Origin of the sequence: Streptomyces aidingensis (assembly GCF_900112355.1) — a bacterium.
GTDB classification, from domain to species: domain Bacteria; phylum Actinomycetota; class Actinomycetes; order Streptomycetales; family Streptomycetaceae; genus Streptomyces; species Streptomyces aidingensis.
Genome location: NZ_FOLM01000014.1, coordinates 32,552 through 89,423 on the forward strand (window position 1 = coordinate 32,552; position 56,872 = coordinate 89,423).

The 56,872-nt window shown below is 74.6% G+C and carries 50 protein-coding genes, 1 tRNA gene and 1 pseudogene (1 of these 52 only partly in view); 18 read left to right on the plus strand and 34 right to left on the minus strand.

Annotated elements, in window-relative coordinates:
• Nucleotides 1-69 (plus strand) — tRNA-Val (locus BM242_RS22180).
• Between the two features lie 266 nt (nt 70-335).
• On the opposite strand, the gene BM242_RS29610 is transcribed toward BM242_RS22180, so the two are convergent.
• Nucleotides 336-506, minus strand: coding sequence for a hypothetical protein (locus tag BM242_RS29610; RefSeq protein WP_175541526.1), 171 nt, complete (start codon nt 504-506; stop codon nt 336-338).
• A 395-nt stretch (nt 507-901) separates the two neighbouring features.
• On the opposite strand from BM242_RS29610, the gene BM242_RS22185 reads away from it, so the two are divergent.
• A complete protein-coding gene (locus BM242_RS22185; RefSeq protein ID WP_093840666.1) occupies nt 902-2,038 on the plus strand; it encodes a serine/threonine-protein kinase in 1,137 nt (378 codons plus the stop codon).
• Between the two features lie 30 nt (nt 2,039-2,068).
• On the opposite strand, the gene BM242_RS22190 is transcribed toward BM242_RS22185, so the two are convergent.
• The 5 genes from BM242_RS22190 to BM242_RS22210 all read right to left on the minus strand — a co-directional run bounded on the left by BM242_RS22190 (nt 2,069) and on the right by BM242_RS22210 (nt 9,666).
• Entirely contained in the window at nt 2,069-2,908 is an 840-nt protein-coding gene (locus BM242_RS22190; protein ID WP_245834396.1) for a TrmH family RNA methyltransferase, read from the minus strand.
• Nucleotides 2,905-4,152, minus strand: coding sequence for a uroporphyrinogen-III C-methyltransferase (gene cobA / locus BM242_RS22195; RefSeq protein ID WP_093840667.1), 1,248 nt, complete (start codon nt 4,150-4,152; stop codon nt 2,905-2,907). Before cobA ends, BM242_RS22190 begins: the two co-directional genes overlap by 4 nt.
• Before the next feature lie 468 nt (nt 4,153-4,620).
• Entirely contained in the window at nt 4,621-7,377 is a 2,757-nt protein-coding gene (gene cobT, locus BM242_RS22200; protein WP_093840789.1) for a nicotinate-nucleotide--dimethylbenzimidazole phosphoribosyltransferase, read from the minus strand.
• Nucleotides 7,378-7,708: 331 nt separating this feature from the next.
• Nucleotides 7,709-9,007: a precorrin-6y C5,15-methyltransferase (decarboxylating) subunit CbiE gene (gene cbiE / locus BM242_RS22205; RefSeq protein WP_093840668.1), complete on the minus strand. Its 1,299-nt coding sequence runs from the start codon at nt 9,005-9,007 to the stop codon at nt 7,709-7,711.
• 59 nt (nt 9,008-9,066) lie between these two features.
• Nucleotides 9,067-9,666: a GNAT family N-acetyltransferase gene (locus BM242_RS22210; RefSeq protein ID WP_093840669.1), complete on the minus strand. Its 600-nt coding sequence runs from the start codon at nt 9,664-9,666 to the stop codon at nt 9,067-9,069.
• Between the two features lie 207 nt (nt 9,667-9,873).
• On the opposite strand from BM242_RS22210, the gene BM242_RS22215 reads away from it, so the two are divergent.
• Nucleotides 9,874-10,245 (plus strand): hypothetical protein, encoded by a 372-nt coding sequence (locus BM242_RS22215; protein WP_093840670.1) that lies wholly within the window; start codon nt 9,874-9,876, stop codon nt 10,243-10,245.
• A complete protein-coding gene (locus tag BM242_RS22220) occupies nt 10,238-10,678 on the plus strand; it encodes a hypothetical protein (RefSeq protein ID WP_093840671.1) in 441 nt (146 codons plus the stop codon). The genes BM242_RS22215 and BM242_RS22220 overlap by 8 nt, the downstream gene beginning before the upstream one ends.
• A gap of 31 nt (nt 10,679-10,709) precedes the next feature.
• Here the strand turns inward: BM242_RS22220 and BM242_RS22225 are convergent, their stop codons facing one another.
• Nucleotides 10,710-11,240 carry a GNAT family N-acetyltransferase gene (locus tag BM242_RS22225; RefSeq protein WP_093840672.1) on the minus strand — a complete coding sequence of 177 codons (531 nt, stop codon included), beginning with the start codon at nt 11,238-11,240 and terminating at the stop codon, nt 10,710-10,712.
• 272 nt (nt 11,241-11,512) lie between these two features.
• On the minus strand, nt 11,513-12,700 hold the full coding sequence (locus BM242_RS22230; RefSeq protein WP_245834412.1) for a glycerophosphodiester phosphodiesterase: 1,188 nt from the start codon (nt 12,698-12,700) through the stop codon (nt 11,513-11,515).
• A gap of 317 nt (nt 12,701-13,017) precedes the next feature.
• Here BM242_RS22230 and BM242_RS22235 point away from each other — a divergent pair, with 317 nt between their 5' ends.
• Together BM242_RS22235 and BM242_RS22245 are read left to right on the plus strand one after the other, a co-directional pair.
• Nucleotides 13,018-13,707 carry a lysophospholipid acyltransferase family protein gene (locus tag BM242_RS22235; RefSeq protein ID WP_093840674.1) on the plus strand — a complete coding sequence of 230 codons (690 nt, stop codon included), beginning with the start codon at nt 13,018-13,020 and terminating at the stop codon, nt 13,705-13,707.
• Nucleotides 13,708-14,000: 293 nt separating this feature from the next.
• Nucleotides 14,001-15,014, plus strand: a complete 1,014-nt coding sequence (locus tag BM242_RS22245) for a Gfo/Idh/MocA family protein (RefSeq protein ID WP_093840676.1) — start codon at nt 14,001-14,003, stop codon at nt 15,012-15,014.
• A 128-nt stretch (nt 15,015-15,142) separates the two neighbouring features.
• Here the strand turns inward: BM242_RS22245 and argH are convergent, their stop codons facing one another.
• Both argH and BM242_RS22255 read right to left on the minus strand, forming a co-directional pair.
• Nucleotides 15,143-16,624, minus strand: coding sequence for an argininosuccinate lyase (gene argH / locus BM242_RS22250; protein ID WP_093840677.1), 1,482 nt, complete (start codon nt 16,622-16,624; stop codon nt 15,143-15,145).
• Nucleotides 16,621-17,838: an argininosuccinate synthase gene (locus BM242_RS22255; protein ID WP_093840678.1), complete on the minus strand. Its 1,218-nt coding sequence runs from the start codon at nt 17,836-17,838 to the stop codon at nt 16,621-16,623. Before BM242_RS22255 ends, argH begins: the two co-directional genes overlap by 4 nt.
• A gap of 493 nt (nt 17,839-18,331) precedes the next feature.
• Between BM242_RS22255 and BM242_RS22260 the strand changes: the two are divergent.
• Both BM242_RS22260 and BM242_RS22265 read left to right on the plus strand, forming a co-directional pair.
• Nucleotides 18,332-18,988 (plus strand): annotated as a pseudogene (locus tag BM242_RS22260) (flavodoxin-dependent (E)-4-hydroxy-3-methylbut-2-enyl-diphosphate synthase); the annotation flags it as partial.
• Between the two features lie 167 nt (nt 18,989-19,155).
• Complete coding sequence (locus BM242_RS22265; RefSeq protein ID WP_093840679.1) at nt 19,156-20,202, plus strand: polyprenyl synthetase family protein; 1,047 nt, start codon at nt 19,156-19,158, stop codon at nt 20,200-20,202.
• Nucleotides 20,203-20,283: 81 nt separating this feature from the next.
• Here BM242_RS22265 and BM242_RS22270 read toward each other — a convergent pair whose 3' ends face one another.
• From BM242_RS22270 to BM242_RS22295, 6 genes are all read right to left on the minus strand, one after another.
• Nucleotides 20,284-20,811, minus strand: coding sequence for an arginine repressor (locus BM242_RS22270; protein WP_093840680.1), 528 nt, complete (start codon nt 20,809-20,811; stop codon nt 20,284-20,286).
• Complete coding sequence (locus tag BM242_RS22275; RefSeq protein WP_093840681.1) at nt 20,808-22,091, minus strand: acetylornithine transaminase; 1,284 nt, start codon at nt 22,089-22,091, stop codon at nt 20,808-20,810. Before BM242_RS22275 ends, BM242_RS22270 begins: the two co-directional genes overlap by 4 nt.
• A gap of 15 nt (nt 22,092-22,106) precedes the next feature.
• Nucleotides 22,107-23,090: an acetylglutamate kinase gene (gene argB / locus BM242_RS22280; protein WP_093840682.1), complete on the minus strand. Its 984-nt coding sequence runs from the start codon at nt 23,088-23,090 to the stop codon at nt 22,107-22,109.
• Nucleotides 23,087-24,238 carry a bifunctional glutamate N-acetyltransferase/amino-acid acetyltransferase ArgJ gene (gene argJ / locus BM242_RS22285; protein WP_093840683.1) on the minus strand — a complete coding sequence of 384 codons (1,152 nt, stop codon included), beginning with the start codon at nt 24,236-24,238 and terminating at the stop codon, nt 23,087-23,089. The genes argB and argJ overlap by 4 nt, the downstream gene beginning before the upstream one ends.
• A gap of 67 nt (nt 24,239-24,305) precedes the next feature.
• Complete coding sequence (gene argC / locus BM242_RS22290) at nt 24,306-25,334, minus strand: N-acetyl-gamma-glutamyl-phosphate reductase (protein ID WP_093840684.1); 1,029 nt, start codon at nt 25,332-25,334, stop codon at nt 24,306-24,308.
• Nucleotides 25,335-25,431: 97 nt separating this feature from the next.
• Nucleotides 25,432-25,992, minus strand: a complete 561-nt coding sequence (locus BM242_RS22295; RefSeq protein ID WP_425443914.1) for a histidine phosphatase family protein — start codon at nt 25,990-25,992, stop codon at nt 25,432-25,434.
• A 208-nt stretch (nt 25,993-26,200) separates the two neighbouring features.
• Between BM242_RS22295 and BM242_RS22300 the strand changes: the two genes are divergently transcribed.
• A complete protein-coding gene (locus BM242_RS22300; RefSeq protein ID WP_093840685.1) occupies nt 26,201-26,389 on the plus strand; it encodes a DUF1918 domain-containing protein in 189 nt (62 codons plus the stop codon).
• Nucleotides 26,390-26,482: 93 nt separating this feature from the next.
• On the opposite strand, the gene BM242_RS22305 is transcribed toward BM242_RS22300, so the two are convergent.
• Nucleotides 26,483-27,751 carry a glycoside hydrolase family 10-like protein gene (locus BM242_RS22305; protein WP_093840686.1) on the minus strand — a complete coding sequence of 423 codons (1,269 nt, stop codon included), beginning with the start codon at nt 27,749-27,751 and terminating at the stop codon, nt 26,483-26,485.
• 259 nt (nt 27,752-28,010) lie between these two features.
• On the opposite strand from BM242_RS22305, the gene BM242_RS22310 reads away from it, so the two are divergent.
• The gene (locus tag BM242_RS22310; protein ID WP_245834398.1) at nt 28,011-30,833 is read left to right on the plus strand and encodes a cellulose binding domain-containing protein; all 2,823 of its coding nucleotides are present in this window, start codon (nt 28,011-28,013) and stop codon (nt 30,831-30,833) included.
• 129 nt (nt 30,834-30,962) lie between these two features.
• The gene (locus BM242_RS22315) at nt 30,963-31,823 is read left to right on the plus strand and encodes a 3-hydroxybutyryl-CoA dehydrogenase (protein WP_093840687.1); all 861 of its coding nucleotides are present in this window, start codon (nt 30,963-30,965) and stop codon (nt 31,821-31,823) included.
• A 27-nt stretch (nt 31,824-31,850) separates the two neighbouring features.
• Here BM242_RS22315 and ku read toward each other — a convergent pair whose 3' ends face one another.
• Nucleotides 31,851-32,912, minus strand: coding sequence for a non-homologous end joining protein Ku (ku, locus tag BM242_RS22320; RefSeq protein WP_093840688.1), 1,062 nt, complete (start codon nt 32,910-32,912; stop codon nt 31,851-31,853).
• A 31-nt stretch (nt 32,913-32,943) separates the two neighbouring features.
• On the opposite strand from ku, the gene ligD reads away from it, so the two are divergent.
• Together ligD and BM242_RS22330 are read left to right on the plus strand one after the other, a co-directional pair.
• Entirely contained in the window at nt 32,944-33,834 is an 891-nt protein-coding gene (ligD, locus tag BM242_RS22325; RefSeq protein ID WP_245834400.1) for a non-homologous end-joining DNA ligase, read from the plus strand.
• A gap of 49 nt (nt 33,835-33,883) precedes the next feature.
• Entirely contained in the window at nt 33,884-34,708 is an 825-nt protein-coding gene (locus BM242_RS22330; RefSeq protein ID WP_093840793.1) for an SAM-dependent methyltransferase, read from the plus strand.
• 122 nt (nt 34,709-34,830) lie between these two features.
• Here the strand turns inward: BM242_RS22330 and pheT are convergent, their stop codons facing one another.
• From pheT to BM242_RS22375, 9 genes are all read right to left on the minus strand, one after another.
• Nucleotides 34,831-37,356 carry a phenylalanine--tRNA ligase subunit beta gene (pheT, locus tag BM242_RS22335; RefSeq protein WP_093840689.1) on the minus strand — a complete coding sequence of 842 codons (2,526 nt, stop codon included), beginning with the start codon at nt 37,354-37,356 and terminating at the stop codon, nt 34,831-34,833.
• Complete coding sequence (pheS, locus tag BM242_RS22340; RefSeq protein ID WP_093840690.1) at nt 37,356-38,498, minus strand: phenylalanine--tRNA ligase subunit alpha; 1,143 nt, start codon at nt 38,496-38,498, stop codon at nt 37,356-37,358. Before pheS ends, pheT begins: the two co-directional genes overlap by 1 nt.
• A gap of 225 nt (nt 38,499-38,723) precedes the next feature.
• Entirely contained in the window at nt 38,724-39,803 is a 1,080-nt protein-coding gene (locus BM242_RS22345) for a sensor histidine kinase (protein ID WP_093840691.1), read from the minus strand.
• Between the two features lie 59 nt (nt 39,804-39,862).
• Nucleotides 39,863-40,732, minus strand: coding sequence for a TrmH family RNA methyltransferase (locus tag BM242_RS22350; RefSeq protein ID WP_093840692.1), 870 nt, complete (start codon nt 40,730-40,732; stop codon nt 39,863-39,865).
• 141 nt (nt 40,733-40,873) lie between these two features.
• The gene (gene rplT, locus BM242_RS22355; RefSeq protein ID WP_093840693.1) at nt 40,874-41,260 is read right to left on the minus strand and encodes a 50S ribosomal protein L20; all 387 of its coding nucleotides are present in this window, start codon (nt 41,258-41,260) and stop codon (nt 40,874-40,876) included.
• Between the two features lie 123 nt (nt 41,261-41,383).
• Nucleotides 41,384-41,578: a 50S ribosomal protein L35 gene (rpmI, locus tag BM242_RS22360; RefSeq protein WP_093840694.1), complete on the minus strand. Its 195-nt coding sequence runs from the start codon at nt 41,576-41,578 to the stop codon at nt 41,384-41,386.
• Nucleotides 41,579-41,686: 108 nt separating this feature from the next.
• Complete coding sequence (gene infC / locus BM242_RS22365; protein WP_093840695.1) at nt 41,687-42,322, minus strand: translation initiation factor IF-3; 636 nt, start codon at nt 42,320-42,322, stop codon at nt 41,687-41,689.
• Between the two features lie 290 nt (nt 42,323-42,612).
• On the minus strand, nt 42,613-42,975 hold the full coding sequence (locus BM242_RS22370) for a DUF1844 domain-containing protein (RefSeq protein WP_093840794.1): 363 nt from the start codon (nt 42,973-42,975) through the stop codon (nt 42,613-42,615).
• Between the two features lie 10 nt (nt 42,976-42,985).
• Nucleotides 42,986-43,738 carry an SseB family protein gene (locus BM242_RS22375; protein ID WP_175541528.1) on the minus strand — a complete coding sequence of 251 codons (753 nt, stop codon included), beginning with the start codon at nt 43,736-43,738 and terminating at the stop codon, nt 42,986-42,988.
• Nucleotides 43,739-43,954: 216 nt separating this feature from the next.
• Between BM242_RS22375 and BM242_RS22380 the strand changes: the two genes are divergently transcribed.
• Nucleotides 43,955-44,950 carry a serine hydrolase gene (locus BM242_RS22380; protein WP_093840697.1) on the plus strand — a complete coding sequence of 332 codons (996 nt, stop codon included), beginning with the start codon at nt 43,955-43,957 and terminating at the stop codon, nt 44,948-44,950.
• A gap of 24 nt (nt 44,951-44,974) precedes the next feature.
• On the opposite strand, the gene mycP is transcribed toward BM242_RS22380, so the two are convergent.
• From mycP to BM242_RS22405, 5 genes are all read right to left on the minus strand, one after another.
• Nucleotides 44,975-46,168, minus strand: coding sequence for a type VII secretion-associated serine protease mycosin (gene mycP, locus BM242_RS22385; protein WP_093840698.1), 1,194 nt, complete (start codon nt 46,166-46,168; stop codon nt 44,975-44,977).
• Complete coding sequence (locus BM242_RS22390) at nt 46,165-47,571, minus strand: hypothetical protein (RefSeq protein WP_175541529.1); 1,407 nt, start codon at nt 47,569-47,571, stop codon at nt 46,165-46,167. The genes mycP and BM242_RS22390 overlap by 4 nt, the downstream gene beginning before the upstream one ends.
• Nucleotides 47,572-47,737: 166 nt before the next feature.
• Complete coding sequence (locus BM242_RS22395; RefSeq protein ID WP_093840699.1) at nt 47,738-48,535, minus strand: 3-oxoacyl-ACP reductase; 798 nt, start codon at nt 48,533-48,535, stop codon at nt 47,738-47,740.
• Nucleotides 48,536-49,948, minus strand: coding sequence for an aldehyde dehydrogenase family protein (locus BM242_RS22400; RefSeq protein WP_093840700.1), 1,413 nt, complete (start codon nt 49,946-49,948; stop codon nt 48,536-48,538).
• A gap of 53 nt (nt 49,949-50,001) precedes the next feature.
• Complete coding sequence (locus BM242_RS22405; RefSeq protein WP_093840701.1) at nt 50,002-51,369, minus strand: glutamine synthetase family protein; 1,368 nt, start codon at nt 51,367-51,369, stop codon at nt 50,002-50,004.
• A 140-nt stretch (nt 51,370-51,509) separates the two neighbouring features.
• Here BM242_RS22405 and BM242_RS22410 point away from each other — a divergent pair, with 140 nt between their 5' ends.
• Complete coding sequence (locus BM242_RS22410; protein WP_093840702.1) at nt 51,510-52,238, plus strand: gamma-glutamyl-gamma-aminobutyrate hydrolase family protein; 729 nt, start codon at nt 51,510-51,512, stop codon at nt 52,236-52,238.
• Here BM242_RS22410 and BM242_RS22415 read toward each other — a convergent pair.
• Nucleotides 52,215-52,841, minus strand: a complete 627-nt coding sequence (locus BM242_RS22415) for a hypothetical protein (RefSeq protein WP_093840703.1) — start codon at nt 52,839-52,841, stop codon at nt 52,215-52,217. The two genes, BM242_RS22410 and BM242_RS22415, sit on opposite strands and share 24 nt — an antisense overlap.
• A 289-nt stretch (nt 52,842-53,130) precedes the next feature.
• Here BM242_RS22415 and BM242_RS22420 point away from each other — a divergent pair, with 289 nt between their 5' ends.
• From BM242_RS22420 to BM242_RS22430, 3 genes are all read left to right on the plus strand, one after another.
• Entirely contained in the window at nt 53,131-54,327 is a 1,197-nt protein-coding gene (locus BM242_RS22420) for a sensor histidine kinase (RefSeq protein ID WP_093840704.1), read from the plus strand.
• Entirely contained in the window at nt 54,324-54,980 is a 657-nt protein-coding gene (locus BM242_RS22425; RefSeq protein WP_093840705.1) for a response regulator transcription factor, read from the plus strand. The genes BM242_RS22420 and BM242_RS22425 overlap by 4 nt, the downstream gene beginning before the upstream one ends.
• A 192-nt stretch (nt 54,981-55,172) precedes the next feature.
• Complete coding sequence (locus BM242_RS22430) at nt 55,173-56,078, plus strand: 5'-3' exonuclease (RefSeq protein WP_175541538.1); 906 nt, start codon at nt 55,173-55,175, stop codon at nt 56,076-56,078.
• 68 nt (nt 56,079-56,146) lie between these two features.
• On the opposite strand, the gene BM242_RS22435 is transcribed toward BM242_RS22430, so the two are convergent.
• Nucleotides 56,147-56,872, minus strand: the 3' portion of a protein-coding gene (locus BM242_RS22435; RefSeq protein WP_093840707.1) for a DEAD/DEAH box helicase. The gene runs 2,097 nt beyond the window's last position; only the last 726 of its 2,823 coding nucleotides appear in the window; its start codon lies off the right edge, out of view; the stop codon is at nt 56,147-56,149.

Genomic DNA, 56,872 nt, shown 5'->3' on the forward strand with positions numbered 1-56,872 from the left:
CGATTAGCTCAGCGGGAGAGCGCTTCCCTGACACGGAAGAGGTCACTGGTTCAATCCCAGTATCGTCCACTCCTGCACACCGACCGCACATCAATGGTCTTCCGCACTGCGCGCCCGCTGTCGCGGGCGCGTTTCTGCGTTCCCCCGCTGCTTCGCCCGGCCCTCGCTCTGCCGGCTTTCTCCTGCGCCGCGGCGCCGCGGAGACGGAAAAGAGGCGGCGGGGCACCTCCCCAGGTGCCCCGCCGCAGGCCGTCCGCCACGCCCCCGTCCCCACGGGGCTCATGTCCCGGATTTGTCCCCGGCCCGGACCGCTCTTCCGGGCCTGTCGGAGCGCCTCAGCGCCCCAGCACTCCGGCTACGGACGACGTCTGTGCAACCACGGCTTCCACCCCGCCGAACATCAGGGCCAGGACGAACGCACACGGCAGGACCATCGCCAGGGCCACCAGCGGGTGGCGCCGTCCGGAACCGCGCGCCCGGGTCCCGGGCAGCAGCGCCTGTGCCATCGTCCTTCCCCTCCTCGCGATGCCGGTCACGGCGGGTCCGGCCGCGGCCGGTCCCGATGAGAGGCGGCGGGCGGGTGACCTCGGGGGACGAGTGCTTCGCCCGCCGCCTGGAGAAAACATTAGGTCCCCGGGGCGACGCCCGCGTCAGCCCGGCGTACGGCATGCGGGGCCTCCCGGAGGATGACCCCGCACGCTTTGTCTACTCCCCAGGGTGGAGGCCGCACCCCGGGATACCCCGATACCGGCCGGGGGTTGGCCCGGCCGGGGGCCGCGGGCGGGCCCGCCGCGGGGCCGTGCGGCGCGGACGGACCGCGGTGTGCGCGGCCTGTCCGCGCTCCGGCAGCACAGTCCGTAAGCTGTGCAGCGACAGCGAACCCGGGCGGCGAGGTAGGGACATGGCGATGATGCGGCTCCGGCGCGAGGACCCGCGAGTCGTCGGAACGTTCAGGCTGCACCGCCGGCTGGGGGCCGGCGGGATGGGCGTGGTCTACCTCGGTTCCGACCGGCGCGGGCAGCGGGTGGCGCTGAAGGTGATCCGCCCGGATCTCGCCGAGGACGAGGAGTTCCGTTCGCGTTTCGCCCGGGAGGTGTCGGCGGCGCGGCGCATCCAGGGCGGCTGCACGGCACGGGTGGTGGCCGCCGATCTGGAAGCGGCCCGGCCGTGGTTCGCGACCCAGTATGTGCCGGGCCCCTCACTGCACGACCGGGTGGCCGACGGCGGCCCGCTGCCCGCGGCCGAGACCGGGGCCATCGGGGCGGCGCTGGCCGAAGGGCTGGTGGCGGTGCACGAGGCGGGCGTGGTGCACCGGGATCTCAAGCCGTCGAACATCCTGCTGTCGCCCAAGGGGCCGCGGATCATCGACTTCGGCATCGCCTGGGCGCGGGGGGCCTCCACCCTGACGCATGTCGGCACGGCGGTCGGGTCGCCCGGCTTTCTGGCTCCGGAGCAGGTGCGGGGCGCGGCGGTGACCCCGGCCACCGACGTGTTCTCGCTGGGCGCCACGCTGGCCTACGCGGCCACCGGGGAGACACCGTTCGGTCAGGGCAGTTCCGAGGTGATGCTCTACCGGGTGGTGCACGAGGAGCCGGATCTGCGGGCGGTGCCGGTGGCGCTGGAGCCGCTGCTGCGGGCCTGTCTGGCCAAGTCGCCGCAGGACCGGCCGACCACCGTGCAGCTCTCGGTGCGGCTCAAGGAGATCGCCTCCCGGGAGGCCCGGGGGGCCGGGCTGGCCGCGCAGCGATCCTCGTCCCCGGGTGCGCAGCGGCCCGCGGTGCGGCGCCCCCGGCCGCCGGGCCGGCTGCCGGGGACCCGGCGGGTGACGCCGCCCGCCGCGCGGCCGGTGCCGGCCGGACCGGCGGCGGGTACCGGCCGGCCGGGGCCGGGGGCCGGGGCGGCCCGGGTGCGTCCCCGGCCGCCGCGGCGCGGGGTGGACCGGCGGCTGCTGCGCCAGCGGCTGGTGGTCTTCGTGACCGTGACGCTGCTGGTGATCCTCGGCCTGACCGCCGTCCAGGGCTGCCAGGGCGCGCTCTGAGCGGCCGGCCGCCGGCCGGCCGGCCCGGGGTCAGCGGCGGCGGCCGGGGGCCAGGGTGTAGAAGGCCACGGCGGAGGCGGCGGCGACATTCAGGGAGTCGACGCCCGCGGCCATCGGAATCCGTACCGTGACATCGGCGCCGGCCAGGGTGGCGGGCCCGAGTCCGGCGCCCTCGGTGCCCAGGATCAGGGCGATCCGGGGATGGTGCCGGGCCGCGAACTCGTCCAGGGTGACGGCGTCCGGAGCGAGGGCGAGCGCGGCGGTGAGATAGCCGGCCTCGCGCAGCAGCGACAGACCGCCGGCGGGCCAGGGGCCGGTCCGGGTCCAGGGAATCCGGAGGACGGCGCCCATCGACACCTTGACCGAACGGCGGTAGAGCGGATCGGCGCACCCCGGGGTCACCAGCACGGCGTCCATCCCCAGCGCGGCGGCGCTGCGGAAGGCGGCCCCGACATTGGCGTGGTCGACGATATCCTCCAGCACCGCGATCCGGCTCACCGACCCGGCCCGGGCGAGCCCGGAGAGCAGGGCGGCGGGGCCGGGCAGCGGCTTGCGGGCCATGGCGGCCAGCGCCCCGCGGTGCACATGAAAGCCCGTCACCCGCTCGGCCAGCTCCGGGGAGACCAGATAGACCGGGGCCTGCCCGGCGTCGGTGAGATCCCGCATGGCATCGGCCCACCTGGGGGTGAGCAGCATGGAGCGCATCCGGTAACCCGCCTCCAGGGCCCGGCGGATGACCTTCTCGCCCTCGGCCATGAACAGGCCCTCGGCCGGCTCGCGCACCCGGCGCAGGGCCACATCGGTGAGCGAGGTGTAGTCGGACAGCCGGGGGTCGGCGGGATCGGTGATCTCGGCCGGCCGGACGGTCACCGCTCCCCCGCCCCGTCTTCCCCGCCCCCGGCGACGGCGACGACCTCGCCGACGACGATGACGGCCGGCGGCCGGATCTCCTCCTCGGCGACCCGGTCCGCGACGGTGGCCAGGGTGGCGTCCACCCGGCGCTGGGCGGCCATGGTGCCCTCCTGCACCACCGCGACCGGGGTGCCGGCCGGGCGGCCGTGCCGGATCAGGGTGTCCGCGATGGCACCGATGCGTTCCACGGCCATCAGCAGCACCAGGGTGCCGCGCAGCCCGGCCAGCGCGGCCCAGTCCACCAGCGATCCGGGGTTGTCGGGCGCCATATGGCCGCTGACCACGGTGAACTCATGGGCGACACCGCGGTGGGTGACCGGGATGCCGGCCGCCGCGGGCACGCTGATCGCGCTGGAGATGCCGGGCACCACGGTGACCGGGATGCCCGCCTCGGCCAGCGCCTGGACCTCCTCCATGCCCCGGCCGAAGACATAGGGGTCGCCGCCCTTGAGCCGGACCACGGACCTGCCGGCCTTGGCGTGCTCGATCAGGGCGCGGTTGATGGCCTCCTGCGCCATGGCCCGGCCGTAGGGGATCTTGGCCGCGTCGATGATCTCGACATGCGGGGGGAGTTCGTCGAGCAGGTCGCGGGGGCCGAGGCGGTCGGCGATGACCACATCGGCCTCGGCGAGCAGCCGCCGGCCGCGCACCGTGATCAGATCGGGGTCGCCCGGACCGCCGCCGACCAGGGCGACCCCGGCGGTCCGGCCGCGGTGCCGGGGGGCGGTCAGGGTGCCGTCCCGCAGGCCCTCCACCACGGCGTCGCGGACCGCGGCAGAGCGGCGCGGGTCGCGGCCGGTGAGCACGGCCACCGTGACGCCCTCGCTGCGGCCGGTGGCCGGGGTCCAGGCGGTGGCCGCCTCGGCGTCGTCGCTGCGCACGCACCACACCCGGGCGGATTCGGCCTCGGCGGAGGCGGCTGCGTTGACCGCGGGGTCGTCGGTGGCGATCAGCGCGTACCAGGCGTCGGCCAGGTCGCCCGCTCGGTATCCGCGTGGCTCCCAGCGCAGTTCGCCCGCCTCGGCCATGGCCTGGACGGAGGGGGTGACCTCGGGGGCGATCAGCCGGACATCGGCACCGGCGGCGAGCAGCGCGGGCAGCCGCCGCTGGGCGACGGTGCCGCCGCCGAGGACGAGGACGCGGCGCCCGGCGAGGCGGAGTCCGACGGGATACGCGGGGTGATCGGGAACAGACACGGGCATGGGTGGTACGGGCTCCTCGCGGCTGAAGGGGATCGCTGCCGCTGCTGCACCGGAGCGGCTGCTGGGGGGACGGCCTCGGATCACCTTACGACGCGGCGCCCGCCGCCGGGCCGGAGCGAGGGCCCATCGGAACCACACCGTGTGCTACCTCACCTGCGGCGGGGCCGCGCCGGGAGGCGGGCGCGCGGTGCGGCGGCCCGCGCCGCCCGGTGGCCGCGGAACCACCGGCCGCGGCGACGGCACCCGCACCGGCCCGGCCCCCGGCCCGACGACGCCGCTCGGCGCGGCACCGCGTTGCCGAACTGCCGGGACCGGTCCCCGGCCGGCACGCGGACCGCGCCCGCTGCGCCGGGGCACCGGGCCCGTGCAGGGCCGCATGCCGCCGGGTGGCCGGAGGCCGGTGCGGTCCTGGCGCTCCGGGCGGGCGATGGGGCACGGGCCCCGCCCGCGCCGGGCCGGCGGGGCGGCTCAGTTCTTGTCGGTGATGCCGGCCGCGTCGAAGGTGGCCACCTCCGCCATGGCGCGGGCCGCCGACTGGACCAGCGGGAGGGCCAGCAGGGCGCCGGTGCCCTCGCCGAGCCGCAGATCCAGATCGACCAGCGGGCGCAGGCCCAGGGTGTTGAGGGCCGCGGCATGGCCGGGCTCGGCGCTGCGGTGGCCGGCCACGCAGGCGGAGACCGCCTCGGGCGCGATGGTGCGGGCCACCAGGGCCGCGGCGCCCGCGCTCACCCCGTCCAGGATCACCGGCACCCGGAGCGAGGCGCCGCCCAGGATGAAGCCGGTGAGCGCGGCGTGTTCCAGGCCGCCGATGGCGGCCAGCAGGCCGAGCGGATCGGCCGCCGGGTCCGGCTTGTGCAGCTCCAGGGCGCGACGCACCACCTCGATCTTGAGGGCGTGGGTCTCGTCGTTGATGCCGGTGCCGCGGCCGGTGACCTCGGCCGGGTCGGCGCCGGTGCAGGCGGCGATCAGCGCGGCCGAAACGGTGGTGTTGGCAATGCCCATCTCGCCCGTGAGCAGCGCCCGGTTGCCCGCGGCCACCAGGTCGCGGGCGGTCTCGATGCCGATCTCGACGGCGCGCTGCGCCTCTTCCGGGGTCATGGCCGGGCCGGCGGTGAAGTCCGCCGTGCCCGGGCGCACCTTGCGCGGCAGCAGGCCGGGGGTGGCGGGCAGTCCGCCCGCCACGCCGACGTCGATCACGCACACCTCGGCCCCGACCTGGTTGGCGAAGGCGTTGCACACCGCCCCGCCGCCCAGGAAGTTGGCCACCATCTGGGCGGTGACCTCCTGCGGCCAGGGGGTGACGCCCTGGGCGTGCACCCCGTGGTCCCCGGCGAACACGGCCACCGCGGCGGGCTCCGGGACGGGCGGCGGGCAGAGCCGGGACAGGCCGCACAGCTGGGCGCCGATGATCTCCAGTGCGCCCAGCGAACCGGCCGGCTTGGTCATCCGCTTCTGGCGCTCCCATGCCTCGCCGAGCGCCTGGGCGTCCAGCGGGCGGATCTGCTCCAGGGTCTCGGCGAGCAGGTCGTGCGGGTCCGCGCCGGGCAGTGCGCGGCGTCCGTAGGACTCCTCGTGCACCACCCAGGACAGCGGGCGGCGGCGGGACCAGCCGGTCTGCACCAGCTCCGGCTCGCCGGGGAATTCGTCGACATAGCCGATGCAGAGATACGCCACGATCTCCAGATGCCCGGGGAGTTCGAGGGAGCGGACCAGTTCGCGCTCGTCGAAGAAGCTGACCCAGCCGACGCCCAGGCCCTCGGCGCGTGCGGCCAGCCAGAGGTTCTCCACCGCGAGGGCGGCGGAGTACGGGGCCATCTGCGGCTGGGAGTGACGGCCCAGGGTGTGCCGGCCGCCCCGGGTCGGGTCGGCGGTGACCACGATGTTGACCGGGGTGTCGAGGATGGCCTCGACCTTCAGCTCCTTGAACTGCTTGGCGCGGGCCCGGGGCAGCGACTCGGCGTAGGCCGCGCGCTGCCGCATGGCCAGCTCGTGAACCTTCTGGCGGGTCTCCTCGGAGCGGATGATGACGAAGTCCCAGGGCTGGGAATGGCCCACGCTGGGCGCGGTGTGCGCGGCCTCCAGGACCCGGAGCAGCACCTCGTGCGGGATCGGGTCGGGGCGGAAGCCGTTGCGGACGTCGCGCCGCTCGCGCATCAGCCGGTGCACGGCCTCCCGCTCGGCCTCGGCATAGCCGGGGGCGGCCTCCTCGGCCGGGGGCGCCGTGGCGTCCGGGTCCGGGGGGCCGGCGGGGACGGGCTCGGCGGGCCGGGCGGCCTGGGCCGCGGGGCCGGCGCTCTCCGGTACGGCGTCGGGCGCGGCCTCGGTACGGGGCGCCGGCACCCCGGCCGGGGCGTCGGGTCCGGCCTCGGCGCCGGCTGCCGGTGCCTCGGGGACGGGCTCGGCGGCGGCCGGCGCGGGCGCGGGTTCCCCGGCGGGCGGGACCGCTTCGGCGGGCAGCGGCGGCCCGGGCTCCCCGGCCTCCGCCGGGGGCACCGCGGCCGGCACCGGTTCCGGGCCCTGCGGCCCGGGGGCCGGCCCGGCGGTCTGCCAGGCGCCGGGCTGGGCGGGCAGCACCCCGGCCGGCGGGATCGCGTGCTGCCCGGCGGGCATGGGGTGGGCCGGGGCGGCCGGCGCCGGATGCGCGTGCCGGCCGGCGGGCTGGGACGCAGCGTGGGCGGCGTTGGGGTGGGCGGCGGGCCGGGGCTGGACGGCCGGTTCCTGCGACCGGCTCCCCGCCTGGCCCTGCATGGGGTTGTGGGCCTGGTCGTGGGGCTGACTGTGAGGCTGGCTGTGGGACTGGCCGTGAAGCCCGGGGTGCGTCTGGGTCCCGGCCACGGCCTCGGGGCCGAGGGCTTCCGGCCCGGGGGCGGGGCCGGGAACCGGGGAACCCTGCGGCGGGGTGTGGGGAGCGGCGGCTGCGTGCTGCGGCACGCCCTGGGCCGCCGGGGCGGCGGCCCCCACCGGCGGCACCGGCTGCGGCGGCTGGGCCTGCCCGGCGTGCGGCGCCGCGGCGCCCGGCACACCGGGGTGCCCGGCCGCGGGGTCCGGGGAGCCGTCCGGCGGGGCGGCGAAGACCGGCCGGGGTGTGCCCGAGGCGGGGGTGCCGTAGGACGTCACGGCCTCCCCCCAGGCTCCGGCGGGGCCCGGCATCAGCAGATCCTCGTCCTCGTGCTCGTCGGCGCCGTCGGCCGCGGCGGGGAACGGGAAGGCGCCCGGAACCGGCATGACCCCCGGGTCAAGCGGTCCCGCCTGCGCACCTGCCTGCCCCGACTGTCCCCGCTCCGCGTTGTGGCCGGTGTCCGTCATGCGTACCTCTCGCGCATCGGTCTTGCTCCTTCAGCCCCGGCGAGTGCCGCGCCACCGGGCCGGCGAGCGGCAGTCGTGCGGCACGCAAGACCCCGCTCCCCACCATCCGGACATGCGGGGAGGAATCCCGCGCACGGGCGGCGGCACAACGATCCATCACCCTACCCGCCACGACCGACAGTCCCGGCGGCCGGTGTCCGGGACCGGCATGAATGGCCCTGATTTGTCACCGATGTTGTCGTTGCGCGATTCACATCCGGCTGCCGACGAGCAGAAACGCCACAGTGCGCCCGCTCTCCGACCAGTTGTCCGTATTCAGCTCCATCAACTGGACAAGTGCACACTCGGCCCGGTAGCCGCCGGCGGCCAGGGCCCGGCCGGCCGCCTCCGCCTCGTCGCGGGTCATGGCGTGGGTGACGATCCGCTGCGGGCGGCGGTCCACGCAGGCGGTCAGGGCGCGCAGCCCGCCGCCGCCGATCCGGATCACATCCGGCTCGGGCAGCGACCGCAGCACCTGCGGGGCGGCGCCGTGCACGACCTGGAGCTGGACGCCGAGGCGGGACGCCGCCGCCTGCACCCGGGTGCAGGCGGCGGCGTCCCGGTCGACGGCGATGACCGCGGCGCCCAGCCTGGCCGCCTCGGCGGCGGTCAGTCCGTCGTCGCAGCCGACGTCCCAGAGCAGATCGCCGGTGCGCGGGCCCAGCGCGGCGAGTTGCAGGGCGCGCAGCCTGCTGTCCGGGTCCGGGGCTCCGGCGGCCGGGGCCGTGCCCGGGCCGTCCGCGCGGCTGCCCGGGCGACCGTCGGGACGGCTGTCGGGGCGGCTGTCGGGACGGAGGTCCAGGCGGAGGTCCGCGTGGACGGCGGCGGGCAGGCCCCAGCCGCGCGGGCGGTGGTCCTCGGCCGGGTCCAGGCCGGCCAGCCAGTGCTCACCGTCCGGGGCGGCGGCCGGGGCGCCGATCACCAGGATGAGGTTCGGGTCCCGCCAGCGGTGCTCGGCGACCCGGTCCGAGGTGAGCACCGTGACCCGTTCCTCGTCGGTGCCCAGCGACTCGCAGATCACAAAGGTGCGCGGCACCGGGCCCAGCAGCAGGGCGATCTCCGCCGGACCGGCCCCGGGCGCGGTGAGCACCGCCACCTTGGTGTGCGCCCGGCAGACATTGACCGCGCGGCGCAGGGTGCGGCGATGGGCGACGACCACCCGGGCGTCGTCCCAGGGCATGCCGGCCCGGGCGAAGGCCTCGGCGACCGCGGAGACGGCCGGGATGACCTCGACCTCCAGCCCGTGCCGCGGGTCGCGCAGCGCGCGCACCACGCCGAAGAAGCCCGGGTCGCCGTCGGTCAGCACCACCGCGGTGCCGCGGTGGGCGGCGATCCGTCCGGCCGCGACCGTCACACTGCCCAGCCGGACCGTTTCGACGGCGGCCGGGACCTCGGGCAGCGCCAGATGGCGGGGAGCGCCCGCCACCAGGGTGGCGGCGGCCAGTGCGGCACGTGCCGCGGGGGTGAGCGGCGAGCCGTCCCACCCGATCACGGTGACGCGGTCGGCCATGGTCAGCGCGCTCCCACAGTTGTGTCGCCGTCAGGGCTGGCAGCCTATCGCGCCGCAGGTCAGTGGCCCCGGGGGGACTCCTCCAGATCCTCCGGCAGAAGGCTCCAGACGATGAGATCGCCACGGATCTCGGTCCATCCGCCGCCCGCGGTCCGGCTGCGCACGATGGAGGCGTTGCGCAGCACGCCCTCGCTGACGCAGCCCAGCTTGAGCACCACCTGCTGGGCGGCGGTGTTGGCGGCGGCGGTGCGCAGTTCCAGCCGCTCGAACTTCTGGTCGCGGAACAGCCAGTCGGCGGCGGCCAGCACCGACTCGGCCGCGTAGCCCTCGCCCCGTGCCCAGGGGGCGACCACATAGCCGGCCTCGGCGGAGCGGATGCGCCAGTCGGTGCGCCGCAGATGGACGGTGCCGACCAGGCGCTGGGTGAGGTGTTCGGTCACCGCGAACACGATGCCCCGGCCCTCGGTGCGCTCCGCGGGGGCGAGCAGGCTCACCCACTGGCGCGCGTCGCGCAGGGTGTAGGGGGTGGGGGCGGATGTCCAGGCGGCGGTGAGCTCGTCGTTCATCATGTCGATGAGCTCCGGGACATGCACTTCCTCGAACGGGCCCAGCACCAGTCTCTCGGTGGTGATGGTGACGTCGGGGAAGGTGGGTGTCATTGCGCCGCTCCATGCGTGGGGTCCGGGGGACAGCATGCAGCATGTGCGCCCGGATGTGCAGCGCCGGGGTCCCTGCCGCGTCTCCTCGCCCGCTCACGGTACCCCCGGGACGCTGCCCCGGACCTGCCCCCGGTCCGGCCACCGCGGCGGGGCGGGGCGGCACGGGCGGTTCCGGACGGTCCGCCGCCGCCCAGTAGAGTCGGCCGCATGCTCACCCCTCTGACCGTCGCGCTGGCCGTGACGGCCCTGCTGCTGGCGGCCTGGTGCGGCCTGGCCGCCCTGCGCGGCCAGCCGACCAAGGACTGGCACTTCGGCGGCATGGCGGTGGTGTCGCTGCTGGCGGTCGGGCAGCTCGTGATCGGCGTGGTGCTGCTGGCGCGCGGCGAACGGCCGGCCGGGGACACCACGGCGGTGCTGGTCTCCTACCTGCTGACGGTGGCGTTGTGCGTGCCGGTGACGGGTCTGGTCTCGCTGGGCGAGCGGACCCGGTGGGGCTCGGCGACGGTGGCGGTGGGCGCGCTGACGGTGCCCGCGCTCCAGCTGCGGCTGCACGACATCTGGGGAGGCGGTCTTGGCTGACGCGCCCACTGCGGAGGAGCACCGCGGCACCGGACGGCGGCGGCTGGCGTCCGGCCCCGGGCTGCTGCTGGTCACCGTCTACGCCATCATCACCGTCGGGGCGTTGTCGCGGTCGCTCTACCAGCTCACCACGCGCCTGGACCAGGCCCCGCTGGCCTACTCGCTCTCGGCGGTGGCCGCGGTGGTGTACGTGCTGATCACGGCGGCGCTGGTACGGGGCGGCGAGAACGCCCGCCGGCTGGCCCTCGGCGCCTGCGTGGCGGAGCTGGCGGGCGTTCTCACCGTCGGCACCTGGACGGTGCTCGACCCCTCGGCCTTCCCCGACACCACGGTGTGGTCGGGCTACGGCATGGGTTATCTGTTCATTCCGGTAGTCCTGCCGGTGACCGGGCTGTTGTGGCTCCGCGGTTCCCGGCAGGGCCGCCGGCCCTGACTGGCGGGGCGGGGACGCCGGCCGGGCGGCCTCAGGCGCTGGCGGCCAGCTCCCCGGCGGCGACATTGCCCCCGGTGGTCCCGGCGCCGGACTGCTTCTCCAGGGTGACCAGACTGAGGGCCGCGGAGACCTGCTCGGTGGCGACGGGCACATAGCCCATCTTGCGGTAGAGACGGAGATTGCCCTCGCTGCGGTGCCCGGTGAACAGGCGGTAGCGGCTGGCGGCCCGTTCGCCGGCCAGCAGCTCCTCCAGCGCGGCCAGCAGCCGGCTGCCCAGCCCGTGGCGCTGCATGCGGGGGTGGACGATCAGCTTGGAGATGGCGGCGGTGCCATGCTCGTCGACGCGGCCCCGTACGGACCCCACGACCTCGTCCCCGAGGCGTGCCACCAGCACACAGCCGTCGGAGAGTTCGGCGCGGAGTTCGTCCAGGCTCTGGGTGAGCGGTTCGAGGCGGTAGTTGTTGTAGAGCTCGGCCTCCGACTGGTAGCAGAGGTACTGCAGCTTCAGGATGTGCTCGGCGTCCTGTTCGGTGGCCGGTCCGATCGTGACGCTCATGCCCATGGCGCACGCCTCCTCACGGGGATGGGGCCGGGCGCGCCATGCTGAGGGTGGTGCGCGTCCGGCCGTCTGGTGCCCTGCCGGCACAGGCGTGGGTCGGCCCGTGCCAGATGCATTCTGTCCGGACGTTCCACGCCGCGGAACTCACAAACGCGAAGTCGCCTGTGAGATTTCCGACTCCGCAGCGTGCGCGGCCGCCCCCGGAGGGCAGCTTCCGGGGGCGGCGGCAGGAGGCGGCGGGGCCGCAGCGGCCCGCGCCGGAGGTGAGCGGCGGATCAGGACCCGGTGGCCGCCCGGAAGTCGGCGGCGGCCAGCAGCGCGGTGTCCGGGTTGTCGGTGAAGATCCCGTCGATTCCCTGGTCGAACCAGGTCCGCAGGGCACCGAAGACGTCTCCGTAGCCGTCCGGGTCGGTGCCGCGGCGGTACTCGGCGGGCAGGAAGCGGTTCTCGTTGCGGGCCGTGTAGGGGTGCAGGAGCAGGCCCGCGGCATGCGCGTCGGCGACCAGGGTGGTGGGCGCGCCCAGGGTGCCGTCCTGGTTGCGGGGGATGATCAGGTCCAGCAGCGGCCCGATGCCCTGGGCGTAACCGGCGATCTCGGCCAGGCCCGCGGGGGTGACCAGATCGGCCACGGTGCGCGGGTCGCCGGTGGTCTGGAAGTCGAAGGGCCGGTCGTCCGGGGTCCAGAGCAGCACCACGCGCGCGGTGTCCACCAGGCGGGACATCCGCTCCATGCTGGTGGGCTCGAACGACTGGAGGAAGACCGGGGAGTGCCTGCGGTGCAGACCGTACTTGCGGAGCAGGCGGGCCAGTTCCTCCTCCAGCGGCACGCCGGCGGAGCGGAAGTAGGTCGGGTGCTTGGTCTCCGCGTGCAGCCAGACCGGGCGGCCCCGGCGGCGGCCCTGCTCACGGGCCCAGACCAGCACCTCCTCGAAGGAGGGCACGGTCCAGCGGCCGTTGTAGAGGGTGTTGTGCGGGCGGATGTCCGGGATGCGCTCGACGGCGCGCAGCGTCTTCAGCTCGGCCAGCGTGAAGTCCTCGGTGAACCAGCCGGTGATCTCGGTGCCGTCCACGGTCTTGGTGGTGCGGCGGGACGCGAACTCCGGGTGGTCGGCGACATCGGTGGTGCCGCCGATCTCGTTCTCGTGGCGGCAGACCAGCTTGCCGTCCTTGGTGGGGACCAGGTCCTGTTCGATGACGTCCGCGCCCATGTCCAGGGCGAGCTGGTAGGAGCCCAGGGTGTGCTCCGGACGGTAGCCGGAGGCGCCGCGGTGGGCGATCACCGCGGGCACGGGCAGTGCGCCGCGGCCGCGGCCCCGGCCCCCGTGTCCGGAGCCGCCGCGGCGGCCGGTGGCGTGGGCCGGGCCGGCCGAGGCGGCCAGTACGGCCGCCGCTCCGGCGCCGGCCGCGGCTGCCGCGCCGAGCACCGCGCGGCGGCCCGGCGAGCCGGTTCCCGGCTCCGTCACCGCCCCGGTGTTCCGCTCCGTCTCCCCTGCCCCGGATGCTGCCCGCTGCTTCGCTGCCATGCGTGCTCCTGAGATGGTGGCTCCGTTCTGGGTGCGGACCGATGCTAGGAGCAGGCGATGATCCGGCCGGGGTCCTGCGGGCGAACAGTGGCCGAAGAGGGCACGACGCGCGTCCGGCCGCCCGGGGCGGCGGCTGCGGCACGGGCCGGACGTACGCCTGTCCGGCGCGGTACACCGGCTGTGCGGCCCACCGGAGTGCGCGATAGTGTCCTGAGCTGCGCGATGAGTGCGCGGCTTGTCTCGACCGGAGGGGTCCGTTGTCCTTTCAGCTTCTGAAGCTCATTCTCGGACCGCTGCTGAGGCTGCTGTTCCGGCCCCGGGTGGAGGGCGCGGGCAACATTCCCGGCACGGGGCCGGTGATCCTGGCGGGCAACCATCTGACCTTCATCGACTCGATGATCCTGCCGCTGGTGTCCGGGCGGCGGGTGTTCTTCATCGGCAAGGACGAATATGTGCGCGGCCGGGGCCCGAAGGGCCGGCTGATGGCCTGGTTCTTCACCGCGGTCGGCATGATCCCGGTGGACCGGGACGGCGGGCACGGCGGGGTGGCCGCGCTGCTGACCGGACGCCGGGTGCTGGAGGAGGGCAGGGTCTTCGGGATCTACCCCGAGGGCACCCGCTCCCCGGACGGGCGGCTGTACCGGGGCCGGACCGGTATCGCCCGGCTGACGCTGATGACCGGGGCGCCGGTGGTGCCGTTCGCCATGATCGGCACCGACCGGGTGCAGCCGGGCGGGGCCGGGCTGCCGCGGCTCGGGCGCGGGCGGCGCATCCGGGTGCGGTTCGGCCGGCCGCTGGACTTCTCGCGCTACGACGGCATGGACCGGGACCGCTATGTGCTGCGGGCGATCACCGATGAGGTGATGACCGAGGTGATGCGGCTCTCCGGCCAGGAGTACGTGGACATGTACGCCACCAAGGCGAAGACGGTCCGCACCGCGGCGTGATCCCGCGGAGCCCCGCGGGCCGGGGGCGGGGTCAGTCCCCGCCCCGGGGCCCGGGCCGGACGGCGGCGCGGGGCGCGGCGGCGGCCGTCCCGGTCTGGTGGGCGGCGGCGCGGCCGGGCCGCCGGGGCGCCGTGGTGGTGCGGAGGCTCCGGGGCCGGGCACCGGCCAGGTGATCGGGAAGCCGGGCGGCCGGGGGCCGTCCCGACCCGGCTCCGCCCCGCCGGCCTGCGGTGTTTACGATGAGCGGGACCGTCCGGCGGTGCCGCCGGTCGCAGCCCCGAGCGAGGAGTCCCATGCCGGCCACCGAGTCCGAGACCGCGCCCGCCCCGATCCGCTGGGGCATCCTGTCCACCGGAGGGATCGCCGAGAAGTTCACCCAGGATCTCGCCACCATGCCCGATGCCGAGGTGGTGGCCGTCGGCTCCCGCACCCTGGAGTCCGCCACCGCCTTCGCCGAGCGGCACGCCGTCCCCCGGGCCTACGGAAGCTGGCCGGAGCTGGCCGCCGACCGGGAGCTGGACGTGGTCTATGTGGCCACCCCGCAGACCGGCCATGCCGCCGCCACCCGGCTGTTCCTCCAGGCGGGCGTGCCGGTGCTGTGCGAGAAGCCGTTCACCCTCTCCGAGGCCGAGGCCCGGCCGCTGGTGGAACTGGCCCGGGAACGCAAGGTCTTCCTGATGGAGGCCATGTGGACCTACTGCAATCCGGTGATCCGCACCATGACGGAGCTGATCGCGGACGGCGCCATCGGCGAGGTGCGAGCGGTGCACGCCGACTTCGGTCTGCCCGGCCCGTTCCCGCCCGGCCACCGGCTGCTGGATCCGGCGCGCGGCGGCGGCGCCCTGCTGGACCTGGGCGTCTACCCGGTGTCCCTGGCCCATCTGGTGCTGGGTGAGCCCGAGTCGGTGAGCGCCCACGGCCGTCTGGAGGGCGGTGTGGATGTCAACACCGGGATGCTGCTGGGCTACGGCTCCGGTGCGGTGGCCGCGCTGACGTGTTCCCTCTACGCCGACACCCCGCTGCGTGCGGCGGTGACCGGAACGGCCGGGCGGATCGAGTTCCCGCGCGGCTTCTTCTTCCCCGAGGAGTTCGTGCTGCACCGGCCGGACCGCGAGCCGGAGGAGTTCAGCGGCTACCGTCCGGGCCGCACCTTTGTGCACCAGGCGGCCGAGGTGATGCGGGCGCTGCGGGCCGGGGAGAAGGAGTCGCCGCTGGTGCCGCTGGAGGGCAGCCTGGCCGTGATGCGCACCCTGGACCGGGTGCGGGACGCCATCGGCCTGCGCTTCCCGGGCGAGGACGCCCGGTAGGCATCTCACGTCCCGTTCCGTCGGCGGCCGGGAACGGCCCGGCGGGAAGACCGGCCGGAAGGGGGCGGTGGGCGGGGATTCCCCGCCCACCGCCCCCTTCCGGGTGTCCCGCGCCTCCGCCCGGCGGGTCAGCCGCGGGCGGCGGGGCCGCCGGCCTCGGCCCACTCCCGCTGCACCGCCAGCCCGGCCTTGACCTCGGCAAGCTGTACGGCCACCGCGGACGGCGCGGTCCCGCCGCGCCCGGAGCGCGCGGCCAGCGCGCCCGGCACACTCAGCACCTCCCGCACATCCGGCGTCAGCCGCGGCGAGATCTTGGCGAACCGCTCGTCCGTCAGCTCGTCCAGTTCGATGCCCTCGGCCTCGCAGACCTTGACACACTCCCCCGCGATCTCGTGTGCCTCCCGGAACGGCACTCCCCGCTTGACCAGCCATTCGGCGATGTCGGTGGCCAGCGAGAAGCCCGCCGGGGCGAGTTCCGCCATCCGCTCCCGGTGCACGGTCAGGGTGGCCATCATCCCGGTGAAGGCGGGCAGCAGCACCTCGAGCTGGTCGCAGGAGTCGAAGACCGGCTCCTTGTCCTCCTGCAAGTCCCGGTTGTAGGCGAGCGGCAGGGCCTTGAGGGTGGCGAGCAGCCCGGCCAGATTGCCGATCAGCCGGCCCGACTTGCCGCGCGCCAGCTCGGCGATGTCCGGGTTCTTCTTCTGCGGCATGATCGAGGAGCCGGTGGAGAAGGCGTCATGCAGGGTCACGAAGGAGAATTCCTTGGTGTTCCAGATGATCACCTCCTCGGCGATCCGGGAGAGGTCCACGCCGATCATCGCGGTGATGAAGGCGAACTCGGCGACGAAGTCCCGGGCCGCGGTGCCGTCGATGGAGTTGCCCGCAGAGCCGTGCTCGAAGCCGAGTTCCCGGGCGACCGCCTCCGGGTCCAGCCCGAGCGAGGAGCCGGCCAGCGCGCCCGAGCCGTAGGGCGAGACGGCGGTGCGCGAGTCCCACTGCCGCAGCCGCTCGCCGTTCCTGGCCAGCGCCTGCACATGGGCCAGCACATGGTGGGCGAAGAGCACCGGCTGGGCGTGCTGCAGATGGGTGCGGCCGGGCATGGCCACGTCCGGGTGCGCCTCGGCCAGGCCGATCAGCGCCTCCTGCAGATCGGCGATCAGTCCGCCGATGATCCGCGCGTGGTCCCGCAGATACATCCGGAACAGGGTGGCCACCTGGTCGTTGCGGGAGCGGCCGGCGCGCAGCTTGCCGCCCAGCTCCGGGCCGAGCCGCTCCAGCAGTCCGCGCTCCAGCGCGGTGTGCACGTCCTCGTCGGCGAGGGTGCCGGTGAAGGAGCCGTCCGCGACATCGGCGGCCAGCCGGTCCAGCCCGGCCAGCATCCGCTCCAGTTCCTCCGCGGTGAGCAGCCCGGCGGAGTGCAGTACCCGGGCGTGGGCCCGGGAGCCGGCGATGTCGTAGGGGGCCAGCCGCCAGTCGAAGTGGACGGAGGCGGAGAGCCTGGCCAGGGCCTCGGAGGGCCCGTCGGCGAACCGGCCGCCCCAGAGCCGCAGGTCCGGTGCGCCGCCGGGCGCGCTGTCGGGTGAGCTGTCGGGTGAAGTGGCGTCCGTCACTGGGCCGCTGCCCCGTCCTGGGCCCGCAGGGAGCGCTGGGCGGCGATCTTGGTGGACAGACCGAAGATCTCGATGAAGCCCTTGGCCATGGACTGGTCGAAGGTGTCGCCCGTGTCGTAGGTGGCCAGGTTGAAGTCGTAGAGCGACTGCGCGGACTTCCGGCCGGTGACGACGGCCCGGCCGCCGTGCAGGGTCATCCGGATGTCGCCGCTGACGTACTTGTTCGCCTCGTCGATGAAGCCGTCCAGGGCCTGCTTGAGCGGGGAGAACCACAGCCCGTCGTAGACCAGCTCGGTCCACCGCTGCTGCACCTGCCGCTTGAACCGGGCCAGTTCCCGCTCGACGGTGACGGCCTCCAGCTCCCGGTGCGCGGTGATCAGCGCGATGGCGCCCGGCGCCTCGTAGACCTCCCGGGACTTGATGCCCACCAGGCGGTCCTCGACCATGTCCAGCCGGCCCACCCCCTGGGCGCCGGCCCGCTGGTTGAGCTGCTGGACGGCCTGGAGCGGGGTGACCGCGACACCGTCGAGGGCCACCGGCACGCCCTGCTCGAAGGTGATGACCACCTCGTCCGCCTCCCGGGGCTCGGCCGGGTTGCGGGTGTACTCGTAGACGTCCTCGACCGGGCCGTTCCAGATGTCCTCCAGGAAGCCGGTCTCCACGGCCCGGCCGAAGACGTTCTGGTCGATGGAGTACGGGGACTTCTTGGTGGTGGCGATGGGCAGGCCCTTGGCCTCGGCGAAGGCGATGGCCTTGTCCCGGGTCATGGCGTAGTCCCGGACGGGGGCGATGCACTTCAAACCGGGCGCCAGGGAGGAGATGCCGGCCTCGAACCGGACCTGGTCGTTGCCCTTGCCGGTGCAGCCGTGGGCCACGATGCCGGCGTTGTGCTTCTCGGCGGTGGCCACCAGGTGCTTGACGATGACCGGCCGGGAGAGCGCGGAGACCAGCGGATACTGGTCCATGTACAGCGCGTTGGCCTTGACCGCGGGGACGCAGTACTCCTGGGCGAACTCGTCCCGGGCGTCCACCACCTCGGCGTCGGCCGCGCCGCAGGCGAGCGCGCGCTTGCGGATGACGTCCAGATCCTCGCCGCCCTGGCCGACGTCCACGGCCACGGCGATCACCTCGGCGCCGGTTGCCTCGGCGATCCAGCCAATACAGACGGAGGTGTCCAGTCCGCCGGAGTAGGCGAGGACGACGCGCTCGGTCACGGGAGTCTCCTTAGAAGCATGCAGCGACTGGAATAAGTATGCAGCCTTCCGCATGGTCCGTCAATCCGGCCCGCCGCGAGCGGCGGTGCGGGGGCGCGCGGCGGGCCGGACGGACCGCCTCCGGTCGAGTTGAAGCACCGCATGCGCCTCCCATGCCCCGACAACACCGCAGGTCAGAGCACCGAGCAAGGCCGATGGGACACCATGTGGAGCACCGGGCGCATGACCCGGACCGGAGTGCGCCGTTCCGGAGCTCCCGCTGCCCCTCCAAGCTGGTGGGGACCAGAACTGTCCGGATTTCTCCCCGGTGTCCGCCCGGCCCGGACATCCGCCGGAGCCCGCCGTCCGCCCCGTCCCCGTCCGGATTCCCGCATCCACCGCGAGCAGGACGACCCGTTCCGTGACGAGCCCCGCCGGCACCCGGTCCGAGCCCGCACCGCACCTGGCAACCCCGCATCCCGCATCCCGCACGACCCTCAGGGGGAGCGTACTCATGTCCGTCGATCCTGGTATGCCGGCCCGGCCCGCCACCGCCCGCCGACCGTCCCGCCGCGTCGTGGCGGGCCCGGTCCCGGTGGGCGGCGGTGCGCCGGTCTCCGTCCAGTCCATGACCACCACCAGCACCGCCGACGTGGGTGCCACTCTCCGCCAGACCGCCGAACTCAGCGCCGCCGGCTGCCGGATCGTCCGGGTCGCGGTGTCCTCGCAGGACGACGCGGACGCCCTGCCGGAGATCGCCCGGCGGCCCCGGATCCCGGTCATCGCCGATGTCCATTTCCAGCCCCGCCATGTCTTCGCCGCGATCGAGGCGGGCTGCGCCGCGGTCCGGGTCGACCCGGGCGACATCCGCCGCTCCGACGACCGGGTGAAGGACATCGCCCGGGCCGCCGCGTACGCCGGGGTCCCGGCCCGCACCGGCGTCAACGCCGGCTCGCTGGACGAACGGCTGCTGCGCAGGCACGGCCGGGCCACACCCGCCGCCCTGGTGGAATCCGCGCTCCGGGAACGCTCGCTGTGCGAGGGGCACGGATTCACCGGTCTCAAGATCTCGGTCAAGCACCACGATCCGGTGGTGGCGGTGGAGGCGTACCGGCGGCCGGCCGCCGAATGCGGCCATCCGCTGCGTCCGGGGGGCACCGAGGCCGGGCCGCTGCTCCCCCGGATCGTGGACACGCCGATCGAGGAGGCACTGCGGCCGGCCGAGGACCCCGGCGGCGCGGCCCGCACCCCGGAGGGAGCCGGCGCCGGGGGCCCGGGCGGGCCCGGGCGTCCGGCGCCGCGGGCCGCCGCCCCGGCCGTCCCGCAGGAGGCGGGCCGATGACCACCGCTCCCGGCACCACCGGTCACGCCCGGCTGGCGCGGGCCGCGCTGCGCCGCTCCCGGACCCTGCTCGAACCCGCGCTGCACACCTGGGTCCGCAGACTGCCCGGGCCGGTGGCCAGGGTCGCCTCCTACCACTTCGGCTGGACCGACGCGGCCGGCCGCCCGGACAGCGGCCCGGCCGGCAAGGCACTGCGCCCGGCGCTGGTCTTCCTCTGCGCCGAGGCGGCCGGCGGCGCCCCGGAGGAAGCGGTTCCCCCGGCCGTGGCCGTGGAGCTGGTGCACAACTTCTCCCTGCTGCACGACGACATCCTGGACGGCGACACCACCCGGCGGCACCGCGCGACGGCCTGGACGGTGTTCGGCTCCCCGGCCGCGCTGCTGGCCGGGGACGCGCTGCTGGCGCAGGCCACCCGGGTGCTGGCCGAGGACGCCTCGCCGCGCGCGGCGGCCGGCATCGGCCTGCTGGCGGACGCCACCACCCGGCTGATCGAGGGCGAGCAGGCGGATCTGGCCTTCGAGGAGCGGGACACCGTCTCACTGGCCGAATGCCTGGCCATGACCGAGCGGAAGACGGCCCAGCTGCTGGCCTGCTCCTGTGCGCTGGGCGCGCTGTGGGGCGGTGGCCCGCCGGAACGTGCGGAGTCGCTGCGCCGCTTCGGGCACCACCTGGGCATGGCCTTCCAGCTCGCCGACGACCTGCTGGGCATCTGGGGCGATCCCGAGGTGACGGGGAAGCCGGCCGGGGCGGATCTGACCAGCCGGAAGAAGTCCCTGCCGGTGGTGGCCGCGCTGGCCTCGGGGAGCCCGGCCGCCGCGGCGCTGGCCGCGGCCTACCGCCGCCCGGGGACCGACGACGGGCCGGAGCAGGCCGCCCGGCTGGCCGGACTGGTGGAGCGGGCGGGCGGCCGGGCATGGGCGGAGAACGCCGCGGCCGAGCAGCTCGCCCTGGCGCTGGGCGCGCTCGCCGCCGCCGGGGCGAAGGAGCGGCCCGCCGCCGAACTCACCGCGCTGGCCCATCTGGCCGCCCGCCGCGACCACTGATGCCGTCCGGGGCCGGGCGCGGCTCGCCCGGCCCCATCGGCTCCATCGGCGGTGCCGGGGGGCCGGGGCGGCCGGGCGCGGTCAGTGCTCGTGCTCGGCGAGGCGGAGCAGATGCTCGGCGAGGGTCTGGCCGCCGGAGGGATCACGGCTGATCAGCAGCACCGTGTCGTCCCCGGCGATGGTGCCGAGCACGGCGTGCAGCTCGGCCTGGTCGATGGCGGAGGCCAGGAACTGCGCGGCGCCCGGCGGGGTGCGCAGCACCACCAGATTGGCCGACGCCTCGGCGGAGATCAGCAGTTCCCCGGCGAGGCGGGCCAGCCGCTGCTCCTTCGCCGACTCGCCCAGCGGGGCGTGCGGGGTGCGGAAGCCGCCCTCGCTGGGCACGGCGTAGATCAGCTCGCCCTTGTCGTTGCGGATCTTCACCGCGCCCAGCTCGTCCAGGTCGCGGCTGAGCGTGGCCTGGGTGACGCTGAGCCCGTCGTCCAGCAGCAGCCGGGCCAGCTGGCTCTGCGAGCGCACCGGCTGCCGGCCGAGGATCTCCACGATCCTGCGGTGCCGCGCGGTGCGGGTCTGCGGTACCACATGGTTGCTGTTGCGGGCGCCCGTCATCGTCGTCCTTCCGGCCTGCCGGATCCACCCGCCGCGCCACCGTCGCCACCGGTGTGCCGCCCGGTCTCTCCCGCGTCCACGGTGTCCAGGATCGCCGGCAGGGCCGCCAGCAGCGCGTCCGCCTCGGCGTCACCGGCGATCAGCGGGGGAGCCAGCCGGACCACGTCCGGCGCCACCGCCTGCACCAGGAAGCCCGCGTTCTGCGCCGCCTGCTGGATCTGCGCGGCGCGCGGCTCGGTGAGAACGATACCGAGCAGCAGTCCGGCGCCCCGCACCCGGTCCACCAGCGGATGCCCGAGCTGCCGGATTCCCTCCCGCAGCCGCTCCCCGGTCCGTTTGACGTTCTCCAGCAGCCCGGTGGTGGCGATGGTCTCCAGCACGGCCAGGGCGGCGGCGCAGGAGACCGGGTTGCCGCCGAAGGTGGAGCCGTGCCGGCCGGGGGTGAGCAGCCCGTCGGCCGGGCCGAAGGCCAGGGTGGCGCCGATCGGCAGCCCGCCGGCCAGCCCCTTGGCCAGCGTGATCAGGTCCGGCTCCACGCCCTCCGCCTGCCCGGCGAACCAGTGACCGGTGCGGCCGATGCCGGTCTGCACCTCGTCCAGGGCGAGCAGGGTGCCGGTGGCGCGGGTGATCTCCCGGGCGGCGGTGAGATAGCCGGCGGGCGGCACCACCACCCCGTTCTCCCCCTGGATGGGCTCCAGGATCACCATGGCGGTGTCCTCGGTGACGGCGGCGCTCAGCGCCTCGGTGTCGCCGTAGGGGACATGGCTCACGCCGCCGGGCAGCGGATGGAAGCCGTCCTGCTTGGCGCCCTGGCCGGTGAGTGCCAGCGCGCCCATGGTGCGGCCGTGGAAGCCGCCGTGGGCGGCGACGATCCGCGGGCGGCCGGTGAGCCGGGCGATCTTGAACGCGGCCTCGTTGGCCTCCGCGCCGGAGTTGCAGAAGTAGACCCGGCCGGGCCGCCCGGCCAGCTCCAGCAGCCGCTCGGCCAGCGCCACGGTGGGCTCGGCCACGAAGAGGTTGGAGACATGGCCGAGGGTGGCGATCTGCTCGGCGACCGCGCTCACCACCGCGGGGTGCGCGGTGCCGAGGGAGTTGACCGCGATGCCGCCGAGGAAGTCCAGGTACTCCCGGCCGTCGGCGTCCCACAGCCGGGTGCCCCGGCCGCGCACCAGCGGGATGCGCGGGGTGCCGTAGTTGTCGGTGTGCGCCGCCCGCCAGCGCCGGGTGAGCTCCTCGTTGCCGGACGGTGCGCCGCTGCCGCCCGCGGGATTGGCTGTCATCTCGTGCTGCCCTCCTCAGGCCGCCGGGCCCTCGCCCGTCCGGTCGGGCACCACCATGGTGCCGATGCCCTCGTCCATGAACATCTCCAGCAGGATCGAGTGCGGCACCCGCCCGTCCAGCACGCGGGCGGTGCGCACTCCGTTGCGGACCGCATGCAGGCAGCCCTCCATCTTGGGCACCATGCCGCTGGAGAGCTCCGGCAGCAGCGCTTCGAGCTGCGCGGCGGTGAGCACGCTGATCACCTCGTCGCTGTCCGGCCAGTTGGCGTACAGCCCCTCGACGTCGGTGAGCACCATCAGCGTCTCGGCGCCCAGTGCGGCGGCCAGTGCCGCCGCGGCGGTGTCGGCGTTGACGTTGTAGACGTGGTCGTCGTCCATGCTGCGGGCGATGGAGGAGATCACCGGGATCCGGCCGTCCTCGAGCAGCGCCCGGACCGCTCCGGTGTCCACGGCGGTGACCTCGCCGACCCGGCCGATGTCCACGCGTTCCCCGTCCACCTCGGCCCACCGCTTGGTGGCGGTCATCAGATGGGCGTCCTCGCCGGTCATGCCGACGGCCAGCGGGCCGTGGCGGTTGAGCAGGCCGACAAGCTCCCGCTGCACCTGGCCGGCCAGCACCATGCGGACCACGTCCATGGTCTCCGGGCTGGTGACCCGCAGTCCGGCGGTGAACTCCGACTCCAGGCCCAGCCGGTCGAGCTGGGCGCTGATCTGCGGGCCTCCGCCGTGCACCACCACCGGGCGCAGCCCGGCGTGCCGCAGAAAGGCCACGTCCTGGGCGAAGGCGGCCTTGAGCTCCTCGTTGACCATCGCGTTGCCGCCGAACTTGATCACCACGGTCCTGCCCTGGTGGCGGGTCAGCCAGGGCAGTGCCTCGACCAGGATCCGGGCCTTGGGCAGCGCGGTGTGCTTGCGCGCGGTCTGGGTGGGGTTCCGGCCGCCCGGGACGGTGCCGTCCGCCGGGGGCGCGGTCCGCTGCTCGGTGTGATGCCCGCTCATGAGGAGTACGCGCTGTTCTCGTGGACGTAGTCGGCGGTCAGGTCGTTGGTCCAGATGGTGGCGGTGTGGTCGCCGGCCGCCAGGTCGGCGGTCACCTGCACTTCCCGGAAACGCATGTCGACCAGTTCCCGGTCCTCCCCGGTGGCACCGGCCCGGCAGACCCAGACGCCGTTGATGGCGACGTTCAGCCGGTCCGGCTCGAAGACGGCGTCGGTGGTGCCGATGGCGGAGAGCACCCGGCCCCAGTTGGGGTCCTCGCCGTGCACCGCGCACTTGAAGAGGCTGGAGCGGGCGATGGCCCGGCCCACGGTCACCGCGTCCTCCTCGGAGGCGGCGCCGATGACCTCGATCCGGATGTCCTTGGAGGCGCCCTCGGCGTCGGCGACCAGCTGCCGGGCGAGGTCGGCGCAGACCGCGGTCACCGCGGCGGCGAACTCCCGGTGGTCCGGGGTGATGCCGGAGGCGCCGGAGGCGAGCAGCAGCACGGTGTCGTTGGTGGACAGGCAGCCGTCGGAGTCCACCCGGTCGAAGGTGACCCGGGTGGCCTCGCGCAGCGCCTTGTCCAGGGCGGCGGCCTCCAGGTCGGCGTCGGTGGTGAGCACGCAGAGCATGGTGGCCAGGCCGGGGGCGAGCATCCCGGCCCCCTTGGCCATGCCGCCCACCGTCCAGCCCGCCCCCTGGGCCACCGCCGTCTTGTGCACGGTGTCGGTGGTCTTGATGGCGATGGCGGCCTTCTCCCCGGCGTGCGGGGAGAGCCGGGCGGCGGCCTCGCCGATGCCGGACAGCAGCTTGTCCATGGGCAGCCGGACCCCGATCAGGCCGGTGGAGGCGACGGCGATCTCGCCGGCGTGGTGGCCCAGGACCTCGGCGGCCCGCTCGGCGGTGGCGTGGGTGTCCTGGAATCCGAGCGGCCCGGTGCAGGCGTTGGCGCCGCCGGAGTTGAGCACCACCGCGGTGACCTCGCCGCCCTTGAGGACCTGCTCGGACCAGAGCACCGGCGCGGCCTTGACCCGGTTGGCGGTGAAGACCCCGGCGGCGGCGCGGCGCGGCCCGTTGTTGACCACCAGGGCCAGGTCCGGGTCGCCGTTCTCCTTGATTCCGGCCGCGATGCCCGCGGCCGTGAATCCTTGCGCTGCCGTGACGCTCACTGCGGATCTCCGTTCGGGAGTGCGGAAGGGATGGTGCGGCCCGGAGCTCCGGCCCGGGGCCGGCTGCTCAGGGGGCGAGTCCGGTGAGCGGCAGGCCGAGTTCCTCGGGCAGGCCGAGGGCGATGTTCATGGCCTGCACGGCGCCGCCGGCCGTGCCCTTGGTGAGGTTGTCGATGGCGCCGATGGCGACGATGCGCCCGGCCCGCTCGTCCAGCGCGACCTGGATCAGCGCGGTGTTGGCCCCGGCCACGGCCGCGGTGGTGGGCCACTGTCCCTCCGGCAGCAGGCGGACGAAGGGCTCGCCGGCCAGCGCCTTGGCATAGCTCTCGCGGACCGCGGCGGCGGTGACCCCGGGCCTGGCCCTGGCCGTGCAGGTGGCCAGGATGCCGCGCGGCATGGGCGCCAGGGTGGGGGTGAAGGAGACGGTGACCTCTTCCCCGGCCACGGCGGAGAGGTTCTGGATCATCTCCGGGGTGTGCCGGTGCACGCCGCCCACGCCGTAGGGGCTCATGGCACCCATCACCTCGCTGCCCAGCAGGTGCGGCTTGAGGGCCTTGCCGGCGCCGGAGGTGCCCGAGGCGGCCACGATCACCGCCTCCGGTTCGGCCAGCCCGGCGGCGTAGGCCGGGAAGAGGGCGAGGGTGACGGCGGTGGGATAGCACCCGGGGACCGCGATGCGCCGGGACCCCCGCAGCGCGTCCCGGGCCCCGGGCAGTTCGGGCAGGCCGTAGGGCCAGGTGCCGGCGTGCGGCGTGCCGTAGTAGTGCCGCCAGGCGCCGGCGTCGGTCAGCCGGAAGTCGGCTCCGCAGTCGATGATCAGCGCGGCGTCGCCGAGCCGCTCGGCCACGGCGGCGGACTCGCCGTGCGGCAGGGCGAGGAAGACCACGTCGTGCCCGGCCAGGATCTCGGGGGTGGTGGGCTGGAGGGTGCGGCCGGCCAGGGGGGTGAGCTGGGGCTGGAGGGCGCCCAGCGGCTGTCCGGCGTTGGAGTTGCCGGTCAGCGCGCCGATCTCGGCCTCGGGGTGCCCCAGCAGCAGGCGCAGGATCTCGCCGCCCGCATAACCGCTCGCACCCGCCACCGCTGCCCGCACCGTCATCGCCTCCGCCCGCCGCCGTCATGCACTCGATGGCATAACTATACGACCACTGGAAGGGTCATGCAACGGCCGGTGCGGCCCCGCCGGCCTCGGGCGCTCAGCCCAGGCGCAGATTCCAGCGCCCGGTCACGCCGCTGATGCTGACCACGGAGAGCGGGTGCACCTCGGTGCGCCAGTAGGCCTGCGGCGGCGCCTTGAGCACATAGAGCATCGCGGCGCGGATCACCGCGGCCTCGGCGACCGCCACCACCCAGCCGTCCGCCCCCATCGGCCGGGTGTCCAGCCAGTTGCCCACCCGGGCGACAAAGGAGACCAGCGGCTCGCCGCCGTGCGGCGCGGAACGGGGATCGCTGTACCAGGCGTCCACCGCGGCGGGCTCCCGGGCGGTGACCTCGCGCAGGGTGTGCCCGCTCCACCGGCCCATGTCGCAGTCGCGCAGTGCGGGCTGGGCCAGGGGCGCCAGCCCCAGCACATCGCCGGTCTGCCGGGCGCACGGCGTGGGCGAGCAGTAGCGCAGCTCGGCGGCGGCCAGCGGGGCGAGCACCGGCAGCGCCCGCTCGACGGCCTGCCAGCCGGCCATGTCCAGCGGGCGGTCGTCACCGAAGCGGAGATCCAGCAGCGGAGAGCTGCGGGCCGCCGCGACCAGCGTGACCAGCATGGCCACAGAGTACGAGCGGCTGACCTGCGGCACCACGGTCCTACATGAGTTCTTGCGAAATTTCCGGTGGCAGATGCAGACAGCGGGCGCACAGCACACTCATGCAGGAGGAATTCACCTGGAGCAACAGCAAGGGCCCAAATACCTCATCCGCAATAAAATGGTCGCGATACGAGGTGGATGGCACCAGCAGTCAGGAGGGCTGCCCATGCATGCCAAGACGGGCGACAGGATGGTCACCCACGGCCGGACCGTGGGACAGAAGGAGCGGGTCGCGGAGATCGTCGAAGTGATGGGAAAGAACGGCGAGCCGCCCTACCGGGTACGCGATGAACAGGGTCACGAGAGCGTCGTCTACCCCGGCCCGGACTCCGAGGTGAAGAGCGGCGGCGCCTGACCGGGAAGCGGCCGGGCCGGCGCCGCCCGCGGCGGGCGCCGCCGGCCTCCGGCCGGGGACACCGGTCGGCTACCGGTCGGTCTACCGGTCGGTCTACCGGTAATGGTCCTCGAAGACCCGGGTCATCGCGCCCAGCGGATCCGCCGCCACCGTGGTGGCGGAGAAGAACACCTGACCGGCCACCTGCGGATGATCCCGGCAGAGGGTGAGATGGCGGGAGAGCTCCGCCGGTTCCTGCCACGCCGCGGGCTGGGCCGGGTCCCCCACCTTGTACAGCGCCTCGCCGATGTACAGCCGCACCCCGGTGCCCTCGGCCACCCGGGACCACCAGGGCACCAGCTCCGCGTAGTCGGCGGCCTCGTGTCCGATGTGCCAGTAGACCTGCGGCAGCACATAGTCCAGCCAGCCCTCCCGCACCCAGCGCCGGGTGTCGGCGTAGAGGTCGTCATAGGTCTGCAGGCCGCTGGTGTCCGATCCCTCCGGATCGCTGCCCCGGTTGCGCCAGATCCCGAACGGGCTGACCCCGAACGCGGCCTTCGGCCGCACCTCGCGCACCTGCCGGCCCATCTCCTCGACCAGCAGATTCACATTCTCCCGGCGCCAGTCGGCGCGGTCGGTGAACTCCCCGCCCCAGCGGGCGAAGGCGTCGTCGTCGTCGAAGGTCTCGCCCTCGACCGGATAGGGGTAGAAGTAGTCGTCGAAATGCACGCCGTCGACCGGATACCGCTCCACCGCGTGCAGCATGGCGGTCTGCACATGCCGGCGGACGTCGGGAATGCCCGGGTTGAAGTACAGCCGGCCGCCGTACGGAACGGCCCACTCCGGATGGCGCCGCGCCGGATGCTCCGCGGCCAGCCGGGACGGATCCTCGTGCAGCGCGATGCGGTAGGGGTTGAACCAGGCATGCAGCTCCAGGCCCCGGTCGTGTGCCTCGCGCACCGCGAAGTCCAGCGGATCCCAGCCCGGATCCTTGCCCTGGGTGCCGGTCAGCCACTGGGACCAGGGCTCGTGCGGTGACGGCCAGAAGGCATCCGCTGTCGGCCTGACCTGCAAGAACACCGAGTTCAGCGAGAACCGCACGGCCTCGTCCAGCAGCCCGGACAGCGCCTGCCGGGCCTCGGCGGCCGACAGCCCGGCCCGGGCGGGCCAGTCCAGGTTGCCGACGGTGGAGATCCACATGCCGCGCATCCCGTCGCGGGCGACCGCTCGTCCGGCGGGGCCCCCGGCGTCGGCGGTCCCACCGCCGCCGCCATCGGTCGGACCACTGGTGTCGGAACCGGCCTGGGCCTGCCGCAGGGTGAGGAAGCCGGCCGTGCTGCCGGCCGCGGCGAGGGTGAAGGTCCGGCGGGTGATACGTCCCATGCAGCGCCCCTGATCTGCTCGTTCCATGCCTTATGCCCCGCAGTCGGGGTCAGCGCACTCCGCACATCTGATCTAACGGTGAACCTGTTTTCTTGATCAGCTCTATCAACAAAACCGGTCAGAAGTCCTTCTGACACACCCTTATGCGAACAACGTTCGACAGTTAGCCTCAACCACACAGTCGTGGGAGCGCTCCCGCTTTTTTCGTCCACCCCCCTTGCCGCCGACGCGGCGAAGAAGTCAGGAGAGGAGTGCCCGCGTGCGCAGATGGAAAGCTGCCACCGCGGCGCTGGCCGGTACCGCTCTCGCGGCCGGACTGCTGGGAACCGCAGGAGCATTGGCCGTCGCCGACGACGCCGGCGAGGCCGCCGTTGCCACGGCGATCACCCCCGAGGATTACACCTGGGGAAACGTGCGCATCGACGGCGGCGGATTCGTTCCGTCGATCGTCTTCAACCGGACCGAGCCCGATCTGGTCTATGCCCGGACCGACATCGGCGGCGCCTACCGATGGGACGGACCCGGCCGGCAGTGGACACCGCTGCTGGACTGGATCGGCTGGGACCAATGGGGCTACACCGGTGTCGCCTCGCTGGCCACCGACCCGGTCGACCCGGACAACGTCTATGCCGCCCTGGGCACCTACACCAACGACTGGGATCCGGGCAACGGCGCCATCGGACGCTCCCGGGACCGCGGTGAGACCTGGGAGGTCACCGAGCTGCCCTTCAAGGTGGGCGGCAACATGCCGGGCCGCGGCATGGGCGAACGCCTGGCCGTGGACCCCAACGACAACTCGGTGCTCTACTTCGGCGCGCCCAGCGCCGAGGGCCTGTGGCGCTCCACCGACTCCGGGGTGACCTGGAGCGAGGTCACCTCCTTTCCCAACCCCGGCGACTACATCCTCAACCCCGACGACCCCTGGGGTTATGAGAACGACGAGATCGGTGTCGTCTGGGTGACCTTCGATCCGGCCACCGGCTCGCCGGGCAGCCCGACCCGGACCATCTATGCCGGCGTGGCGGACCTGGCGGAGAGCATCTACCGCTCCACGGACGGCGGGGCGACCTGGGAGGCGGTGCCCGGCCAGCCGGCGGGTCACCTCCCCCACAAGGGCGTGCTGGACGAGGGCACCGGTCACCTGTACATCGCGACCAGCGACAACCCCGGTCCGTACGCCGGCGAGAGCGGCCAGGTCTGGCGGCTGGACACGGCCACCGGCACGTGGGAGAACGTCTCCCCGCTGAGCGAGGCGGACACCTACTTCGGCTACAGCGGCCTGAGCGTGGACCGCTCCAACCCCGGCACGGTGATGGTCACCGGCTACAGCTCATGGTGGCCGGACACCCAGATCTTCCGCACCACCGACAGCGGCGAGAACTGGACCGCCATCTGGGAGTGGAGCAGCTACCCGGAGAAGTCCAAGCGGTACACCCTGGACCACTCCTCGGTGCCCTGGCTGACCTTCGCCCAGCAGGCCGTGCCCCCGGAGGACTCGCCCAAGCTGGGCTGGATGACCGAGGGCCTGGAGATCGACCCGCACGACCCGGACCGGATGATGTACGGCACGGGTGCCACCATCTACGGCACCACCGAGCTCACCAACTGGGACAGGGACCAGACCTTCACCATCCGGCCGATGATCAAGGGCCTGGAGGAGACCTCGGTCAAGGACCTGGCCAGCCCGCCCAGCGGTGACGCCCATCTGCTCAGCGCGCTCGGCGACATCGGCGGCTTCCGGCACACCGACATCGACGCGGTGCCGGACCTGATGTACTCCACACCGTTCGTGGGCACCACCACCAGCATCGACTTCGCCGGGCTCGCGCCGAACAACGTGATCCGGGTCGGCGAGCACGTCGGCAGCAGCGAGGAGCCGACCGTGGCGTTCTCCACGGACGGCGGCCAGAACTGGTTCGCCGGCACCACGCCCGGCGAGGCGGGCGGCGGCACGGTCGCCGCCGCCGCGGACGGCAGCCGCTTCCTGTGGAGCCCTGCCGGCCAGCCGGTGCACTACACCACCTCCTTCGGCAGCTCCTGGACCCAGTCGCAGGGCATTCCGGCGGGTGCGGTGATCACGGCGGACCGGGCCGACCCGTCCCGGTTCTACGGCTTCTCCGGCGGCACGCTGTATGTCTCCACGGACGGCGGCGCCACCTTCGGCGCGACCGTGACCTCCGGGCTGCCCGCCGAGGGCGATGTCCGGCTGGAGGCCGCGCCGGACTTCGAAGGCGATCTGTGGATCGCCGGCGGCAGCGACGACGGTGCGTACGGGCTGTGGCGCTCCACGGACGGCGGCCAGTCGGTGAGCCGGATCGCGGGTCTGGACAAGGCCGACAACATCGGCCTCGGCCTGGGCGCTCCGGGCGGCACGTACCACACGCTGTACAGCTCCGCGGAAGTGGACGGTGTGCGGGGCATCTACCGGTCGGACGACATCGGCCGGACCTGGTTCCGGATCAACGACGACCAGCACCAGTACGGCTGGACCGGCGGGGCCATCACCGGTGATCCGCGGGTGCACGGCCGGGTGTACATCGGCACCAACGGCCGCGGCATCATCGTCGGCGACACCGACGTCCCCGGCGACCCGGGCGACAGCACCGGAGGGACCGGCGGCGACACAGGCGGTGACACCGGTGGAGACACGGGCGGGGACACCGGTGGCGACACCGGCGGCGACACCGGCGGGGACACGGGCGGCGACACCGGTGGAGACACGGGTGGCGACACCGGCGGGGACACCGGAGGTACCGGTGGCGGGGAATGTGCCGTCACCTACCGCAAGGCCGGCGAGTGGCCCGGCGGCTTCCAGGGCGAGATGACGGTGACCAACACCGGCGACACCTCGGCCGACCCCTGGGAGCTCGGCTTCACCTTCCCGGACGGCCAGCAGATCACCCAGCTCTGGGGCGGCAGCCACACCCAGAGCGGCAGCCGGGTGACCGTCACGGGCGCGTCCTGGAACGCCAGTCTGGCGCCCGGGGCCACCGTCTCCTTCGGCTTCCTGGCAAGCTGGCAGGGCACCAACACGGCGCCCACCGACTTCACCCTGAACGGCTCCGACTGCTCCGCCGGCTGACGCCGGAGCGCGGCTCCACGGCCCGCCGCCCGGTGGCTCCGGCCCCGGGCGGCGGTGCCGTCCCCGCCCCGGGTAACGTCGGACGTCCAAGCAGTTCCATGAGGACCGGACAGGGCGAAAGGGCTCGGTGTGACCGACATCGCACGCGTGGGGGTAGTGGGCGCCGGACAGATGGGCGCGGGGATCGCCGAGGTCTGTGCCCGTTCCGGGCTGGACGTCCGGGTCGCCGAGACCACCGGTGAAGCCGTGGAGCTGGGGAGGACCCGGCTGTTCTCCTCCCTCGCCAAGGCCGCGCAGCGCGGCAAGATCACCGAGGCGGAGCGGGAGGCCGCCGAGGCCCGGATCAGCTTCACCACCGACCTCGGCGAGTTTGCCGACCGGGACCTGGTGATCGAGGCGGTGGTGGAGAACGAGCAGGTCAAGACCGAGATCTTCCAGGTGCTCGACCAGGTGGTGAGCCGTCCGGACGCCATCCTGGCGTCCAACACCTCCTCCATCCCGCTGGTGAACCTGGCGGTCGCCACCTCCCGTCCGGACCGGGTGATCGGCATCCATTTCTTCAATCCGGCGCAGGTGCAGCGGCTGGTGGAGCTGATCCCCGCCATCACCACCTCGCAGGAGACCGTCGAACGCGCCGAGAGCCTGGTCACCAAGGTGCTGGCCAAGCACCCCATCCGCGCCCAGGACCGCTCCGGTTTCGTGGTCAACGCCCTGCTGATCCCGTATCTGCTGTCCGCGGTCCGGATGTTCGAGTCCGGCGCGGCCAGCCGGGAGGACATCGACAACGGCATGGAGCTGGGCTGCGCCCATCCGATGGGTCCGCTCAGGCTCTCCGACCTGATCGGCCTGGACACCGTGGTCTCGGTGGCCAACTCCATGTACGAGGAGTTCAAGGAGCCGCTGTACGCCGCTCCGCCGCTGCTCCAGCGCATGGTCGCGGCGGGCCGCCTCGGCCGCAAAACGGGTGCCGGCTTCTACACCTACACCTGATCCCGCTCCCGGGCCGACGGCGGCGGCTCAGGAGGCGCGCTTGCGCGCGGTCTTCTTCCCTGCGGTCTTCTTCTCCGCCGTCTTCCCGGCCGCGGTCTTCTTCTCCGCCGTCTTCCCGGCGGCTGCCTTCTTCGCGGTCTTCTTCCCGCCGGACGTCTGCTTCGCCGCGGCCTTCTTGGCGGGGGCCTTCTTGGCGGGGGCCTTGCGGCGGGCCGCCGGCCGCCCGCCCTCCCCGCCGGGCTCCTCCGGCTCCGCACCGCCGCCGCGCCGGGAGGCCAGGGCGGTGACGGTGGCCTCGGCGTCCTCGCCCGCGCCGCGCGCCTCCCGGGCGGCGCGCACGCTGTCCTCCAGCGCCGACATCAGGTCGATCACCTTGGCCCCGGCCGGCCGCTCCGCCGGCAGCTCGGGCAGCTCGCCGCTCAGCTTGGCCGTGACCAGGGCGTCCACCGCTTCCCGGTATTCGTCGTGCAGCTCGCTCATGTCCACCTCCCCCAGGGTGTCCATCAGCGTGTCGGCGAGATCCAGCTCGGCATCCCGGACGCTGATCCGGCCCTGCGGGGCGACCGACGCCGGGGAGCGGATCTCGTCCGGCCACAGCATGGTGTGCATGCCCAGCACGCCCTCGGCCACCGGGCGCAGCACGGCCAGGGTCTCCCGGCCGCGCATCGCCAGCTTGGCGATGGCCACCTTTCCGCTGCGCGACATGGCCTCGCGGAGCAGCACATACGGCTTCTCCGCCCCGGTGTCCGGCTGGAGGTAGTAGGAGCGGTCGAGCTGGATCAGGTCGATGGTGCCGACGGGCACGAATCCCAGGATCTCGACGGACTTGGCGGTGGGCAGCGGGAGGCGGGACAGCTCGTCGTCGGTGATCCGGACCACCGTGCCGTCGGGCGCCTCGTAGCCCTTGCCGATCTCCTCCCCGGGCACCTCCTCGTCCTCCAGCTCGCACACCTTGCGGTAACGGATGCGGCCGTTGTCCGTGGTGTGGAGCTGGCGGAACGACACGCTGTGATTCTCGGTCGCGCCGACCACCTTGACGGGGATGCTCACCAGGCCGAAGGAGATGGCCCCCTTCCAGATGGATCGCACGATTCGCCCCTTTCATGCCAATCTTCTTGTTATGACTGTCACCGAGGTCGAGGGGCGCCGCCTGTCACTCAGCAACCTGGACAAGGTGATCTATCCGGAGACCGGGACCACCAAAGGCGAGCTGCTGCACTACTACGCGGTCCATGCGGGCGTGCTCCTCCCCCATCTGCGCGACCGCACGGTCAGCTTTCTGCGCTACCCCGACGGACCGGAGGGCCAGAAGTTCTTCACCAAGAACCTGCCGCCGGGCACGCCCGAGTGGGTGGCCACCGCCGAGGTGCCGGAGTGGAGCGCGTCCGAGGGCCGGCAGGTGGTGATCCACGACCTGCCGAGCCTCATCTGGGCGGCCAATCTGGTGGTGGAGTTCCACATCCACCAGTGGCCGGCCGCCACCCCGGCCACCGCGGACCGGCTGATCCTCGATCTGGACCCCGGCGCCCCCGCCGACATCACCGACTGCTGCCGGGTGGCGGGCTGGCTGCGGGACCGGCTGACCGCCGACGGTCTCACCGTCTTCGCCAAGACCTCCGGGGCCAAGGGGCTGCATCTGGTCAGCCCGCTGGATCCGCCCGCGCCCTCGGAACAGGTCTCGGCCTATGCCAGGGCCCTGGCCCGGCTGGCCCAGGCCGAGCTGGGCGGAGCGGCCACCGCGGTGATGGCCCGCCGGGAGAGGGCCGGCAAGGTGTTCATCGACTGGAGCCAGAACGCCGCCGCCAAGACCACCGCCGCCCCGTACACCGTGCGGGCCCGCGCCACCCCCGGGGTGTCGGCACCGGTGTCCTGGGGGGAGCTGGCGGACTGCGCCGATCCGCAGCAGCTCCGGTTCGAGCTGCCGGACCTGCCCGCCCGGCTGGAGCGGCACGGCGATCTGATGGCGGGGCTGCTGAGTCCTCTGCATGCCGCGCCGCTGCCCCGCGCGTAGCATCGGAGGTCCAGCACCCGGCCCCGGCGGAGGTGACCGCGTGAGCGACATGTCGTCCGAACAGCCCGAGAGTCCCGACCGGCCAGGACAGATTTCCAAGATCGACACCTCGGTGCCGCACTCCGCGCGGATCTGGAACTACTGGCTGGGCGGCACGGACAACTACGAGGTGGACCGGGCCGCCGGGGACGCCTACCGCGCGGCGTTCCCCGGCATCACCGAGATCGCCCGGGAGTCGCGGAACTTTCTGATCCGCTCGATCGGCTATCTGGCCCGGGAGGCCGGCATCCGCCAGTTCCTGGACGTGGGCACCGGGCTGCCGACGGCCGACAACACGCACCACATCGCACAGCGGGCGGCCCCGGAGTCCCGCATCGTCTACGTGGACAACGACCCGCTGGTGCTGCTGCACGCCAATGCGCTGCTGACCAGCAGCCGGGAGGGGATGACCGAGTACATCGAGGCGGATCTGCACCAGCCGGAGCGGATCCTGTCCAAGGCCGGGGAGCTGCTGGACCTCGACCGGCCGGTGGCGCTGATCCTCAGCGGCATCCTGGGCCATGTGCCGACCTATGCCGAGGCCCGGGACATCGTGCGCCGGCTGATGGACGGGCTGCCCCCGGGGAGCCATCTGGACATCAACGAGGGCGTGGACACCGATCCGGTGTACTCGGCGGCGCAGAGCGAGTACAACGCCAGCGGCGCGATCCCGTACCACCTGCGCACCATGGCGGAGATCGCCGGCTTCTTCGAAGGGCTGGAGCTGGTCGAGCCGGGGGTGGTCCCGGTGACGCTGTGGCGGCCGGAGGCACCCCCGTACGGCGCCCCGCCCGCGCCCATCGGCCAGGCCGGCGGGGTGGGCCGCAAGCCCTGAGGCCTCCCGGCCGTGGCCGCCCGCCCGGTGGCGACGGGTGCCCGGCGGGGACGCCCGAGGGGCCCGGGGCCGTGCCGGCCCCGGGCCCCTCGGCACGGCCCCCGCCGCCCTGCCCCGCGCGGCTACGCCCCGCGCAGGACGGCGCCGGTGCGCTCCGCGGCGGCGGCCACGGCCGCGTCCCGGGCGGCGCCGGTCTCCTCGGCGGTCAGCGTGCGGTCCGGCGCGCGGAAGCGCAGCGCATAGGCCAGCGACTTCTGGCCCGCGGCCACCTGCTCACCGGTGTAGACGTCGAACAGCCGCAGCGATTCCAGCAGTTCGCCGGCGCCGGAGCGCAGCGCGCCCGCCACCTCGGCGGCCGGCACCGCGGCGTCCACCACCAGTGCCACATCCTGGGTGGCCACCGGGAAGGCGGAGATCCGGGGGGCCGTCACCAGCCCTTGGCCGGCCCGCTCCAGCAGGTCGAGTTCCAGCTCCATGGCGCAGGTGCGGTCCGGCAGGGCGAGTGCCTTGATCACCCGCGGGTGCAGCTCGCCGGCATGGCCCACCAGGGTCCGCTCGCCGTCCACCACCGTGTGCAGGGCGGCGCAGCGGCCGGGGTGCCAGGGGGCATGCCGGTCGGCCGAGATCTCCAGCTCCGCTCCGGCTTCCCGGGCCACCGTCCGGGCCGCCTCCACCGCGTCCGCCCAGCCCGCCGGCCGGGCCCCGCCCCACCAGCCGGTCTGTTCCCGGGCGCCGGCCAGCACCACCGCGACCCGGCGCGGCTGGCGCGGCAGGGCGGCGTCCAGACCGGCGATCTCCTCGTCGGTGGGCCGCCCGGTCACCGGCAGGACGGCGGCCGGCGGCTCCTGGCCGGTGGGCCGGAAGACCAGCCCGGTCTCGAACAGCGCCAGATCGTGGCTGCCGCGCCCGTCGTTGCGGCGCAGCGCGGCCAGCAGCCCGGGCAGCAGCGTGGTGCGCAGCTCGGGCTCCTCGTCGGAGAGCGGGTTGGCCAGCCGCAGGGTGCGCCGCCGCGGGTCGCCCTCCTCGATGCCGAGCCGGGCCAGCGCGTCCTGGGAGACGAAGGGGTAGTTCAGCGCCTCCACATAGCCCGCGCCGGCCAGGGCCCGGCCCACCCGGCGGTGCAGCCGCTGCCGGCGGGTCAGACCGCGGCCGGCCGGCGGCCGGGGCAGGGTGGACGGCAGGGCGGCGTAGCCCTGCAGCCGGATGACCTCCTCCGCCAGGTCGTTGGGGTCGGTGAGATCCGGCCGCCAGCTCGGCGGGGTGACGGTCAGCACATCGGTGCCGTGCACCTCGCAGCCGACCTCCTGGAGGTCGCGCACCACGGCCTCCCGGCCGTAGGTCACGCCCGCCACCCGGTCCGGGTGGTCGGCCGGGAGGGTGATGGTCACCGGCTCGGCGGGAGCGCTCACCCCGGTGACGCCGGGACCGGCGGTGCCGCCGCCGAGCAGCACCAGCAGGTCGACGCAGCGCTGGGCGGCAGCCGCGGCGGCCTCCGGGTCCACCCCGCGCTCCCAGCGCCGGGAGCCCTCGGTGGACATGCCGTGCCGGCGGGCGGTGCGGGCGATGGTGACCGCGTCGAAGTGCGCGGCCTCGATGACCACCTCGGTGGTGCCCCGCCATTCGCCGGTCTCCGGATCCTGCTCCGGATCCCGCACCTCGCTGTGCGCGCCGCCCATCACCCCGGCCAGCCCGATCGGGCCGCTGTCGTCGGTGATCAGCAGGTCCTCGGGGTGCAGCGCGCGCTGCACCCCGTCCAGGGTGGTGAGCTTCTCGCCGGGCTCGGCGCGGCGCACCCCCAGGGGGCCGTCCAGCCGTTCCCGGTCGTAGGCGTGCAGCGGGGTGCCCAGTTCCAGCATCACGTAGTTGGTGATGTCCACCGGCAGCGAGACCGTGCGCATGCCGGCCTTCTCCAGGCGGCGCTGCATCCAGACCGGGGTGCGGGCGCCGGGCCGCAGGCCGCTGACCGTGCGGGCGGTGAAGCGGTCGCAGGCGGCCGGATCGCCGACGGTGACCGGGTAGCCCTCGTCGTTGGGGGCGGGCACGTCCAGCAGGGCCGGGTCGCGCAGCGGCAGGCCGTAGGCGGTGGCGGTCTCCCGGGCGATGCCGCGCAGCGACAGGCAGTAGCCGCGGTCCGGGGTGACCGCGATGTCCAGCACCTCGTCCTCGATCTCCAGCAGGGCGACCGCGTCGGTGCCGGGCTCGTACTCCGGCGGCAGCACGATGATCCCGGCGTGCTCCTCGCTCAGCCGGAGTTCCGCGGCGGAGCAGATCATGCCCTCGGAGACCCTGCCGTAGGTCTTGCGGGCGGAGATCCGGAAGTCGCCGGGCAGCACCGCGCCGGGCAGTGCCACCACGACCTTGTCCCCGGCCGCGAAGTTGCGGGCACCGCAGATGATGTTCTGCGGCTCACCGGTGCCGCCCGCGCCGCCGACGTCCACCCGGCAGTAGCGGATCGGCTTCTTGAACCCGGTCAGCTCCTCGATGGCCAGCACCTCGCCGACCACCAGCGGGCCGGTGAGACCCGCCCCGGTCCGCTCGACCGTCTCCACCTCCAGCCCGGCGGCGATCAGCTTCTCGGCGACCTCGCGGCCGGTGGCCTCGGCCGGCAGGTCGACATACTCCCGCAGCCAGGAAAGCGGGGCGCGCATCAGATCTCCATCCCGAACGGCCGGGTGAACCGGACGTCCGCCTCGACCATGTCTCGCATGTCCTCGACGTTGTGGCGGAACATCAGCATCCGCTCGATACCGAAGCCGAAGGCGAAACCGCTGTACTTCTCCGGGTCCACGCCGCAGGCGGTCAGCACCCGCGGGTTGACCATGCCGCAGCCGCCCAGCTCGATCCAGCCCTCGCTGGAGCACACCCGGCAGGGGCGGTCCGGGTTGCCCACCGACTCGCCGCGGCAGGCGTAGCAGACCATGTCCATCTCGGCGGACGGCTCGGTGAACGGGAAGAAGCTGGGGCGCAGCCGGGTGCGCAGATCCTCGCCGAACAGCGACTGGACCATGTGGTCCAGGGTGCCCTTGAGATCCGCCATGGTCAGGCCCTGGTCCACGGCCAGCAGCTCGACCTGGTGGAAGACGGGGGTGTGGGTGGCGTCCAGTTCGTCGGTGCGGTAGACCCGGCCGGGGCAGATGACATAGACCGGCAGCTCCCGCTCCAGCAGGGAGCGGATCTGCACCGGGGAGGTGTGGGTGCGCAGCACCACGCCGGAGCCCTCCCCGGGTGCTCCGCCTTCCCCGCCGGCGCCGGTGCCCGCCACGAAGAAGGTGTCGCTCTCGGAGCGTGCCGGGTGGTCGGCCGAGATGTTGAGGGCGTCGAAGTTGAACCACTCCGCCTCGGCCTCGGGACCCTCCGCGACCTCGTACCCCATCGCGGTGAAGACGTCCTCGATCCGCTCCATCAGGGTGGTCAGCGGGTGCCGGGCACCGGCCGGCACCCGGTCGTAGGGCAGGCTGACGTCCACGGCCTCCTCGGCCAGGACCCGCTCGTCGCGCTCCGCCTCCAGCTCCGCCTGACGGGTCCGGAGCGCCTGGCCCACCGCGCCGCGGGCCTGGCCGACCCGGCGGCCGGCCTCGGCCTTGGCGTGCGGCGGCAGCGCGCCGATCTCACGGTTGGCCAGCGCCAGCGGGGAGCGGTCACCGGCGTGGGCGATCCTCGCCTCGCGCAGCGCCGGCAGATCGCCGGCGGCGGCAATGGCGGCCAGTGCCTCCTCCCGCGCCCGGTCGATCGCTTCCGGTTTCAGGGCCTCGACCTCGACAGGGTCGTATGACTTATTGGGTGCCGACATCTCTTTCCGGTGATCTCTTCCGGCGGGGCGCCCGGCGGTGGCACCGGGGCCCCTGGTTCGGACGGGGGACTGCGCCATGCCCCGCGACGACTCGCGCATGACCCACGGCAGTGTGCCAGGGCTCCGAGTCTACGGGCGGGGCGCGCACGGTGACGCCCGCGGGCGGCATCCGGACGGCGGCCGGCCGCGCGGCGGTGCCGCACGGCCCGGTGAGCGCTCTTCCGCTCAGGCCAGGAACGCCGGGGTGCCCGCGGGCAGGATAAATCGGAACCGCGCGCCGCCGCCCGAGGAGCGGCCGACGGTGACGGTGCCGCCGTGCGCCTCGACGATGCCCTTGACGATGTACAGGCCCAGCCCGGTGCCGCCGCGGCCACTGCCGCGCCAGAACCGCGTGAACACCCGGTGCACGACCTCCTCCGGGATTCCGGATCCCTGGTCGCTCACGGTCACGGCGGTGCCTTCCTGGCGGTTGCGGTCGGGGGGGTGCGGCTCCACTTCGATGGTGATGGTGCCCTCGCCGTGCCGCAAGGCGTTTTCCAGCAGGTTGCCCAGCACCTGGTCGACCTTGTCCGGGTCGGCCCACAGCCGCGGCAGCTCGGGGGCTATGCGCAGCACGAAACGTTCCGCCGGGGCGCCGTTGTTCACCAGGATCTTGACCTGGCGGCGGGCGGCCTCGTCCAGCCGCACCGGCTGCCGGCGGATCTCCAGCCGGCCGGAGTCGATCCGGGAGACGTCCAGCAGATCGGTGATCAGCCGGGTGACCCGGTCGGCGTCACCGTCCACCGTCTGCAGCATCAGCCGCTTCTGCTCGTCGGTGAACCGGTCCCATTTGTCCAGCATGGTGGCGGTGAAGCCCTTGATGGAGGTCAGCGGGGAGCGCAGTTCATGGGCGACGGTGGCGATCAGCTCGGCGTTGGACCGCTCCACCCGCTGCCGGGCCTCGGTGGAGCGCAGGCCCACCACCAGCCGGCCGACCGGACCGCCCGGGTGCTTGCGCACATAGCGGGCGGTGACCAGCACCTCCCGGCCGCCGGGCAGCAGCAGATTGCGCTCCGGCTGGCCGTTGCGGGTGGACAGGCCGTGGTAGGGGTCGGTCACCTGCCACCAGGGCCGGCCGTCCGGATCCTCCAGCGGCAGCGCCTCGTCCAGGGGGCGGCCGACCAGTTCGGCGGGCGGCAGGCCGGTCAGCCGTCCCGCCTCGGCGTTGCAGCAGATCACCAGGCCGAGACCGTCCGCGATGACGAGTCCGTCGGGCAGATCGTCGGGTTCCAGCTCCAGCTCGCCCGCGCCGACGTGCTTCTCCATCCCCGTCGTGTCCCCTCTCGTACCCCCGGTGGCGGTCACCCTACTAGGCGCAGCCGCTGTCACGGCAGCCTTGTGGAGGAGCTCGCGGAGGCCCCGGGGACGGCGCGCTGCGCCCGTGCCGAGGCATAGAGGCAGACCGCGGCGGCGGTGGCCAGATTGAGGCTCTCGGCACGGCCGTGGATGGGCACGGCCACCACGGCGTCGGCCAGCTCCCGGATCTCCCCGGGCAGCCCCCATGCCTCGTTGCCGAAGAGCCACGCGGTGGGCCCGGCCAGCCGCCCGGCATCCAGCTCGGCGTCCAGACCGGCGTCGCCGGCACCGTCGGCGGCCAGCACCCGGACCCCGGCGGCGGACAGTTCGCGCACCGCCTCGGCCACCGGCACACCGGTGGCCACCGGGAGGTGGAACAGGCTGCCGGCCGAGGCGCGCACCGCCTTGGGGTTGTAGGGGTCGACCGAGGCGTCGGTGAGGACCACCGCGTCGGCACCGGCCGCGTCGGCGCAGCGCAGTACCGTACCGGCGTTGCCCGGGTCGCGGACCTGCGCCAGCACCGCGACCAGCCGGGGACCGGCGGCGGCGATCTCGGCCAGCGGCCGGTCCAGGAAGCGGCACACCCCGACCACGCCCTGCGGGGTCACGGTCTGGGACAGCCCGGCCACCACCGCCTCGTCGGCCACGGAAACCCGGGCGCCGGCGGCCCGGGCGGCGTCGAGCAGCTCACCGTGGCGCACGGCCGCGGCCGGGGTGGCGAACAGCTCGGCCAGGGCGGGGGTGCCGTCCGGGGCGCGATGGGCGGCTGCCTCGCGCACCGCCTGCGGGCCCTCGGCCAGAAAGCGGCGCTCCTTGCCCCGGAAGCTCCGCTTGGCCAGCCGACGGGCCGCGACCACGCGCGGGGAGTGGGCGGAGGTCAGCTCGGCGTGCGGACCCATGGTCGGCGGCTCACTTCCTGGTCTTCCGGATCGTGGTCCCGGCGGGCGGGCGGGGGGCGGCGGTCCGGGGGCCGGAACACGGCGGACCCGCAGGCGCACTCGCCTGCGGGTCCGTGCGGTACCGGCCCGGGACGGGCGGGGTCAGGCGGCGGCCCGGGGGGCGTTGACGTCCTCCGGCAGGGCCTTCTGCGCCACCTCGACCAGCGCGGCGAACGCGCCCGGGTCGTTGACCGCGAGCTCGGCGAGCATCTTGCGGTCCACCTCGACCTCGGCGGCCTTCAGGCCCTGGACGAAGCGGTTGTAGGTCATGCCGTTGGCGCGGGCCGCGGCGTTGATCCGCTGGATCCAGAGCTGGCGGAAGTCGCCCTTGCGCTTCTTGCGGTCGTTGTAGTTGTAGACGAAGGAGTGGGTGACCTGCTCCTTCGCCTTGCGGTACAGACGCGACCGCTGACCGCGGTAGCCGCTGGCCTGCTCCAGGATCGCCCGGCGCTTCTTGTGGGCGTTGACTGCCCGCTTGACGCGTGCCACTAGTGAACTCCTTGTAGCGGGGCCGCGGGATGCGCACGCGGCCCGGAAACGGTTGAGGTCCCGGTCGTCACTCCCGCGCCCGGGGACGGCGGCCGTCGGGGGCCGCCGGGGGGCGCGCGGGAGTCACTTGCCGAGGAGCTTCTTGACGCGCTTGGCGTCGCCCGGGGCGGCCTGCACGGTGCCGGCGAGCCGGCGGGTCAGGGTCGACGGCTTGTGCTCCAGGTAGTGCCGGCGGTTGGCGCGCTGGCGCATCACCTTTCCGGAGCCGGTGATCTTGAAGCGCTTGCCAGTTCCGGTGTGCGTCTTGTTCTTCGGCATCTCGCCGTGACTCTCCTCATCCGTGGCGCCCCTCGCCCGGCCTTCCGGCCGGCGCGAAGAGCGCCGGGTGTATCGCTTGCCGTCCGGTGACAGCGGGGCGGGCGGGCGTCAGGCCCGGGCGCGGCCCTGCTGCTGCTGTTGCTGCTGTTGCTGGCGCTCCGCCTTGCGGGCCGCCTGCGCCTCCCGGGCCTCGGCCATCGCCTCGGTCTTCTTCTTGTGCGGACCGAGAACCATGATCATGTTCCGGCCGTCCTGCTTGGGGTTCGACTCCACGTACCCCAGCTCCTGGACGTCCTCGGCGAGCCGTTGCAGCAGCCGGTAGCCCAGCTCGGGGCGGGACTGCTCACGGCCACGGAACATGATCGTGACCTTGACCTTGTCCCCCTGCTTCAGGAACCGGACGACATGACCCTTCTTGGTCTCGTAGTCGTGCGGATCGATCTTCGGCCGGAGCTTCATCTCCTTGATGACCGTGTGCGCCTGGTTCTTGCGCGCCTCACGGGCCTTCATGGCCGACTCGTACTTGAACTTCCCGTAGTCCATGAGCTTGCACACGGGCGGGCGGGCATTGGCCGCCACCTCGACCAGGTCCAGGTCGTATTCCTGTGCGAGCTCCAGGGCCTTGGCAAGCGGCACGATGCCGACCTGCTCACCACTGGGACCGACGAGTCGCACCTCGGGGACGCGAATCCGGTCGTTGATGCGGGGCTCGGCGCTGATGGGGCCTCCTCGGTTGCGCCACACGACCGCCTGGACGACAGCCGTGTCAGTCACGTCTTCTGCGGACCACCCGGCGGGGAAATGCCGACAAGCCCCGGGCGGGCGCATGCGGTCGGCTCCGAAACAACAGACCCGGAGGACCGCCGCGGACACTGCCACGGGGCGATGGTCTGACCATGACCCGCCGGCCGACGGGCCGGTCAGGTGGGAGAATCGGAGCCTCCACTTGCGGGCCGGACGCAACTTCCATCCGGCCGGTCGTCTACCAGGTTACACCACGGGCGGGAAAGCCACGCACCGGGCGGGCCGCGGCCTCAGCGCACCGGGCCGGTGAACTTCTCCCCCGGGCCCTGCCCGGGCTCGTCCGGAACGGTGGAGGCTTCGCGGAAGGCGAGCTGGAGCGATTTCAGACCGTCCCGCAGCGGCCCGGCGTGGAACGAGCTGATCTCGGTGGCGCCCGCGGTGACCAGCCCGGCCAGCGCGGTGATCAGCTTGCGCGCCTCGTCCAGGTCCCGGTGCCGCTCGCCGTCCTCGGCCAGGCCCAGATTGACCGCCGCGGCGCTCATCAGGTGGACCGCCACGGTGGTGATCACCTCGACCGCGGGGACGTCGGCGATGTCCCGGGCGGCGGCGTGCTCGGCGGCCGGCACGGACGGGCCGGCGCTGGGATCGGTCATGCCGGCCACCCTACGGGACGCGCCGGTAGAGCGGTGCGCCGGGCAGCGGGGTGCCGGACGGCAGCACGGCCAGCCGCAGGCCGCGGGCCAGCCGGGCGCGCAGCACCGGGTCGGCGGCCAGCGCCGCCGCCAGCCGGCGCACCGCCGCGGCCGGCCCCCGGTCCTCCGGCCCGCCGTCCGCCGGGCCGCCGTCCGGGCCCAGCACCACGGCGAGGGTGCCGTCGGCCTCCCCGCCGGGCACCAGATGCGCGGTGCGCACGGCGGGCTCGGCGGCGAGCAGGGCCCGCAGCGCCTCGGCGACCTCCGGACTCCGGGCCGGGGCCCCGCCGGAGGCGAAGGCGCGCAGCGCCGGGCCGGTGAGCTGGTAGGCGACCGGCCCGGCGAGGTCGACGACCAGGGCCTCTGCCTTCTCCTGCACGGCCGCGGCGAGCGCCTGCCCGGCGGTGACGGCCACCGGACGGGCGTCGGCGCGCCAGCGGGCCAGGGCGCCGGCGGAGGTGAAGACCGGCAGCGCGCGTCGCCCGCCGGGGTCCTGGAGGGTGAGCAGGGCCATGTCGCTGTGCTTCTCCCGGCGCCGGCCGTCGGGACCGGTCTCCGCCTCGCCCAGCACGGCCACCACCGGGACCAGGAGGCGGGAGCGGGCGAGCGCGGCGAGCAGCCGCGGCTCGGTGGCCGGCTCCCGCGCCCACTCGGCCAGCGCCCGGCTGACCTCGGGATCGGCCGACCCGTCGTCGTCCGCGAACGCCGGCCGAGGAATGTTCATGCCCACCCCACGACCCTAACCCGGCCCCGCGCGCGCTCTGCCGGACCCGGTGGCGGGTACGGCGCGCAGGGCCGCCCGGGTGGTGTTCCCCCGTGGTGAAGGAGGGGACGGCCGGGGGGAGTTGGGCGGGGAGGGGAGGAAGTGTCCGGTATTCCGTTACCGGTTCGTCATGGAGCACCGATGACTAGGGCTGGTGTGCGATATAGCGTCGTCGCCATGTCCCGATTCGTGCCCCGGCCGCGGTCCTGGCGCGGCCCTCCGGCCCTGGCGGTGCAGGCGGCGCTGGCCTCCGGGGTGCTGGCGGTGACGGTCGGCGGGGACAGCGCCGTGGGAGCGGCGGCGGCCCGGACGGCGGAAGCGGCGGACACCGCGGTCCAGCAGGCCGTGGACCAGGCGGCGGGCGACCGGTGGGACGCCGCGGCGCCGGAGCACTCGGTCACCGGCGAGCGGCGGGGGATCGCCGCGGCCGGCGCGGACGCGCTGCTCGCCGAGCGGCTGGCGCCGCTGCTGGCGGATCTGGCCGGCACCGCGACCCGGCTCGGCGTGGCGGTCCTGGACCCGGTGACCGGCCGGTCCGCGGTGCACGGCACCGGCCGCTTCGACACCGCCAGCATCGTCAAGGTCGACATCGTGGCCGCGCTGCTGCTGCGCGCCCAGGACGAGGGCCGGGAGCTCACGGACGCGGAACTGGCCGAGGCCGCGGCGGCGATCCGCTACAGCGACAATGCCGCCACCGACGAGCTGTGGCGGCGGCTGGGCGGCGCACCCGGGCTGGACGCGGCCAACGAGCGGCTCGGGCTGTCCGCCACCACCGGCGGCGAAGGCGGCCACTGGGGTCTGACCCAGACCACCGCCGCGGACCAGATCGCCCTGCTGCGGGCGGTCTTCCAGTCCCCCTCGCCGCTGCACGCCTCGTCGCGCGAGCTGCTCCAGGACCTGATGGGCGAGGTGGCCGCGGAGCAGCGGTGGGGCGTTTCGGCGGCCGGCAGCGGCGGGCCGAAGGGCCCGCTGGAGATCAAGAACGGCTGGCTGCCGCGCACTCCGACCACGCTCTGGGACGTCAACAGCATCGGCCGGGTGACCGTGGCGGGCCACCGCTATCTGGTGGCGGTGCTCTCCGACGGGCACCTCACCTGGGAGCGCGGCAGGGCGGTGGTGGAGGAGGCCGCCCGGGCCGCGGTGGCGGCCCTGCGCGCCGCTCCGGAGGGCTGAGCCGGGTCCCCCGCCGCCCGCGGCTCAGTGCGGGCGGGTGCGGCGGAAGAGGAAGACGGCACCGCCCAGCAGCAGCACACCGAGCGCCCCGGCCAGCGGCGCCAGCCAGGGGGTGGAGCGCGTGGCGGCCGGATCCGGCCCGGGCCCGGCGCCGAAGTATGTCTCCGGATACGGTTCGGCGGCCGGCACGGACGGTTCCGGCGTCAGCCCGGCGGCGGCCTCGATGGCCGCCGCCGGATCCACCAGGCCGCCGCCCAGCCGGTCGTCCCGCCCGCCCTCCGGCGCGTTCTGGGCGGTGCCGGCCAGCAGCCCCTTGATCTGCGCCGGGGAGAGCTCCGGATAGGCGGAGCGCAGCAGCGCCACCGAGCCGGAGACGAAGGCGGCGGCGGCGCTGGTGCCCCAGCCCTGCATATAGCGGTCGCCGGGCGCGGCGATGATCACGTCCTTGCCCGGGGCGCTGACCGTGGCGTACCAGCGCTGGGTCGAGAACGGGGCGCGGGCGCCGCTGCGGTCCACCGCGGTGACCGCGATCACCCCCGGGTATCCGGCCGGGTAGGAGACCGGGTCTCCGGACTCGCCGCCGTTGCCGGCCGAGGCGACCACCACCACGCCCCTGGCGAGTGCGTACCGGATCGCCGCGTCCTCCTCGGGGTCGGGGTGCGCCGAAGGGCTGTCGTCGCCGAGCGACAGATTGATCACCTCGGCGCCCTGGTCCACGGCCCAGCGGATGCCGTCGGCAACGGCGTTTCCCGGGGCCTCGCGCTCCTCCGCCCGGGCCGGGTCGTCCTCCTCCAGCAGCACCCGGACCGGGAGGATCTCGGCCTCGGGCGCCACCCCGATGATCCCGGAGCCGGAACCGGCCCCGTGGCCGCGGCCGGCGATGATGCCGGCCATGGCGGTGCCGTGCCCGGCCCAGTGCTCGTCGCCGGGCTCGGCCCCGTGGGTGACGAAGTCGCGGCCCTCCAGCACGGCGCCGGCCAGATCGGGATGGCCGGCGTCCACCCCGGTGTCCAGCACGGCCACGGTGACGCCGGCGCCGCGGGTGGTCCGCCAGGCGGCCGGCGCGTTGATCGCGTCCAGCGCCCAGCGCTGCTGGTCACGGATGGTGTCGGCAACGGCCGGTGCGGTGCCGGCGGGCGTCGCCCCGAGGGCCAGGGCGGTACCCAGCAGCAGGGCGAGGAGTGCGGTCGGCCGGTGCCGGGCGAGGCGGCGGGTCACCGTGGTTCCTCCGTGGCGTGCTGTGCGGCCTTGCGGAAGCGCCGTTCGACGCGGTCGGCGATGCCCTCGGCGTCATGGGCGAGTCCGGCCAGCGCCACCACGCTGTCCTGCCCGGCGGCGGTGGCGGGCCCGGCCGGCCGCGGCGTCTCCACCGGGCGGCCGTCGGCGAAGCCGGTGACCGCGTAGACGACCACCGGGGCCTTGGGCAGGGCCCGGATGGTCCAGGTGGCGCGCTGGGCGTCGCCGAAGCCGGCGGTGGCGGGGTTGTCCCCGGGGAAGGTGCGGGGCAGCAGGTCGGCGCGTTCGGCCAGGCCGTCCCGGTCGAGCCGGGTGCGCAGCGCGGCCATGTCGGCGGCGTCGGCCTCGGTGAACAGCATGCCGACGGTGGTGACGGTGGTCCGGGTGTCGTCCAGATAGGTGGCGCGGAGCAGACGGTGGCAGCCGAGCGGGTCGAGGACTTCGGCGAGCAGCGGGTCGAAGGCGCCGGCGCAGTCGTCGTCGGGGGCGACGGCGGCCCGGATCCAGCGGCGGTCGGCGCTGCCGGGGCCGGCCCCCTCGCCGGTCAGCTCGGGCGGGAAGAGGGTGTCCACGGGGAGTTCCTGCCAGAGCCCGCGGACGTGTTCGTAAGTCTGCCCGGCATCGGTGGGGCCGCCGGAGCCGCCGGACAGCAGCACGCCGGTGATCGCGCCGCCGAGCAGCCCGGTGCCCAGGACCAGGCAGGTGAGGGCGGCGGCGAGCCGGAGTCCCTGGCGCTTGCGGGGCGGGGCGGCCGGCACCGGCCGGGGCGCCGGACCCGGCACGGGCACGGAGGGCACGGGTGGGACGGGTGGGACAGCGGGCACGGCGGGGGCGGAGCGGCCCGGAGCACCGCCGGCCCGGTCCGCGGCGGGGCGGGCGGGCGGTCCTCCGGCGGGCCGGGGCGGGACCCGGAAGGTGCCGGTGGCGGCCGGTCCCCCGGCATTCCCCCGGGCGGTGCGGCCGGCATCGAGGCGGCCGGTGCCGGTGCGGGTGGTCCCGGCGGGCTCGGCGCGGGGCGCCGGACGGCGCGCCGGTGCCGGTGGCCCCTCGGGGGCCGGGCCGGGCAGGCGGAGCGGCACCGTGGGGCGCTCCACCGGGCGCACGGAGCCGCGGTCGTCCGGCGCGGCGGGCCGGGACGCACCGGTCGCGGCGGGACCGGCCGGCGCGGTGGCCGGTGCGGTGGCCGCTGCCGTGGCCGGTGCGGTGGCCGGGGGCGGGGGTATCGGCGGGCGCGGCGCGGCGGCGGAGCGCTCCGGGGCCGCACCGGGCCGGGGGCGGGGCGGGGGCACGGCCGGAGCAGGGGGCACGGCGGGCGGCGGGCCCTCCGGACGCCGCGGCGCCAGCGGCGGCGTACTGCCGGGCCGCCGCCCCTGCTCGGTGTTCATGTGGTAGCCCCCTGAAGCCGGTTGACCGCCTGGTGCGTCTGGTGGGGTCACTTTACGGTCGACGGCCGGAACACGGGTACCGGGTCCACCGCCGCGGAGCGCGCTTTCCGGCCGTCACATGCGTGTCGGTGCTCACACCGGGCACGGTGGCCCCGCCGCCGGCGGCTCACTCCGGGGTCACATAGGCGGCCGAGATGCCGCCGTCCACCATAAAGGCCGCGGCGTTGACGAACGAGGCGTCGTCGCTGGCCAGAAAGGCGACCGCGGCGGCGATCTCGTCGGCCTCGGCGAACCGCCCCATCGGGATGTGCACCAGCCGGCGGGCCGCCCGTTCCGGGTCCGCGGCGAACAGCTCGGTGAGCAGCGGGGTGTTGACCGGCCCGGGGCAGAGCGCGTTCACCCGGATCCCCTCCCGGGCGAACTGCACACCCAGTTCCCGGGACATGGCCAGCACCCCGCCCTTGGAGGCGGTGTAGGCGATCTGCGAGGTGGCCGCGCCCAGCACCGCCACGAAGGAGGCCGTGTTGATGATCGAACCGCGGCCCTGGCGCCGCATGTACGGCAGCACCTCCCGGCAGCACAGGTAGACCGAGGTGAGGTTGACCGACTGCACACGCTGCCAGGCGTCCTGGCCGGTGGTCAGGATCGAGTCGTCGTCCGGCGGCGAGATGCCCGCGTTGTGGAAGGAGATGTCGAGCGAGCCGTAGGTGTCGTGGGCCGCGGCGAACAGGTCGGCCACCTGCCCGGCCTCGGTGACATCGGTGCGCACGAACAGCCCGCCGGCCTCCTCGGCGGCGGCCCGCCCGGTCCGCTCGTCGATGTCCGCGCACACCACCCGGGCGCCCTCGGCGGCCAGCCGGCGGACGGTGGCCAGCCCGATGCCGCTGCCCGCGCCGGTGACCACGGCGGTGCGGCCGGTCAGCCGGCGGCAGACGGCGGCCGGGCCGGGGGTGGTGGTGCTCACTCAGTCCTCCTCGGTGGAGATGAAGACGTTCTTGGTCTCGGTGAAGGCGGCCAGCGCTTCGGGGCCCAGCTCACGGCCGAGCCCGGACTGCTTGTAGCCGCCGAACGGGGTCCAGTGGCGCACGCTGCTGTGCGAGTTGACGGAGAGGTTGCCCGCCTGCACACCGCGCGAGACGCGCAGCGCACGGCCCAGGTCGCGGGTCCAGACCGAGCCGGACAGGCCGTACTCGGTGGCGTTGGCCAGCCGGACCGCCTCGTCCTCGTCCTCGAACGGGGTGACCACGGCGACCGGGCCGAAGACCTCCTCCACGGCGGCGCGCCGCGGCGCCCGGTGGGCCTCCAGCACGGTGGCCGGATACCAGTAGCCCCGGCCCCGGGGCACGGTGCCGCGGATGGCCGCCGGATGGTCCTCGGGAACATAGCCGCGCACCCGGTCCCGCTGCGCCGCGGAGATCAGCGGGCCCATCCCGGTGGCCGGGTCGGCCGGATCGCCGGCCCGGACCGCCAGCACGGCGGGTTCCAGCAGTTCCAGGAACCGTTCGTAGACCGGGCGCTGGACGAGGATGCGGCTGCGCGCACAGCAGTCCTGGCCGGTGTTGTCCAGGAAGGAGCCGGGGGCGGTGGCGGCGGCCCGCTCGATGTCGGCGTCCGCGAAGACGATGTTGGGGCTCTTGCCGCCCAGTTCCAGGGTGAGCCGCTTCACCCGGCGGGCGCAGGCGGCCATCACCGCCCGGCCGGTGGCGGCGGAGCCGGTGAAGACCACCTTGGCCACCTCCGGGTGCTCCACCAGGGCGGCCCCGGTGACCCCTCCGGCGCCGGGCAGCACCTGGAACAGGTCCTCGGGAAGCCCGGCGGCCGTTGCGAGATCCGCCAGCCGCAGCGCGGTGAGCGGGGTGGCCTCGGCGGGCTTGAGCAGGACGGCGTTGCCGGCGGCCAGGGCCGGGGCGGCGCCCCAGGCGGCGATCGGCATGGGGAAGTTCCAGGGCGCGATGACCGCCACCACGCCGAGCGGTTCGGCGAAGGTCAGGTCCACGCCGCCGGGCACCGGGATCTGGCGTCCGGTCAGCCGCTCCACTCCCCCGGCCGCGTACTCCAGCACATCCCGTACCTGGCCGGCCTCCCAGCGGGCGGTCGCGGCGGTGTGGCCGGCCTCGGTCACCTCCAGCCGGGCGAGCTCCCCGGTGTGCGCGTCCACCTCGGCGGCGAAGCGGCGCAGCAGGCGGGCCCGGTCGGCGGGCGGCAGCGCGGCCCAGCGCCGCTGGGCGCGGACGGCCCGGCGGACGGCGGCGCCGGTCTGCCCGGGGGTGGTGCCGGGCACGGTGGCGACCGGCTCCTCGGTCGCCGGGTTGGTCACGGTCAGCTCGTGGCCGGCCTCGGGATCGGGGGCGGGCTCACCCGCGGGGTGGTGGGGCACGGCGGACTGCCTTTCGGGCTCTCCCGCCCGCCGGGGGGGGCGGGCGCGGCGGATCACATGCGTTCGAAGGAGCGGAAGCGTTCCCAGTCGGTGACCGCGGTGTCGTACGCCTCCTGCTCCACCCGGGCCATGTTGTGGTAGTGCTCCACCACCTCCTCGCCGAAGGCGTCCCGGGCCAGCGCGCTGTCCCGCCACAGCGCCGCGGCCTCCCGCAGGGTGGCCGGCACCCGCTCGGCGCCGGCGGTGTAGGCGTTGCCGGTGCACGGCTCGGGCGGTTCCAGGCGCTGCCGGACGCCGTGCAGCCCGGCGGCGATCATCCCGGCCACCGCCAGGTAGGGGTTGACATCGCCGCCCGGCAGCCGGTTCTCCATGCGCAGCGAGGAGCCGTGGCCGACCACCCGCAGGGCGCAGGTGCGGTTGTCCGGTCCCCAGGCGACCGCGGTGGGCGCGAAGGAGCCCGCCCGGAACCGCTTGTAGGAGTTGATGCCGGGGGCGTGCAGCAGGCTCAGCTCGCGCAGCGCGGCAAGCTGCCCGGCGAGAAAGTGCCGCATCACGGCCGACCGGCCGTCCGCGGCGCTCGCGTCGGCGAAGACCGGACGGCCGCCCCGGTCGCGCAGCGAGAAGTGGATGTGGCAGGAATTGCCCTCGCGCTCGTCGAACTTGGCCATGAAGGTGAGCGCCATGCCCTCCTGGGCGGCGATCTCCTTGGCGCCGGTCTTGTAGACGGAGTGCTGGTCGCAGGTGGTGAGCGCGTCGGCGTAGCGGAAGGCGATCTCGTGCTGGCCCAGGTTGCACTCGCCCTTGGCCGACTCCACGGTCAGGCCGGCGCCGGCCATCTCGTTGCGCAGCCGGCGCAGCAGCGGTTCGACCCGGCCGGTGCCCAGCACCGAGTAGTCCACGTTGTACTGGTTGGCCGGGGTGAGGCCGCGGTAGGCGGCGCGCCAGGCGTTCTCGTAGCTGTCCCGGAAGACGATGAACTCCAGCTCGGTGCCGACCAGCGCGGTCCAGCCGTACTCGGCCAGCCGGCCGAGCTGACGGCGCAGCATCTGACGCGGGGAGGCCGCCACCGGCGAGCCGTCGTGCCAGGCCAGGTCGGCGGTGATCATGGCGGTGCCCGGGTGCCAGGGGATCCTGCGCAGGGTGGCCGGGTCGCCGTGCAGGGCGAAGTCGCCGTAGCCGCGCTCCCAGGAGGACATGGCGTAGCCGTCCACGGTGTTCATGTCGGTGTCCACGGCGAGCAGATAGCTGCAGCCCTCGGTGCCGTTCTCCAGCACCTCGTCGAGGAAGAACCGGGCGGCGAAGCGCTTGCCCTGGAGCCGGCCCTGCATATCGGTGAAGGCCAGGACCACGGTGTCGATCTCGCCGGTGCCGGTGAGGTCGCGCAGTTCCTCGACGGTGAGCGGGGGCGTGCGGTCTGCCACGGCTGCCTCCCTGTCGGCGGTGACGGGGCGTCATAAGGTAACCGTGCGGGCCGCCGGCCGGAAAGCGGACCCGCGGTGAACGGGCGCCCGTGCCGTGGACGGCAGGGGCGGCGGGGACGACGGGGACGGAGGTGGCGGGTGTGCCGGGCGCCCGGCCGCTGATCGGGATCAGCACCTATCTGGAGGACCGGGTCCGCTGGGGGGTGTGGGAGCTGCCGGCCGCACTGCTGCCGGCCGGCTATCACCGGCTGGTGCAGCGGGCCGGCGGGCTGGCGGTGCTGCTGCCGCCGGACCCGGCGGCCGGGGCCGCCGCGGCGGCCGTGGCCCATCTGGACGGGCTGGTCGTCGCGGGCGGCCCCGATGTGGAGCCGGCCCGGTACGGCGCCCGGCCCGATCCCCGCACCGGCCCGCCGGCCCGGCAGCGGGACGCCTGGGAACTGGCGCTGATCCGGGCCGCGCTGGCGGGCGGGGTGCCGCTGCTCGGCATCTGCCGGGGGATGCAGTTGCTCAACGTGTCGCTGGGCGGCACGCTGGTCCAGCATCTGGACGGGCACCGGGGCCCGGCCGGGACCTTTGTCACCCACCCGGTCAGGCCGGTGCCGGGCACCCGGCTGGCCGCCGTGCTGGGCGACGCGCCCCTGGCCGTGCCGGCCTGCCACCACCAGACGGTGGACCGGCCCGGCGCGGGGCTGACGGTGTCGGCACGGGCCGAGGACGGCACCGCCGAGGCGCTGGAACCGGCGCCGGACGGGCCGCACCGCTCCGGCGCCTTCGTCCTGGGAGTGCAGTGGCATCCGGAGACGGGCGAGGACCCGAGGCTGGCCGAGGCGCTGGTGCGGTCCGCGTCAGCGCGCGGCACCCGCGGCTGACCGCGCCGCGCCGCCGTCGTGCGGGACCGGCTGCCGGGGGTCCCGCCACACCGTGGCCGACAGCCCGAACAGCACGGCGCCGGCCAGCACATGGACCGCGCTGATCACCGGCGAGTCCGGCACCGGGGCGAGCAGCGCCAGCAGCGGCAGCATCACGGCGTAACCGAGCGCGGCGATCCGGGGGAACACCCCGGCCCGCACCATGTCGATGCCGAACATCACGCTGCCGGTCAGGAAGAGCACCATGGCGCCCAGCACGGCCCCCAGCGTCGGCCCGGACATCACCTCCTCCGCCACCTCCTCGGTCACGAAGAACAGCACCAGGTTCAGCGCGAAGGCCACGCCCGCGAACAGGCACAGCCCCAGCAGGTTGACCGCGTAGGCCAGGGTGGCGAACCGGCCGCCGTCCCGGCTCCGCCGGCGCTGCTGATGCAGATACAGACCGGTGAGCGTCGGGGCGCCGAGGGCGGTGCCCAGCCCGACCACAAAGCTGGTCACCGTGGTCTCCCCGGTGAACGCCTCCACCACGCCGGGCGCCCCGATGGACAGCGCCAGCACCAGACCGCAGGCCGCGCCGAAGCGCGACAGCCATATTTCCGGCATCCGACCGGACCCCTTTCTCCGTTTTTTCTCGGTTGTTATCGGCTTGTCCCGGCTTCTCTCCGCTCCGCTCCTCAGGGGGAAGCCGAACGCCGTGAAGGTAGGCGGGCGGCGGACCGCCGGATAAGTGCCGGGCGGCCAGAACCCCGGCCGTGCCGCGGGCCGTTGTGCCGATCGGCACATGACCTCGGGCCAGCTCCGCGGCGGGCGATTGAACGGCCGGATCCGCGCCGTCTAGCCTGGCCGCACGGCAGCGGGCACCTCGCACCGCGCGCGGCAGGGGGAGGCGGCGATGTCCCACACCGAAGGCCCGTTCCCCGCCTCCGCGCGCCGGGTCGCCATGGTGGTGTACACGGCCGTGCTGCTGGGCGGCCTGTATTACGGCCTGGTCATCGAGCGCCCGGTGGCGGCCGGCCGGCTCGCCGGCTTCACCGCGGTGCTGGCCGCGCTGTTCGCCCTGGAGGCCGCGGTGCACCGGCGCGGACCGTCCGGCCAGCCGGCCCGGGCCGCCGCCGGGCTGCTGCTGGTGCGGCTGCCGCTGTTCGTGCTGGCGGTCGCGCTGGAGGGGTCCGGGGTCGCCCGCGCGCTGTATGTGCTGATCCCGTTCGCCGCCTACTTCGCCTTCGGCGCGGCGGTGGCCCTGGCCCTGGCCGGCGCCTGCACCGCGCTGCTGCTCACCGGCTACAGCCTGACCGTCCCCGGCTGGTACACCGAGCCCGAGTACGTCTCCGATCTGGTGATGTTCACCCTGGGCCTGGCCATGGCGGTCTCCATGGCGGCGATGGCCGCGGGCGAGCAGGGCGGCCGGCTCCGGCTGGAGGAGTCCCACCGGCGGCTGGCGGCCTATGCCGACCGGGTGGCGGAGCTGTCCACCGCGGCCGAGCGCAACCGGCTGGCCCGGGAGATCCACGACAGTCTGGGCCACCATCTCACCGCGGTGGCCATCCAGCTGGAGAAGGCGGCGGCCTTCACCGACCGTGATCCGCCGGTGGCCGCCCGGGCGCTGGCGGACGCCCGCTGGTCCGCCGACCGGGCGCTGGCGGAGGTGCGCCGCTCGGTGCGCGCCCTGGGCGAGGACGGACCGCTGCCGTTCTCCCTGCCGGAGGCGCTGGCCGAGCTGGTCCGGCACGCCGGCGGCCGGGAGGAGCCCAGAATCGACCTGGAGATCAGCGGGGAGGGGACCGAGGGCTATCGTCCGCCCGCGCTCACCGCGCTCTACCGGGCCGCCCAGGAGGGCCTGACCAATGCCTGCCGGCATGCCGCGGCCTCCCGGATCTCGGTCTCCCTGGACCTCGGTCCGTCCGCCGCCCGGCTGGTGGTCAGCGACGACGGGCGCGGCATCGGCCGGCCGCCGGAGCCCGGCGCGGGCTTCGGGCTGCGCGCCATGCGGGAGCGGGTCGGGCTGCTGGGCGGCAGCGTCGAGGTGGCCGGCCCGCCCGGCGGCGGCACCACCCTGACCGTCACCGTGCCCCGGACGGCGGGCCCATGACCGACGGGACGGTACGGGTGCTGGTGGTGGACGACCAGGAGCTGGTGCGCGAGGGCATCGCCTCGCTGCTGGGCCTGCAGCCGGGCATCGAGGTGGTGGGCAGCGCCGCGGACGGCGAGGAGGCCCTGGCGCGCAGCCTGGAACTGGCGCCGGACGTGGTGCTGATGGACGTCCGGATGCCCCGGATGACGGGGGTGGAGGCGGTGGAGGCGCTGCGCCGCCGCGCCCCGCGCATCACCGTCGTCATGCTCACCACCTTCGACGACGACGAGTACGTGGTGCGCGCGCTGCGGGCCGGCGCGAGCGGCTATCTGCTGAAGAACCTGCCCGCCGCCGAACTGGCGGGCGCGGTGCGGCTGGCGCACGCCGGGGTGGGGCAGTTCGACTCCTCGGTCACCCGCCGCATGGCCTCCACCCTGCTGCCGCCCCCGGTCGGCGCCCCGCCCCCCGGGCCGGCGGGCGGGGAGCTGACCGGCCGGGAGGTGGAGGTGCTGCGGCTGATCGCCACCGGCGCCACCAACCGAGAGATCGCCGCCCGGCTGTATCTGAGCGAGGGCACGGTGAAGAACCACATCTCGCGGATTCTGGGCCGGCTGGGGCTGCGCGACCGCACCCAGGCCGCGCTCTACGCCCGCGACCGCGGGCTGCTCTGACCGCCGGCGCCGCGGGCCGCGCGACGGCGGGGGCGCGGCGGGCGGAAGCAGGGCGGTGCCCGCGGGGAGGGGCGCCCGGTGCCGGGCCGGCGGATCCCGCACCCGGACCGGGTGCGGGATGCGATGCCGGACGGCGGTTGCCCGGCGCTGTCGGTGCGGTAGGGCATCATCCGGGGTGTGAACCGACGACTGATGCTGCTGGACACCGCGTCGCTCTACTTCCGTGCCTACTTCGGTGTGCCCGAGACGGTCCGCGCCCCGGACGGCACCCCGGTCAACGCCGTCCGGGGCCTGCTGGACTTCATCGCCCGCCTGGTGCAGGACCACCGCCCGGACGCCCTGGTGGCCTGCATGGACGAGGACTGGCGCCCGCACTGGCGGGTCGAGCTGATCCCCTCGTACAAGGCGCACCGGGTGGCCGAGGAGGTGCCCGCGGGCTCCGATGTGGAGCAGGTGCCGGACACCCTCACCCCCCAGGTGCCGGTGATCGAGCAGGTGCTGGACGCCATCGGCATCGCCAGGCTGGGCGCCCCCGGTTACGAGGCCGACGATGTGATCGGCACCCTGGCCGCCCGGGCCGGCGGCCCGGTGGACATCGTCACCGGCGACCGGGATCTCTTCCAGCTGGTGGACGACGAGGGCCGGGTACGGGTGCTGTTCCCCCGCAAGGGCGTGGGGGACTGCGATCTGGTCACCGACCGGGTGATCCGCGAGCGGTACGGCATCGCCGCCGCCCAGTACGCCGACTTCGCCGTGCTGCGCGGCGACCCGAGCGACGGCCTGCCGGGGGTGAAGGGCATCGGCGAGAAGTCCGCCGCCCAGCTGCTGGCCGAGCACGGTGATCTGGCCGGGGTGCGCCGGGCCGCGGCCGATCCGGGGTCCCGGATCACCCCGGCCCGCCGCAGGAGTCTGACCGCCGCCGCCGCGTATCTGGATGTCGCCCCCCGGGTGGTCCGGGTGGCCCGTGATGTGCCGCTGCCCAGGGCCGCGGTGGCGCTGCCCGCCGCGCCGCGGGACCCGGAAGCGCTGCGGGCGCTGGACAGCCGCTGGGGCCTGGGCGGCTCCCTGTCCCGTCTGCTGGCGGCCCTCCCCGGCTGAGCCGCCCCCGCCGAGCCGCCCCGGCTGACGCCGGCACGGGGCCGGGCGGCCCCGGCCGCGTGCCGGCGTCAGCCGACCGAGGAGTAGGCGACGACGCCGCGGAGCAGTGCGTCGACGGCCTTGCGGGCGGTGGCGGGCACGGTGCTGTGCTCCTCCGGCGCCGCGGCGGCGATCTGGCCCAGCACATCGATGACCTGCTTGCACCAGCGCACGAAGTCACCGGCGGGCAGCTCGCTGTCGCGCAGCACCGCGTCCAGCCCATGGCCCTGGGCCCAGCGGTAGACCGGCCAGGCGAAGCCGAGATCCGGCTCCCGCTGGCCGACGCCCGAGGAGGCGCTGATCCGGTGCTGCTCCTCCAGCGCGTCCAGCCGGCCCCATATCCGCACCATCTCGCCCAGCGCCCGCCGGGCCCGCCCCTCCGGCAGCTCCGGCGCGATCACATCGTCCGAGCGGGCCTCGTAGACCAGGGCGGAGGCGCAGGCGGCCAGCTCGGCCGGGCCCAGTCCCTCCCACACCCGGTGCCGCAGGCACTCGCTGGCCAGCAGATCCAGCTCGCAGTAGATCCGGGCCAGCTTCCGCCCCTCCGGGGTGACCTGGTCGCCGCGCAGATAGTCCAGATCGGTCAGCACCCCGGTGACCTTGTCGAAGGTGCGGGCGATGGTGTTGGTCCGGCCGGCGATCCGGCGCTGGAGCTGCTGGGTGTCCCGCTGCAGCCGGTAGTAGCGCTCGGCCCAGCGGGCATGGTCCTCGCGCTCCGCGCAGCCGTGGCAGGGGTGTGCCCGCAGCGCCTCGCG

Coding starts and splice junctions, on each gene's coding strand:
- BM242_RS22215 (WP_093840670.1), top strand. CDS start 9,874: ATGCTCACCCCTCTGACCGTCGCGCTGGCCGTGACGGCCCTGCTGCTG.
- BM242_RS22275 (WP_093840681.1), bottom strand. CDS start 22,091: ATGACAGCCAATCCCGCGGGCGGCAGCGGCGCACCGTCCGGCAACGAG.
- BM242_RS22225 (WP_093840672.1), bottom strand. CDS start 11,240: ATGGGCATGAGCGTCACGATCGGACCGGCCACCGAACAGGACGCCGAG.
- BM242_RS22420 (WP_093840704.1), top strand. CDS start 53,131: ATGTCCCACACCGAAGGCCCGTTCCCCGCCTCCGCGCGCCGGGTCGCC.
- BM242_RS22300 (WP_093840685.1), top strand. CDS start 26,201: ATGCATGCCAAGACGGGCGACAGGATGGTCACCCACGGCCGGACCGTG.
- pheT (WP_093840689.1), bottom strand. CDS start 37,356: ATGCGCGCCCCGCTTTCCTGGCTGCGGGAGTATGTCGACCTGCCGGCC.
- BM242_RS22370 (WP_093840794.1), bottom strand. CDS start 42,975: ATGACCGATCCCAGCGCCGGCCCGTCCGTGCCGGCCGCCGAGCACGCC.
- BM242_RS22390 (WP_175541529.1), bottom strand. CDS start 47,571: ATGAACACCGAGCAGGGGCGGCGGCCCGGCAGTACGCCGCCGCTGGCG.
- BM242_RS22270 (WP_093840680.1), bottom strand. CDS start 20,811: ATGACGGGCGCCCGCAACAGCAACCATGTGGTACCGCAGACCCGCACC.
- ligD (WP_245834400.1), top strand. CDS start 32,944: ATGACTGTCACCGAGGTCGAGGGGCGCCGCCTGTCACTCAGCAACCTG.
- argB (WP_093840682.1), bottom strand. CDS start 23,090: ATGAGCGGGCATCACACCGAGCAGCGGACCGCGCCCCCGGCGGACGGC.
- BM242_RS22425 (WP_093840705.1), top strand. CDS start 54,324: ATGACCGACGGGACGGTACGGGTGCTGGTGGTGGACGACCAGGAGCTG.
- BM242_RS22185 (WP_093840666.1), top strand. CDS start 902: ATGGCGATGATGCGGCTCCGGCGCGAGGACCCGCGAGTCGTCGGAACG.
- BM242_RS22305 (WP_093840686.1), bottom strand. CDS start 27,751: ATGGGACGTATCACCCGCCGGACCTTCACCCTCGCCGCGGCCGGCAGC.
- BM242_RS22265 (WP_093840679.1), top strand. CDS start 19,156: ATGACCACCGCTCCCGGCACCACCGGTCACGCCCGGCTGGCGCGGGCC.
- BM242_RS22295 (WP_425443914.1), bottom strand. CDS start 25,992: ATGCTGGTCACGCTGGTCGCGGCGGCCCGCAGCTCTCCGCTGCTGGAT.
- BM242_RS22330 (WP_093840793.1), top strand. CDS start 33,884: ATGTCGTCCGAACAGCCCGAGAGTCCCGACCGGCCAGGACAGATTTCC.
- argC (WP_093840684.1), bottom strand. CDS start 25,334: ATGACGGTGCGGGCAGCGGTGGCGGGTGCGAGCGGTTATGCGGGCGGC.
- BM242_RS29610 (WP_175541526.1), bottom strand. CDS start 506: ATGGCACAGGCGCTGCTGCCCGGGACCCGGGCGCGCGGTTCCGGACGG.
- BM242_RS22430 (WP_175541538.1), top strand. CDS start 55,173: ATGCTGCTGGACACCGCGTCGCTCTACTTCCGTGCCTACTTCGGTGTG.
- BM242_RS22210 (WP_093840669.1), bottom strand. CDS start 9,666: ATGACACCCACCTTCCCCGACGTCACCATCACCACCGAGAGACTGGTG.
- BM242_RS22380 (WP_093840697.1), top strand. CDS start 43,955: ATGTCCCGATTCGTGCCCCGGCCGCGGTCCTGGCGCGGCCCTCCGGCC.
- BM242_RS22375 (WP_175541528.1), bottom strand. CDS start 43,738: ATGAACATTCCTCGGCCGGCGTTCGCGGACGACGACGGGTCGGCCGAT.
- cobA (WP_093840667.1), bottom strand. CDS start 4,152: ATGCCCGTGTCTGTTCCCGATCACCCCGCGTATCCCGTCGGACTCCGC.
- rpmI (WP_093840694.1), bottom strand. CDS start 41,578: ATGCCGAAGAACAAGACGCACACCGGAACTGGCAAGCGCTTCAAGATC.
- BM242_RS22350 (WP_093840692.1), bottom strand. CDS start 40,732: ATGGGTCCGCACGCCGAGCTGACCTCCGCCCACTCCCCGCGCGTGGTC.
- BM242_RS22245 (WP_093840676.1), top strand. CDS start 14,001: ATGCCGGCCACCGAGTCCGAGACCGCGCCCGCCCCGATCCGCTGGGGC.
- cobT (WP_093840789.1), bottom strand. CDS start 7,377: ATGCCGGTTCCGGGCGCCTTCCCGTTCCCCGCCGCGGCCGACGGCGCC.
- pheS (WP_093840690.1), bottom strand. CDS start 38,498: ATGTCGGCACCCAATAAGTCATACGACCCTGTCGAGGTCGAGGCCCTG.
- BM242_RS22345 (WP_093840691.1), bottom strand. CDS start 39,803: ATGGAGAAGCACGTCGGCGCGGGCGAGCTGGAGCTGGAACCCGACGAT.
- BM242_RS22415 (WP_093840703.1), bottom strand. CDS start 52,841: ATGCCGGAAATATGGCTGTCGCGCTTCGGCGCGGCCTGCGGTCTGGTG.
- cbiE (WP_093840668.1), bottom strand. CDS start 9,007: ATGGCCGACCGCGTCACCGTGATCGGGTGGGACGGCTCGCCGCTCACC.